Source organism: Corynebacterium sp. MSK032 (assembly GCF_030232065.1).
Classification (GTDB): Bacteria; Actinomycetota; Actinomycetes; order Mycobacteriales; family Mycobacteriaceae; genus Corynebacterium; species Corynebacterium jeikeium_D.
The window spans coordinates 115,344-173,014 of record NZ_JASPJR010000003.1; the positions used below are offsets into that span (position 1 = coordinate 115,344).

Below are 57,671 nucleotides of genomic sequence, written 5' to 3' on the forward strand. Positions count from 1 at the left end.
CACTGAAAATAATTTGAGGAGATGAATCCGCAATGGCCTCTCACACTTCCGCGATTAGGAACTTGCCAACCGTTCACGAGATTGCCGCACTGGTTCGCGAGGGAAAGCTAAGCCCGGTGGACAGCGTGCAGCGCAGTCTCGACGCTATCGCCAGACTGGATGGAGGGATTCATGCCTTCCGTGAAGTGTGGGTGGATAGGGCTCTGCAGGCTGCGCGGGAACTCGAGCACAGCGAGAACCTCTCGGAGTTGCCGCTCGCAGGTGTGCCATTCGCGCTGAAGGAAAACACCGCTCTAGAGAACCCGTTTGTCCAGCAGTTGACTAGCGCCGGTGCAATCGCAGTGGGAACTACGGTGAATCCGCAGTTCTGTACGTGGGGGACGACGACGCTGCCGGGGCTGGCCGTCGACAATCCGATTCTGCCGGGGCACACTCCGGGTGGGTCCTCCGGCGGATCCGCAGCGGCTGTCGCCGCTGGGATGGTTCCGTTTGCGCAGGGCAACGACGGCATGGGGTCACTGCGTATCCCTGCAGCGTGCTGCGGGCTTTCGACCCTGAAGGCGACCCCGGGAACAATGCCGGGGCGCGTGGGCGGCAATGACTGGTACGGAATGTCTGTCCAAGGGGTGCTCACAGTCAACAACGAGGACTTGCGCCTGATTACCAAGATCCTCACAAATGGCATGGTGGATGCGGAGGATCCGGCGAAGACCCTGCCTGAAAACTTCGCCGTCAGCGTGGACACCACTGCGCCCGTATTCGGGTTAAAGGCTGCACCGGAGTACGTCGATGCGGCGCAACAGGCGGCGAGAGTATTCGCGGACAAGGGCTTTGCGGTGACGGAAAAGAACATGCCGTACCCGCTGAACCCACTGCCGATGCTCGCGCGCTGGACTGCGGGGGTGGCGGATCAGCTGCGCGACGAGCCGCGCCCTGATCACCTGGAGTGGCGCAACCGAGTCCACGCCGGCATTGGTCGCTTGCTGCGTTTCACAATCAATGGCCGCCAAGTGGCACGCGATGGCGCCCGCATCGAGCGTGAGCTGCCGGGTGACACCATTTTGATTACCCCAGCTTTGGCCAAGAATCCACCGCGGATCCGCGCATGGCATCGCATGCCCTGGATTGTGAACCTGTTGTCCAATCTGCGCTTCACTCCTTACGTTTCGACGTGGAATTACCTGGGTTTCCCGGCCGGCATCGTTGTGGAGCCGACTTCTGGATTGCCGGTGCAGCTGATTGCCCGCCCGACTCAGGAGCGAATTCTGCTCACGGCGATGGAGACCATCGCAAGTGGTGGGCGCGTTGGCTAGACCTTCCACGTTGGCTAGGCCTTTTTGGCCGGACCGCAGCCCTCATTTCCTCATCATTCGGCAAGCTGTCCGCGCGATAGTGCCGCAGGTGGGGCAGGAGTTGGGCGGCGGTATCGTCATTGGGCTTTCCGGCGGTGCGGATTCGCTCGCCCTGACCGCCGGGGCCTGTGCGGAAGCTTTCGGGTCCAAGGGGGCACTGGCCGGCCGCAACGTTCACGCCGTCGTCGTTGATCATCAGCTTCAGCAGGGCTCTGCAGAAGTCGCTGAGTGCGCCGCCCACATAGCTCGGGGGATGGGGGCTACGGCCGAGGTTATCGCGGTCGATATCAATAACGATTCCGACCGCGGTCCCGAATACGAGGCGCGTTTGGCTCGACACCGAGTCCTACGGCAGATCGCCCAATCTCGAGGTGCGGCACTGATGCTCGCCCACACGTTGGACGACCAGGCGGAAACAGTTTTGCTGCGACTGGCCAGAGGGGGCGGCCCGCAGGCGCTGTCCGCTATCCGAGACAATCTCACGTGGTCGGACGGGACTCGGATTCTGCGTCCGCTGCTCGGTGTGCGACGCACCGACACTCAGCGCTGCTGTGAAGAGCTGGGCCTAAAAGTCTGGCATGACCCACACAACCAGGACGACCATTACGCCCGCGTCCGGGTTCGAAAGACGATTTTGCCGCTGCTGGAGCAGGAGCTGGGTCCGGGAGTTGCGGAAAACCTTGCTAAGACCGCGGGGATTGCAGCAGTCGACAATGACTTTTTGGACGCTCACGCCGATTCGGCTCTGCATGCGCTGCTGGGGGAGGAAGAGGCGTCGGCAAGCGGGAGCCTGTCTGTGCGAGGGGTGGCTGAGCTTGACGACGCCATCGCGGTGCGTGTCCTCGCACGTTGGTTGCGGCAGGCGGGTGCGGAGCCCAGCAGTAAACAGATCGACATGGTGATGGCGCTCGTGCACCGCTATCACGGCCAGGGCGAAGTGCCGGTGACCCGCGGTCGCGATGGTGCTGACAGAAATGCCAGGTTGGTCGTTGAGCGAAAAGATGGCACTCTACAATTGGTAATGAATCGTCCCGCGGTGCCTTAAGAAGGGTGCCGCAATCCAACTTCCGGCGGCTGAGAACAATCGGTTGCCATAACCCTGAACTTGCACTGGGGCAGTTACGCTCCATCGACACGCCGCCATAGAAGTGCGGAAAGGAAATGCGATGCATGATGTGAAGGATTTCAACGTCCCCGCAAACCCCTACGGCGATGAGGTAGAGGCAGTTCTCATTGGCGAAGAGGAGCTGCATGCTCGCATTGCCGAGATGGCGCATCGTGTGAATGAGAAGTACAAGGATGCCGACAACGATCTGATTCTGGTCGCAGTGCTCAAGGGTGCGGTGTTCTTCCTGACTGACTTCGCTCGTCAGCTCAGCATTCCCAGCCAGATGGAGTTCATGGCGGTTTCCAGTTACGGAAACTCCACCTCGTCGTCAGGCGTGGTGCGTATTTTGAAGGACCTGGATCGCGATATTGAGGGACGCGATGTTGTGATCGTCGAGGACATCATTGACTCCGGCCTGACCCTGTCCTGGTTGATGAAGAACCTGCGCAACCGTAATCCGCGCTCCCTGGAGGTCATTACGCTGTTGCGTAAGCCAGAGGCTGTGCGCACCAGCCTGGATGTTGCGGATGTTGGCTTCGACATTCCGAACGAGTTCGTCATCGGTTACGGCCTGGATTACGCCGAGCGCTACCGCGATTTGCCGTACGTCGGCACGCTTCACCCGCGCGTTTACCAGGGCTAGGTCTGTCTTCGGCGCTTATTGCACAGTGCCGATGCTTGACGACGGGCATTGCGCGCTTACCCTCCCGCAGTTCTAGCTGTCTTCTAGCTGTGAAAAGTAGGAGTTGGAAACTTTTTTCGGTTGCGATGCGTTATGCCTACTGTGGGGTCAGGTGCCATGAGCCCTGGCCCCACGTTGTGTCATTGATGTGTCTTCGAGAAGAACTCGTTGATGCGTACAATTAATAAAAGCAACTAATAGATGTAGAGAGCGAAAAGCGAACCCACTGTATGGACAAGAAAAAGGTGTTCCGGTTTGCCACCGTTGCCGGCATCATCCTGATTATCCTCTTTGCTATTACTCAGCTGGCGGATGATTCCCGGGAATACCGCGAGGTGGATACGTCCGTTGCCCTGACCCAGTTGGATAAGGGCAATGTCACGGAAGCTCAGATTGACGATCGTGAACAGCGAATTCGCCTCACCCTGAAGAAGGGCGTGGAGGTCGAAGGTACTGAGGACGTCACGAAGGTGATGACCAAGTACCCAGCGCGTGCGACCGACCAAGTCTTTGACAAGGTCACCGCCGCCAAGGGTATGGAGAAGTTCGATACCAAGGTCACGCAGGATTCCTTCCTGATGTCCACCTTGGGCTTCCTGCTGCCGATGGTGATCTTCTTCTTCGTCATCATGTACTTCTTCAGCCGCATGCAAGGCGGCAAGAACGGCATGTTCGGCTTTGGTGGCAACCGCGCCAAGCTGCTGAACAAGGAGACCCCGACCAATACGTTCGAGGATGTTGCTGGTGCCGATGAGGCCGTCCAGGAGCTCGACGAGATTAGGGATTTCCTGCAGCACCCAGCTCGCTACGAAGAGCTCGGCGCGAAGATTCCGCGTGGTGTTCTGCTCTACGGTCCTCCCGGTACCGGTAAGACCTTGCTGGCCCGCGCCGTCGCTGGTGAGGCAGGAGTGCCTTTCTACACCATCTCGGGTTCGGACTTCGTTGAAATGTTCGTCGGTGTCGGTGCCTCTCGTGTCCGTGACCTGTTTAATCAGGCCAAGGAAAACAGCCCGTGCATTATCTTCATCGACGAGATTGACGCCGTCGGTCGCCAGCGTGGTGCCGGTATGGGCGGCGGCCATGATGAGCGTGAGCAAACCCTGAACCAGCTGCTGGTGGAGATGGATGGTTTTGGTGATCGTCAGGGTGTGATCATCATGGCTGCGACCAACCGTCCGGATATTCTCGACCCGGCGCTGCTGCGTCCGGGCCGTTTTGACCGACAGATTCCGGTGGGCGCACCAGACCTGAAGGGCCGCGAGGCAATTCTGAAGGTCCACGCCCGGAACAAGCCGCTTGGGCCGGATGCGGATCTGACGTCGCTGGCGAAGCGCACCGCCGGTATGAGCGGTGCTGATCTGCAGAACGTGCTGAATGAAGCTGCGCTGCTGACTGCTCGCGTCAACGGCAACATCATTACTGCGGATGCGTTGGAAGAGGCAGTCGACCGAGTTATCGGCGGTCCGCGCCGTACCTCCAAGGTGATTTCCGAGCAGGAGAAGAAGGTCACCGCCTACCACGAGGGTGGCCACACCCTGGCTGCGTGGGCGCTGAAGGACATTGAGCGTGTTTACAAGGTCACCATCTTGGCTCGCGGTCGCACTGGTGGACATGCGCTGACCGTCCCCGAGGACGACAAGGGCATGTATAACCTGCCAGAGCTCTTTGCCCGTCTGGTCTTCGCCATGGGTGGTCGCGCTGCCGAGGAGCTGGTGTTCGGATTGCCGACTACCGGTGCTTCTGCCGATATTGAGCAGGCCACCAAGATTGCTCGCGCCATGGTGACCGAGTACGGCATGTCGCCGGAGCTCGGCCCGGTGAAGTACGGGGAGGAGCAGGGCGACCCGTTCGTCGGCCGCGGTGGCAGCGGCTCTCTGGACTACTCTCCGGAGGTGGCAGCAACCATTGATCAGCAGGTTCGTTTGCTGATCAATAAGGCTCATGACGAGGCCTACGCCATCTTGAAGGAAAACCGCGACACTCTCGATGTTCTGGCTGAGAAACTGCTGGAGAAGGAGACTCTGCGTCGTCCGGATCTGGAAGTTATCTTCACCGATGTCGTTCCCCGTGAGCGCCTGAACTTCTTCGATAGCGACACTAAGCACCCGGCCGATGGCCTCGAGCCGGTGAAGACACCGGTGGAGTTGGCAATCGAGCGCGGCGAGGAACCGCCGAAGCGTGTCAACATCTTCGCGCCGGTGCGCCGCCGCGAACCAGAGAACCAGGACGCGGGCAACAACGGCAATGGTCAGGGGCCGGCAGGCTCCGCTGGTGCCGGTAATGCTAGTGTCCCGGGTCTGCCGGGCGCCCAGCAGGACCGACCGAATGTTCCGGTTTACGGTGGCACCCCACCGCCGGCTGGTTGGACCGCTCCAGGTTGGCCGCCGAAGGATACCGGCAGCACGCACGGTTCGGCTCCCGCACCGGCACCGGCGCCTGCGCCGACTCCTCGCCCGGAGGGGCAGAACCAGCCGGGTTCGCAGGAAGGCCAGGGCAACGCGCGTGGCCAGCACCCGGGCACTGCTAACTACCCGGCAGGTGCGCCGGACTTCGGCTCGAAGGCAACCGGTACTGGTAGCAGCGGTGGCAACGGCCCCGCGAATATCCCTGCCCCTCCGAAGATGCCGTGGGACAGGCAGGGCGGACGTCACCGCCAGGACAACTCTGGCAGCGATGCCACCCCGACTACGGTGATGCCGTCGGCAGGACAACAGCAGGAGCTGCGCGGATTCCGCCTGCCGGATAACGAGCAGCCGGAACACACAGAACGTCCGGAAAACCCGAAGAACGCCGACAACTCCGATGACAAGGGGGCACAGATGCACGATTCGGATAAGGACGGCGTCGTCAAGCGAAACGAAGACAACAGCGCCTGGCAGGACAAGCCGGACACCAACGAGGAGCGATAAGTACACATCATGGAGCGCGAATTCGATCAGGGGCGGGCCGAGGCTGCGGTTCGTGAACTGTTGATTGCCGTCGGTGAGGATCCCGACAGGGAAGGCCTGAAGGAGACACCGGCGCGAGTGGCGCGAGCCTACCGTGAGGTTTTCGCGGGCCTGTTTGAAGATCCGTCTGAGGTGCTGGCAAAGACCTTCAACGAGGATCATCAAGAACTCGTTTTGGTGAAGGACATCCCGATTTACTCCACCTGTGAGCACCATTTGGTGCCGTTCTTCGGCGTTGCCCACATTGGTTACATCCCGGGCAAGGACGGTCGTGTGACGGGCCTGTCCAAGCTCGCTCGTCTGGTCGATGGCTATGCGAAGCGCCCGCAGGTGCAGGAGCGTCTGACCAGTCAGGTTGCGGATGCCTTGGTGGAGCGGCTGGATCCGGCCTCGGCGATCGTCGTCATTGAAGCGGAGCATCTCTGCATGGCCATGCGCGGTATCCGCAAACCGGGTGCGCGCACGGTGACCTCAGCCGTCCGCGGTGGCTTCAAGACGGATGCCCGTTCGCGCGCAGAGGCAATGGCGCTCATCCGCAAGAGCTAACGCAACAGTTAAATGGTCGATTGGAAAGGCTGGACAACAAGGTGACTGAATCCCCCTTGCAAGCGCAGGCAGGACAGCCGGCGGAGATGGGTATCGAGAATCAGCTCTGCAAAGTGATGGGCATTGTCAACGTCACCGAGGACAGCTTTTCCGATGGCGGCCTGTACAAGACCTTCGACGCGGCGATTGCCCATGCGCACGAGCTGCTCGCTGAAGGCGCACATATTCTCGACATCGGTGGCGAGTCCACTCGCCCCGGCGCACACCGCGTTTCCGAGGATGAGGAAATTGCCCGAGTCGTGCCGGTGGTCCGTGAGCTCGCGGCAGACGGGCACCTGATCAGCGTCGATACTATGCGCGCAAGTGTCGCAGAGGCAGCAATCGCCGAGGGCGCGGTGTTCATCAACGATGTCTCCGGCGGTCTCGCAGACCCCAACATGTACGCAGTCTGCGCCGATGCCGATGTGCCCATCTGCCTGATGCACTGGAAGACCGATCGCTTCGGCTCCGCTTCTGGACGCGCCGAAACTCACCCGGACGGCATTGTCGCCGATGTCCGTGAGCACCTGCTTCAGCTTGTCGACGGTGCCATGGGCGCCGGCATCGCCGAGGAAAATATTGTCCTCGACCCAGGCCTGGGCTTTGCCAAGAACGCCGATGACAATTGGGCGCTCCTCCACGGCCTGCCGGAGCTTATTGACCTCGGTTTCCCCGTGTTGGTCGGTGCTTCCCGCAAGCGTTTCGCCGCCGCCGTCGGCAGTGAGGCACGCGCACCAAAGCAGGCTGATGCTGCGACTACCGCAATTTCCGCGCTGTCCGCAGCGGCGGGCGCATGGGCGGTTCGAGTTCACAATGTGGCCGACAACCTCGACGCAGTGCGGGTGGCGCAGGCATGGAACCTTGGCCGCTCACTGACCGGTTACACCGCGGCCGGCGACTATCCGGAAGGTGGCTCTAACCGCGCTGCACAGCACGATGAGTCTCCTGCTGAATCGCCAGCCGAAGCGGCTCTGGAAGGAGACGAGTAGAAACAGTGGCTGATCGAATTGAACTCAAAGGTCTGAAAGCCCGCGGCTACCACGGCTGTCTCGACTTCGAGCGCCGCGATGGCCAGGACTTCATCTGTGATGTCACCCTGTGGTTGGATTTCTCCGGTGCCGCTGCCAGCGACGAGCTGGACGACACCGTCAACTACGCCGACATCGCAGCCACAGCGCACGGAATTTTGACCGGCACTCCGCGCAACCTCATCGAAACCGTCGCGACCGAGATTGCCGAAGCAGTGCTTGCCGACGACGATGGCCGCGCCGAACGCGGATTGTCCCCACTGTTACATGCGGTGGAAGTAACCATTCACAAACCGCATGCGCCCATTCCGCTCGACTTTGATGACGCTGCGGTAACAGCCCGCCGTTCGCGGAAGAACCGGTTAGCATGATTCGCGCCGTTCTTTCTATCGGCGCGAACATGGACCGCGCGCGAGAAAACCTAACTGGTGTGCAGGCCTTCTTCGCCGATGAATTGGTCGCAGCCTCAAAAATTTATGCCACCCCACCTTGGGGTGGGGTAGAGCAGGGTGACTTCCTCAATGCCGTGCTCATTGTCGATACGTCCCGGACACCAATGGAGCTGCTGGAAGCTGGTTGGAAACTGGAAAATGACGCTGGTCGAGTGCGCGAAATTCACTGGGGGCCACGGGCGCTCGACGTGGACATTGTGCAGGTCATCGACAAGGACACCGGCGAGGAGATCATCTCTGACGATTCGACTCTGACCCTGCCACATCCGTGGGCAACCGAGCGTGCCTTTGTACTGGTGCCGTGGCTCGATGCCGACCCGGATGCCGAATTGGAGGGAGTTCGGGTCGCGGAACTCGTCGATAAGCTGGCACCTGAAGACGTAAACGCAGTGCGTCTAGCAGACAGCGCGGATGGAGAAGAGGCCTAGAGATGAAACCGACCTCACCGATTACGTTGGCTGCATCTGCGCTGGTTCTCGCGCTGGCGTCATGGATGATCCTGGCACAGTTTTTCGGTGCGCTCGGACCGCGAAGTTGGTGGGACCTGGGGTTTCCCTGGTTGCTCACAGCCGTCTGTGTGGCAGCAGCGCGGTGGATTAAGTCGGTATTGAAAGAAGGGAAGGTCGGGCAGGATCGCAGCCAGGTGCAGCCGTTAACGTTGTCGCGATGGCTGGTGGTCGGTACGGCATCCGCATGGTTGGGGGCGATTCTCGGAGGTTTGTACGCCGGTGGCGTGCTGTGGGCTTTGCCGAAGTGGACGGAGCTTGCGGCTGCACAGGCCGACGGACCGATCATGATTGTCGGCACAGTATCCGGCATTTTGCTCGCTGCGGCGGGGCTGTGGCTGGAAAAAGTTTGCCAATTGCCAACTGATGGCGAAAATTCTTCGCCTCCTAGCGGGGAAATGGGAACTAACTCGGTAGGGTGGGAGTTATGACTGACCTCTCCAACGCCGGTAATGACCCGAAGCGCTCGGGTGATGCCGCATATTTTCAGGGCGACGCGGCAGCTACTTCGTCGGATATGGCCGAGTCTCCGTCTCCGTCGCCTTCTTCAGCCTTCGAAAGCTACTCCGCTGGGGCTAACTCCGGGGCTGATGCGGCATATGCAGATGAGCAGAGCAATGATGTGACGAAATTCAGTTCTACCGATGGTATGACGGAGAAAACCGCCGTCATTCTCATGGTTGTGCTGCTGGTGCTCGCGGTGATTGCCAGTATCGTCATGCTCTTTGCCACCTCTGCCGGGTGGATGAAGGTTGCCGTGCTGCTGGCGTTGTGGTCGGCAGTTATCGGGGCTGTGCTGGTGACTCGATACCGCAAGACCATTGCGCTGGAGCGCAAGCGGTTGGAGACAATCGAGGAGCTGCACAAGGTGGAGCTTGACCGCGAGCTGGCTACTCACCGTGAGCAGGAACTGATTCTCGAGCAGAACTACCTGGACTCGCTTGAGGGCAACAACGATGACAACATTGCGGCGCTGCGCGCTGAGGTCTTTGCACTGCGCGCCCAGCTTGCTGAGTTCATGGGGGAGGATTTCGACGACGAGCAGGTTGCTCTTCGCGCCCAGGCCGAGCGTCTGCGTGAGCTCGACTCGCCACAGCAAGCCTCGCCGATGAAGGATCCGACCGGTCACGACCGGCCGACACCACGCGCGACTTCCCACCGTGCTGAGATGACCGCTAACGGCACTGTCGGCGCTCATACCCAGCACGGCGGCACGGGCTCCGCATCCTCCGCTTCGCCGGTTGAAGATGCCGAGGCCACCGACATGCGCCGTACATTCTCGCCGTCTGGTCAGCCGGTTGACGTCCACGAAGTCGCCGATTCCAAGGATGACGAAACCGTTTCCAAGGAGAAGTTCTCCACTAACTCTTTCCGCGCCATCAACTGGCAGGAAACCCCGGCCGAGGACGCTGCAGAGGATGATTCTCAGGGCGGTGCTCACGAGGCACACGGTGCACGGCACCCATTCGCTGCGCCGGAATCGGACGACGCCTCGGACTCTCCGACTCGCCAGCTGCAGGCCATTCGCGATGAGGACCTCGCAGAAGAGCCAGCTCAGAAACCGGCTCAGGCTCCTGAGCAGGAGCCTGCAAGCCATGGTCGGCGCCGTGCTGAGGACAATAAGGGCAGCCTGACGGTTGCCGAGCTGATGGCGCAGATGCGCAAGAAGAGGGAGCAGCGCGCGGACGAAGAGGCCTAGTCGCTTACCGAGTGTGCGCGGCCTACTCACCGCACATAGCTGGTTTGGTCTAACCTAGTCAGTCATGACGCAAAGCCAGCATGATTCCCATCCCCATCGGACAACCGCTCCGCGGTTGGCGGTGGGGATTATTTCTGCCGGAAAAGTCGGGGTCGCGCTCGGCCAGGCGTTAGAGCGCTGTGGGCATCGTGTCACTCACGTGGTCGCGCGCTCACCAGAATCTGTCACACGAGCGCATCTACGTCTCCCGAACGCACAGGTTAGTAGCATTGCCGACACAGCTTCCACCTGCGAGCTCATCGTCATCGCCGTGCCGGATCGCGCCATCGCAGAGGTCGCCGAGGACGTCGCCCGCCATGTCGGCCCCGGACGCATCGTCATGCATACTTCTGGTTCCCTCGGGCGTGCCGTGCTCGATCCGGTCGCACTCACCGGCGCGCTGACCATCGCCGCCCATCCCGCAATGACATTCGCAGGGCTTGACGACGACTCCGAGCTCCTGACCGGCTGCCCATGGGGCATCACGGTTGGGGATGAGCTCGCGAAAACAGTCAGTGAACTGCTCATTGGTGAACTCGGCGGTCGTCCGGTGTTCATCAACGAACGTCACCGCGGTCTCTATCACGCGGCTATGGCCCATGGCTCAAACGGTCTGGGCGCAGTTGTGGTCGATGCAGTAGAAATGCTGGCAACCACTATCGGCGGAGACACCGCAGCCGAAGACACCGACCTAGCTGAGCTGCGTCGAGGCCAGGCCGCCGAGCTGCTCCGCCCACTGCTGGAAGCTTCATTGGACAATGCCTTGAGGTGGGGTTCCCGGGGGCTGACTGGCCCGGTGACGCGGGACGACCTTGGGACCGTCGTCAAGCACGAACGTGAAATTGAAGCGGTGGCACCGGAAATGGGAACCGCCTACCTGGCCCTTGCCGAGCGCATCGCCGAGCTGCGCGGCGCCAACGAGGTTTTGCGGTACCTACGCCGATGAGCTGAGCGGACTGGCTGTTCTGGTCATCCGGGATGTGGCGTAAGGTATTGCCGTCGGGCGAAAAGTTTGGTCCGGTAGATCTGAACGCGGAGGAAACATGACGGGTTATACCGCCGGAGAGACAACTGTTCACAAGACTATTGCGGGAATCGCGCAGGTCACCCGTGCGTTGCGGAAGACCGGGCGGCCGGTGGTGCTCGTACCTACGATGGGTGCGCTACACCAGGGGCACCTTGAACTAGTACAGGCCGCGAAGACGCTGCCGCGCGCTGTTGTGGTGGTGTCGATTTTCGTCAATCCTCTGCAGTTCGGTGAGGGGGAGGACTTTGACGCCTACCCGCGGACTCTGGAGGAAGACGTTGAGAAGCTCCGCGCTGTCGGTGCTGAGCTGGTCTTTGCGCCGAACGCGAAGGAGATGTACCCCAACGGTTTCCGCACGACGGTGCAGCCGGGGCCGCTGGCTTCGGAGCTCGAAGGTGCTACTCGCCCGGGGCACTTTGCCGGTGCGTTGACGGTGGTCAACAAGCTTTTCAACATCACCAACTGCACTGATGCCGTTTTTGGTGAGAAGGACTACCAGCAGCTGTGCCTGATGCAGCAGATGGTCACTGACCTGAATATGCCGGTGCAGTTGCACGGTGTACCGGTGATTCGCGAGGCCGACGGGTTGGCTATGAGCTCCCGCAACCGCTATCTGTCCGAGGAGCAGCGCAATCTCGCAGTAACCCTGTCCGCCGCGCTGACTGCTGGTGCTTTTGTCGCGGACCGTGGTGCGGATGCTGTGCTGGAAACCGCGCGTGGTGTGCTCGCCAGCCAGCCTGAAGTCGAGTTGGATTACTTGGAGCTGCGTGACGCTGCGCTCGCCCCGCTTTCCGACGAGGCGTTGCGCGGCGACGGCCAGGAGACTGAAGCTCGCCTGCTGGTTGCTGCGAAGGTCGGCACTACTCGTCTCATTGATAATGTTGGCTTGATTCTGGGTGCGCCGCGCCCGGATTCGGCAAACGGTTTCGGGCAGCTCGGGCAGAAGGACGCCGAAATTGCGTCGGCGGCTCTGTCGGCGGCGGGGCTGGACGGCGAATTGACTGAGGAAGAGGCCGCTGAGTTGGCTGAGCTGCAGGAAAAGGTTCGTGCTGCTCGAGATGCTCGTCTGAAAGATGAGTCCAGCAGAGAAACTCTGAAGAACGCTGGCTTTGGCGTTGAGCAGGACAGCGAGTAGGACGGCTTTTAGAAGTAGTTTCTCGTGGCTGGGAAGTTGTCGTATTATAGTGTGCCGACTAATAACCTGCCACGCTAAGGGGTGCCGCGGTAGGCAAGCATCCAGGGGACAAATCCAGGAAGGGACCTACCTTTTTCATGTTTCGCACTATGTTGAAGTCCAAGATTCACCGCGCCACGGTGACTCAGGCTGATCTTCACTACGTTGGATCGTGCACGATTGACGCTGATTTGATGGAAGCGGCCGACCTGCTTGAAGGTGAAGCCGTCGACATCGTCGATATCAATAATGGCAACCGGCTTACTACTTACTGCATTACCGGAGAGCGCGGCTCGGGCATCATTTCTATCAATGGTGCCGCCGCTCGTCTGATATCGCCGGGTGATCTGGTTATTATCATCGGCTACGGAATGATGGATGACGCTGAGGCGCGTACGTACAAGCCGAATGTCATCTTCGTCGATGAGGACAACAAGATTCTGGAAAGTGGCAATGACCCGGCGGATGTGCCGGAGGGTTCTGATTTGAAGAATCCGCGTAGCCCGGAGAACCAGGGCTAGTCCACGTAGCCCGCAGAGCTGGGGCTCGACTGCGTAGTTGGAGAGAAGAGTCGAGCCGGAGAACCGCAACACCAGGGTGTTCACTTTGCGTTAAAGCGCAAGTCATTAGACCGTCAGCTAAAGCTCATTGGCGAGTTGATTTTTAGAAACCGAAAGGTAACGCAACGTCCTTAGCTTCTTAGAGGATCTAAAAGTTTTAGTTTTCCATTTCCTCACCTAGTCGAAGCTATACAAAGGCGGTCTCCCCGTGGTTCGTATTGGCAAGAATCTGCTGACAAATCCTTTTGCTACCTCTCGCAGCTCTCTGACCTGCACTTACAAGTGTGGTAATGCCTGTGCTGACGATGCTCCGAACGAGTTCTCGGACAACCAGTACTTCGGTGATGTTGCGAAGGAGGCGTTCTCCCAGCGCGCATTCTCCCGTCGCGCGGCACTGAAGGTCACTGGTGCTAGTGCTCTTGCGGTCGGCGGTGGCGCCGTGCTGGCCGCTTGCTCCTCTGATGATTCGGGCAGCGCCGCAGGTGGCTCCGACGCCTCCGGTACCGCTGCTGCCGGTGACGGTAGCAAGGACGAATCGCCGGAGGGTATGCGTTTCGAAGCCGTCAAGCCGAACACGGAAGACGCAGTCGTTATCCCGGACGGCTACGAGCAGAATGTTCTGATTCGCTGGGGCGACCCAATCCACGAGGGTGGCCCGGAGTTCGACTTTGACAAGCAGACTCCGGAAAACCAGCTGAAGCAGTTCGGCTTCAACAATGACTTCGCTGGCCTGATTAAGGCTGAAGACGGCACACTGCTGTACGTTTGCTCGCACGAGTACACCACCGAGCCGATGATGTTCCGTGCCTACAAGAAAGAAGATGCCACTAAGGAGCAGGTCGACATCGGACTGGCTGCCCACGGCCAGACCATCCTTGCTGTGGAAGAGGATGACAAGGGATTCCTGAAGCCAATTCTCAGCGACAAGCGTAACCGTCGCATCACTGGCTTCACCGAATTCACAGTTGACGGCCCGGCTGCTGGTCACGATCTGCTGAAGACCAAGGCTGACCCGACCGGTATGAAGGTCGAGGGAACTTTGAACAACTGCTCCGGTGGTGTTACTCCGTGGGGTACCTACCTGTCCGGTGAGGAGAACGTTGACCAGTACTTCGGCAACGTTGGCAAGCTCAAGGACGAGGACGCAGTTAAGAAGCTCAAGCGCTACTCGGTCAAGAATGAAGAGCTGTCCGACCGCGCGTGGGAGAAGTACTACGACCGCTTCGATGTCTCCAAGGAGCCGAACGAGCCGAACCGCTTCTTCTGGCTGGTAGAGATTGACCCATCTGACCCGAACTCCACCCCGGTCAAGCACACCGCAGTGGGCCGTTTCAAGCATGAAGCCGGTCAGATTTACGTCACCGACGACGGCACGGTCGTGTGCTACTCCGGCGACGACGAGCGTTTCGAATACATCTACAAGTTCGTCTCCTCCCGCAAGATTAAGGAGGGGGACCTCAAGCACAACATGGGCATTCTGTCCGAGGGCACTCTCTACGTCGGTAAGTTCAACGGTAATTCCGAGTCCGAGATTGACGGCTCCGGTGAGCTGCCGAAGGACGGCCGTTTCGACGGTGACATTGAGTGGCTTCCGCTGATGACCGCCAAGGCAGACGGCAAGCACGAGTCCCACGTTGATGGCATGACCGCCGAAGAGGTCTGCATCTACACCCGCATCGCCGGTGACAAGGTCGGTGCGACCCGTATGGACCGCCCGGAGGATATCGAGCCGTCTCCGAAGACCGGTAAGGTCTACGCGGCGCTGACCAACAACAAGTACCGCGGTAAGGCGGGCGCGAAGGACGACAAGGGCAAGGAACGCAAGGATGGTGCAGGGCGCCCGCTTGCCGACGCCGTCGAGGTCGCACCAATCACCGAGAACAAGAATGGCCTTGTTCTGGAGATGGAAGATGACCACGCCGGTACCAAGGGCAAGTGGAACCTCCTGCTGGTCTGTGGTGACCCGAACGAGGCTTACACCTACTTCGGTGGCTTCGACAAGGAATCGGTCTCGCCAATTTCCTGCCCGGACAACGTCGCCTTTGACGAGTACGGCAACCTGTGGGTTTCCACCGACGGCAACGCGCTGGACTCCAACGACGGCCTTTTCGCCGTTGCCGTCGAAGGCGAGCGTCGTGGTGAGACCAAGTGCTTCCTGACTGTTCCGGTTGCTGCAGAGACCTGTGGTCCGCAGATCTTCTCCAACCGCGTGATGGTCAACGTCCAGCACCCGGGCGAAATCGAGACGGATCAGGGTCATCCAGTCGGCGACAACCCGGACCCGACCACCAACCCGACCTCGCACTGGCCGGACGGTGGCAAGGAGCAGCCACGCCCGGCCGTCGTTCAGGTTGTACGCACTGATGGCAAGAAGATTGGCGTCTAAAGGGCACTCAACTAGCAGGTCGGCGGTGTAGTCGGCTAACCTTTATAGCCGTGACTGACGCGAAGAAGACCCCTGAAAACACCGCCACCGTTCCTGAGCAGCTGCGCATTCGCCGCGAGAAGCGTGACCGCCTGCTCGAGGCTGGAATTCAGCCGTACCCGGTCGAGGTTCCCCGTACTCACTCTCTCAAGGATGTCCGCGAAGAGTGGGGCCACCTCGAGGCCGGCGAGGAGACTCAGGATGTCGTGACCGTCATTGGTCGTGTCATGTTTATCCGTAATACCGGCAAGCTCTGCTTTGCCGCTCTGCAGGAGGGCGACGGCACGACCCTGCAGGCCATGCTTTCCAAGGCTGAGGTCGGCGAGGACGCCCTGGCTGCTTGGAAGTCGGACGTAGATATGGGCGACTTCGTCCTCATTACTGGCCGCGTAATTTCTTCGCGCCGCGGCGAGTTGTCCGTAATGGCTACCAAGTGGCAGATGGCCTCGAAGGCTCTGCGTCCATTGCCGGTGTCGTTCGCTGATCTGTCCGAGGACAGCCGTGTGCGTCACCGTTACACGGACCTGATTATGCGTGAGCAGGCTCGTACTAACGCACTGACTCGCATCAAGGTCATCCGCGAGCTGCGCCACGCCCTTGAACGTCGCGGTTTCCTCGAGGTCGAAACCCCGATGCTGCAGACGCTGCACGGCGGTGCAGCTGCACGTCCATTCGTGACTCATTCCAACGCTTTGGACATCGATCTCTACCTGCGCATCGCGCCGGAGCTTTTCCTCAAGCGCTGCGTCGTCGGCGGTATGGAGCGAGTCTTTGAGATCAACCGTAACTTCCGTAACGAGGGCATCGACTCCTCGCACAGCCCGGAGTTCGCGATGCTGGAGTACTACGAGGCCTTCGGCACCTACGATGACTCCGCCCGCACCGTCCGCGAGGTCATTCAGGAAATCTGCGTCGCGGTCTTCGGTTCGACGACCGTTACGCTTGCCGACGGCACGGAGTTCGACTTCGGCGGCGAGTGGAAGCAGATTGAGATGTACCCGTCGCTGAACGAGGCACTTGCTCGCAAGTTCCCTGGTCAGCCGGAAGTCACCATCGACTCGACCGTCGAGGAGCTAAAAGCAATCGCCGACGTGATTGGACTTGAGGTTCCGGAGAAGGGCGGCTGGGGCCACGGCAAGCTGGTCGAGGAAATCTGGGAGCTGCTCTGTGAAGATCAGCTCGACGGTCCTATTTTCGTCCGCGACTTCCCGGTCGAGACCTCTCCGCTGACTCGTCAGCACCGCTCCAAGCCGGGTGTGACCGAGAAGTGGGATCTTTACGTCCGTGGCTTCGAGCTGGCTACCGGCTACTCCGAGCTGGTTGACCCGGTTGTCCAGCGTGAGCGCTTCGAGGACCAGGCACGTTTGGCCGCCGGTGGCGACGACGAGGCCATGGTTTTGGATGAGGACTTCCTGCACGCAATGGAACAGGGCATGCCGCCGACGACCGGTGTGGGCATGGGCATTGACCGCCTGCTGATGGCCTTGACCGGTCTCGGTATTCGCGAAACCGTGCTGTTCCCGATTGTGAAGCCGGAAGCGTAAGCGACGTTTCTTTTTAGCATGTAGTCTGCAGCGGTCAGCCGGAAAACCACGGCTGGCCGCCGAATTCATGTGTAGTTATCCCGGTGTTATCACCGGGATTATTTTTATCCCGTAATTTCTTCACCCATGACTTCGGTAAATGGGAATAAGAAAATTGATCGGCGATCCGTATTGCGCTTGGGAGCAGTAGCGGGTGCGGGGGCTGTAGCGGTTGCCGTCAATAGCGTCGGGACGCGAGCAGTTGCATCGGCGGCTCCGAACCAGGCGCCGTTTCCATTAACAGGTTTGACCAGTGGCCTCGTGGTGACGGACCTGGAAGTCGTGACCGTGACCGATACGTCGGTGACATTTTCGTGGGCGACGTATGCAGGCCCACATCCAGCGTGGGGGAAGCTGGCTCCACTGGCGCCGGCCGACACTGAAGTTGCGCTAGTGCCAGTCGATGCCGATGAGGGCGGCGAGCTACCCGTGGTACATAAGGACGAGACGCAGGTTGGCTACCACTTTGTGACCGTCGATAAGCTGCGGCCTGGGACCACGTACCGTTTCGAATGTCGATCGAATGGGCTGGTCGCAGAGCCGGGATTAATTACCCGAAATCTCCCCAATACACCCGAGCAAACTGGACAGTTCACGACGTTGGTCGCTCCGGAAGGGGAGTACCTGACCACGATTGCCATCCTCAATGACACGCATATTGGCGAAAATGGGCATGGTATTATCACCGGCAATTTCCCCGCGCCTATCTTTTCTGAACCGGGTGCCGGACCGTACCCCGAGGTCATGCTGACAGCTGCTCTCGCCGAGCTGCGCGGGATGGGGATTGAAAAGGTTTTCGTCAACGGTGATGCCACGTCGGAAGCACGTCCGGCGGAGGTGCGTCGATTTGCCGAGATTATGAATACTTTTGGTGCTCAGGAGCGGCAGTGGTTTGTCACCCGCGGCAATCATGATCGTCCGCATAAGCCGGATGCCGATCCATCTGCTGGCTACGACGAATTCCCGGTTTTGGAGGGTACCGAGAATCATCGCGATCCCTTCGGAGTCCTACTGGGGCGTCCGCGACAGGAACTGTGGGTCACTCAGCAGGGGCCGGTCCGCGTCATCGGTCTGGATTCATCGAAGTTGGATGAGTCCGGCGGCGAAATTAGCCCGGGACAGTTCGATGCACTAGAGCAAGAACTACAGCGCGACCCCAACAAGCCGACGGTTGTGCTGGCTCATCACCCAATTACTTCCGAGGCTGGCTGGACAAATGCTGCCGGCCCCATATTCATTCTCAATAGCGCTGATGCACGACGTTTGCAGCAGCTGCTTAACGACGCTCCGGGTGTATTCTTCGCGGGAGCAGGTCACACCCACCGTGCAAAGCGTACTCGCGGTGATTTTGGTGCCGGCGTTGATTATTTGGAGACCGGCGCGTGCAAGGCATACCCCGGTGGCTACACACTGCTGCATGTCTACTCCGGTGGTTACCAGGTTAATTTCCATCGTTTGAGCAGCGAAGATGCGCTTGCATGGACTGCGCGTGCCCGTTGGGCGATGTACGGCTTCGAGCCCGAGGCGCTGCTTGGTGAGCTCGCTGATCGCAACTACGTTGTTAACCGCGTTATCGCCTGACAAGTTAGAAACCTGAAAGTTTTCTGTTGCTTGGCAATGTTTTTTCAATTCCTGTGACAACGGTCACGTGATTCATTTATTGTTATGCCAGTAATAGTTCTGACTCGAAAGGCCATGATCACATGAGCGAGAAGAAGAACCGCGAAGATTCGACTGTCGGCCGCAATAACCCTGGTCGCGACGCTATCGGAGCGGCAATGCGGTTCATCACGTCGATTACTGGTTCGGACTTCGCCCAGAAGTACGACCTTCAGCCAAAGATCGACCGCGTGGTGTACCAGTCCACCAAGTCCGGTTTCAAGACCCTTGGTGCCGCGAATCGTCAGTTTAAGAGGATTTCCGGTTCCGGTAAGCCGGAGCGTCCGGCTGAGGAAGCCCAGGCTGCACAGGAGGCCGCAGCCGAGGAGAAGGCAAAGAAGCTCTTCGACCTCACCCCGACCGAGGATCAGCAGATGATCGTCGAGACGGTTAAGGAGTTTGCTGAGTCGCGCTTGCGCGAGGCTGCTTACAAGTCCGACCACGAGGCAACTCCCCCGGAGAATCTCGTCTCTGAGGCTTCTGAGCTGGGCGTCACTATGATCAACGTCCCGGAGGCTTTCGAGGGCATCGCTACCGGCGAGGACGTCACCACCAACGCGCTGGTCGCGGAGGCTCTGTCCTACGGTGACATGGGTCTGGCTCTGGCAGTGCTGGCTCCGGCCGGTGTCGCTGCCACCCTGACCGCTCACGGCTCCGACTCGCAGCAGAAGACCTACCTGCCGGCATTCGCTGGCGAGAACGTCCCGGCCGCCGCTGTTGTTCTCGCAGAGCCGCGCCCGCTTTTCGACGCACGCAAGCCTGAAACCACCGCAAAGCGCGAGGGCGATTCGCTGGTCCTCAACGGTGTTAAGTCCTTCGTTCCGAACGCCGGCGCAGCTGAGCTGTTCATCATCGGTGTTGAGCTCGAGGGTAAGCCGGCTCTGGTTATCGTTGAGTCCGACACTGAAGGTCTCCACGTTGAGGCTGACCCGTCCATGGGTCTGCGCGGTGCCGCAATGGGTCGCGTCATCCTGAAGGATGTCAAGGTTCCGGCCGAGAACATTCTCGGCGGCGCTAGCACCTCGGCTGCAGACCGTGAAGAGGCATACCTCGACATTCTGCGTCGTTCCCGCCTCGGCTGGGCAGCTCTTGCAATGGGTACTTCTCAGGCAGTTCTCGACTACGTCATTCCTTACGTCAATGAGCGTCAGGCATTCGGCGAGCCGATTTCCCACCGCCAGGCAGTGGCCTTCATGGTCGCCGACATCAAGATTGAGCTCGATGGTCTCCGCATGATTACTCTCCGCGGTGCTTCCCGCGCTGACCAGGGTCGCGGCTTCGCTCGCGAGGCAGCTCTGGCTAAGACCTTCGCCACTGAAAAGGGTATGAAGATTGGTTCCGACGGTGTGCAGCTGCTCGGTGGCCACGGCTTCACCAAGGAGCACCCGGTTGAGCGTTGGTACCGTGACCTCCGCGCAATTGGTGTCGCCGAAGGCATCGTCGTTCTGTAAACCGCTAGATACTTCAGCCGAAAAGAATTAAGAGGAAAGAAAATGATTAACCTCGAACTGCCGAAGTTCCTCAAGGCGGGCGCGTCCCAGTCGCATCAGGCCGCCGCTGAGATCTTCCGACCGATTTCCCGTAAGTACGATCTCGCTGAGCACGAGTACCCGAAGGAACTCGACACCCTTGCCTCCATGATGGACGGCATGGCAGATGGTGGCCGTGGCTTCTCCGGTGCTTCCGGTGGACGTGGTGACGATAAGAAGCCGAAGCGCACCGGTGTAAAAAACGGTGGCAACATGGCTTCGCTGCTCAACGTTATTGAGACCTGCTGGGGTGACGTGGGTCTGACCCTGTCCCTGCCGTACCAGGGTCTAGGTAACGCAGCTATCGCAGCTGTTGCTACCGATGAGCAGCTGGAGGCTTTCGGTAAGACCTGGGCTTCCATGGCAATTACCGAGCCGTCCTTCGGTTCTGACTCCTCCGCAGTTTCCACCACCGCCAAGCTCGATGGTGATGAGTACGTCATCAACGGTGAGAAGATCTTCGTCACTGCTGGTGAGCGTTCCGACTCCGTCGTTGTGTGGGCGACCCTGGACAAGTCCAAGGGCCGTGCTGCCATCAAGTCCTTCCTGGTGAAGAAGGGCACTCCGGGCTTCACCGTTGAGCGCCTGGAGGAGAAGCTGGGTATTCGTTCCTCGGATACCGCAGTGCTCCGCCTGGACAATGTCCGCGTTCCGAAGGAGAACCTGCTGGGTTCCCCGGACATTGATGTTAAGAAGTCCTTCGCCGGCGCAATGGCGACCTTCGACAACACTCGTCCGCTGGTTGCGGGTATGGCCATCGGCGTCTCCCGTGCTTCGCTGGAAGAGCTGCGTCGCATCCTGGAAGAGGCTGGCATCGAGATTGACTACGATGCACCGGCACACACCCAGAGCGCTGCTGCAGCTGAGTACCTGAAGCTGGAGTCCGATTGGGAGGCTGCATACCTCCTGGCTCTGCGCGCTGCGTGGATGGCTGACAACAAGCAGCCGAACACTCTGGAAGCTTCCGAGTGTAAGGCCAAGGCCGGCCGTGCAGGCACCGAGATTTGCCTCCGTGCCGTTCAGCTGGCAGGTACCTTCGGTTACTCTGAGCGTAACCTGCTGGAGAAGTGGTCCCGCGACGTCAAGATCCTGGACATCTTCGAAGGTACCCAGCAGATTCAGCAGCTGGTCGTTGCTCGCCGCACCCTGGGCCTGTCCTCCAAGGAACTGAAGTAGTTACAGTTTCAGAGCAATCTACATACTGGTGAGCCGGTAAAAGCTCACAAAGATGCTCAAGCCACATTTTCCTAAAACACCGTCCTGCCATGACTTGGTAGGCGGTGTTTTATTTTGCGCTGTTTTGGCCGTGTGTCTCTTGTCGTTGCGTTCCTATTTTTCTGAGATTAGAGGGAGAGTTCATCTAATTTTCATCTTTAGGTTCTAGGCTTATTTGCCATGAGCATTTCCCGCCGGGCCTACCTCTCTGTTGCAACTCTTGCTGCAAGTTCAATGGCCGTCGCGAAAACCTCGGGAGCGTACGGCCTTGAGTACGTCACGTCGGGTCTGGGGCTTACCCAGTCGGATTCCAAGTCGTGGCAGGTACTGGCTAGCGACTTGGAGGTCATCACTGTCACAGACACGTCAGTGGCATTTACATGGGCAACATATGCTCCGGGAGTGCAGACAGCGTATGGCTTCATTAAGCCGACCGTTCCTTCGGATGAGCGGGTGCTGCTTGGTCCTGCGGATTCAACGCAGTTAGAGCTCGTGCACGAGGGGTACTCAGAGTCGGGCTACCACCATGTGGTCATTGACGGGTTGGAGCCGGGACGGGAGTACCGCTTTGAGTGCTGGTCACACAACTGTCGCGCGGTTCCGTCGCTGAATATCACCATGAGCAAAACGGCACCGGAGAAGACAGGCGTCGTAAGCACTCTGCCAGCGCTGGAGGGTGCACATTTGGCGACGTTCGCGCTGACGAATGACACACACATTGGTAAGCCCAATCATGACGGCATTCGCATTGGCAACCTCGGTCTTTCCTCCGGTCCGGGAGAGCAGCCTTTTGCCTCTATGCAATTGCAGGGTCTGGTGGACACGGTAAAGGCTGCCGGGTTAGACACTCTCGTCATCAATGGCGATTGCACGGATAGCAACCGCCCTGAGGAGTATGACGAACTCATCAGGGTTTTGGATACTTTCGGTGAGTTTGGGAAAAACTGGTTTGTCACCCGTGGTAATCACGATGTGCACCCGCCCGGGCTACCCAATATCAATGGTTTCCGGGGACGCGGAATCCGCAAAGGCAAGACCGCGGTTCCGGATTACTTCAGCCAGCGTCTTGTGCCGACGCAGCAGCACTGGTCGACTCGCGTCGGCGAAGTGCGCCTCATCGGTGTTGATACCGCCGAGTTTGGTTATGCAGGTGGACGTATTAATGAGCGGCAGATGCGTGCATTGCGTGCCGAACTCGCAGACGATCCAGAGCGTCCGACAATTTTGTTTGCGCATCACCCGTTTACTCAGGATGCGGTGCGTTCGCATTTCGGTGGTGAGGCATTCATGGTCGAGGCGCAGCAGGCCAAGATTTTTCAGGAGATTCTGGCCGCCACGCCGGGTGCCAAAGGCGTGTTCGCTGGTCATACGCACCGCAGCCGCCGTGGTATCGCTGACTACGGGGATACGGACTTCTGTGAGCGGGGTGCGGCACTCGGCTATCCGGGTGGATACACACAGATTCGAGTTCACACTGACGGTTACCAAATTAGCTACCACCGCACTACGACACCTCAGTCTCTGTCCTGGTCAACGAAGACTCGTTGGTCGATGTTCGGGTTGGAGCCAGAGTTTATGCTGGGAAAGATCTCCGATCGGAACTACGTCAATTTCTTCAAGAACAAAGTGCCACTCTGAGCTAGTGCTAGCTTCTAGCAGGGTACGCTGGGCAACGCATAGTGTTAATGGAAAATACGTAGTGGCAAGTTCCGCTGTGGGCGAAGTCGCAAGCCACCACGTTATTGGCCGAGCACAAGTGTGGCTCTGAAGTAATAAGGAATTTAGCGATGACCGACCAGTACAACCCGCGTTCGTCCTCCCCGCAGGATTGGGAGCAGGACGGTTATGCAACATCTGCCTGGGAGCAGCCGCAGGGTGGGGCTCAAGACGAGTACCAGCCTCAGTACCAGTACCAGTCGCAGGGGCCGAACCAGGGAGGTTCACCCCAGCAGTATCCGGCTTATCAGCAGGCTCCGGTACCTGAGCAGAAGAGCAACAACGGTCTGTACGTGGTTTTGGGCATCGTCGGTGTCGCACTTGCAGCGGTCGCCGGTATCGGTGGCGCGTACTACCTGAATAATTCCTCCGATAATTCCCCGCAGTCTCCCGATACGGTTGCGGCAGGGGACTCGTCGTCAAGCACTGCGTCCCCGGCGCCGGTGGAGACGTACACGGAAACCTATACCCAGACCGTCGAGCCGGAAACGACGAAGCAGCCGGAGAGCAGCGCTCCTACCACTACGCAGCGGGGAAATTTTGGTCTTCGCGCGTTCGGTATGAATCGCGATGATATCGATGCCAAAGGTTGGGTTGGCAGTACCGCTCGCTGCTCGGGTGGGTATTACGCGCGTGTGTTGGCGGAGACTTCTTCGGGTAAGGCCGTGATTTGTGAGAACTCCAATAACCGCCAGCAGCGCCATTACATTGGTGACTTCGGTGAGATTTCGGATACCCCGGATGCGTACACAGTAGATAGTTTCTCCGGGAACCGTGCTGTCGCGAAAAATGGTGGCTACACGTATACCGTCACTCCGAATGCGGTAACCGTGACCCAGGACGGCGAAGAGATTTTCCGTGAGCCCGTCACGGACTACGGTGTTTTGAACGCTGGCTAATCAGCTCTAGTTCTTCCTAGGACACGCAAAAAGGACGCGGTAACTTCCATAACGGAAGTTTTTACCGCGTCCTTTTCGTGTCTGCCGTTCGCTTTACGACGGTCCCTGCGCCCTAAGCCACCTTCTCCTCGGTGACATTCTCCCACGGCTTCGGCAGGTGGCGAGGAACCACCTTGCCGACTGCGTTGCGTGGCAGTTCATCGAGGAACACGGTCTCGCGCGGAACGGCGAATCGGCTGAGGCGCTGCTTGACGTATGTGCGAATCTGCTCATTGGTCAGGGCGCGGCCCTCAGGGGAGTCGTCGCGGACAACCCAGGCGACCAGGGCCTGACCGAAGCGCTCATCCGGGACACCTGCGACTGCGCACTCGCGGATACCCTCGAGCTGGCTGAGTGCATCTTCGGTCTGGCGTGGGAAGACGTTCTCGCCACCGGAGACAATCATGTCGTCCTCGCGACCGGAGATGTAGAGCAAGCCGTTTTCCATGCGACCCAGGTCACCGGTACAGACCATGCCGTCAATGACCTGCTTGTCCGCGCCCGGGCGGGTGTAGCCCTCGTACAACATGTTGTTGCCGACGAAGATTCGACCGGTCTCGCCGTCGGCGACGCGGTTGCCGTCTTCGTCGAGAATCTGGACACGAGTGCCCAGCGGTGCGCGACCAGCTGTGGTTGGGTTTGCCTTGAGCTCATCCGGGTTAGCAATGGTTGCCCAGCTGACCTCCGTGGAACCGTACTGGTTGTAGAGAACCGGCCCGAAGCGCTCGAGGGTCTTGGTGACAATTCCCTCTGGAATAGCCGAACCGCAGGATGCGATGACCTTTAGCGATGTCGCGCCGATGTCGTAGTTGTCCGGGAGAATCTCAATCATGCGCTGCAGCATGGTCGGCACCAGGAAGATGGTGTGCGGAGAGTGCTGCTCGATAATGCGCAGGCTGTCGGCTGGATCGAACTTGCGGCGCATAATCATGGTGGAACGCAGTGCGATGCACAGCTGCGCAGTCGCGAATCCCCAGGTGTGGAACAGCGGAGCCGCAAGGTAAGCCGGGCGACGCTGACGCAGAGGAATTCGGCTCATGATGGAAGATGCCGGCATCCAGCTGCGCGGCTCCGGACGCTTGGCACCCTTTGGAGTGCCGGTGGTTCCGGAAGTCAGAATAATAACGCGGCCACGGCGCGGGCGGGTTGGCAGCTCGGCGGTCGGCCACTTTGCCGGCGGTGCTGTCTTCAGCATCTCCTGCATGGAGGTCCAGCCCTCGCGAACGCAGGAGGTGTCACCGTAGTTTTCAAACCACGACACGGCGACCGGGCACTCATCGAAGTCCTCCGGCAGCATGTGAGTGAATTCCTCATCAATGAACAGGAAGTCAATCTTCTGTTCACGAATTACGGCCAGAGTCTGCTCGGCGGAGGCGCCGGTATTGAGCAGCACCAGGTCGGTGCCGAGACGACCGTGGGCACACAGAGCCATAATGAAACCGCGGTGGTTGCGAGCCAGCACACCGATGCGGTCGCGCTGCTGAATATCGCCGTGACGGAGTGCTCGCGCCAGGGCAGTGGAGCGCTCGTGCAGCTCCTCGTAGGTCAGCGAGCCGCCATCATCAATAATCGCAGTGTGGTGCGGATCGCGGCCGGCTGCAATGCCGAGGAGACCAGCTGGCAGGAAGTCCCAGCGGTAGATGGAACTTAATGCCTTACCAGCCGCGCCGGGCCCCATCGAGCCGAGGACGCCAGCCTGAGTCACCGGTGCGAGTCCGAGAACGAGGTCCGAGGTAGCTCGCGAAGCTTTGCGCACCTTATTGAGAATCGAGGTCTGTGGATTAGATGTCATAGTCACTCATCTTCCGTGGTTCATGTCCTGTGGTCTTCGGAGAGGCCTAATCAGGCGAAACCTCATCGGTAGGACTGCCGATTTAGTTTCTTTTACAGTAAGAATAAGTGTCCTAGGTCACTTTTGCGTAGCTTTTTGCAAAATTTTTTTATCAGAAACGAATAGTTGTGAAGATATGTGGCGTGACCAGTGAAGATAGTCAAGTATCAGTTCTCTTTCGCAGCTCAATGGGTGCTGACCTTAGCCGGGGAGGGGTTCTGGTTTGGATCTGATTCTTTTGGGGAAAGCTCCTGAAACCTGTTCTTATCCAGTTGCGCTCTCGACTCGGTGGCGAAGGGCGAACCTATCCGATACGACTCCAGTCCAGACCACTATGGTGACGTCGACTGAGGAGCTGGACGATGATCGCGATGACATTGATGACACGGATGATGACCGTGACGATGGCATGGACGACGATGATCACGATGACTTTGATGACGACGATGACGATGACCGCGTGAACAATTAGTTTTCTAATCGGCACCGTAGATTTTGTGAATCATCGGCCCCCCACGTAACCCATGAACCCCCGCTCACTAGTGAGCGGGGGTTCATGGGCGTTTATGGCAGGGACGCTATTTATTGTCCTGCGGTGTCCTGTGCCATATTCTGCTTAGCGGCATGGCTGACATTGTCGGCGATATCTGTTGACAGTTGTTCGGCATCATCCCACGGGCCAGAATTGGATACCCACACATTGAGCTGTATATGCCCGGTTCGGATGGTTTCTAGGTATCCGTCCTGGTCGTTAATGGTAGATGCACGAGACTGGGCGTCTTCGTCTGCTCCACCAACAAGAATGAGAATTGTTCCATTGGAATCTTCAAAGTTGTAGCCACAGCCAATACCTAAGTCCTTCACGCTAGTCGGCACAGCGTGAGTCTCTTCCGGCATGTAGTCGCCAGCATCACAGACGTTAAGCCAGCTGAGCGCCATTTTGTAGTAATAGGAGGCTATGGAGGCCTGGTCGGAATTGGTGTTCTTGTCTTCCAATTCCGAGTTTGCTTCTTCCAGCTCATCAATCTTTGCTTGCAGCTCGCTTTCCCGCTCCTCTGCCTGCTGTTGAAACGAGTAAATCTCTTCACTCGCGCTTGCAAGTTCGGACTCAGCATTCTTACCGCCCATGGCAAACCCCGCCGCGCCGGCAACAATCACTCCGACTGCGCCGAGGATGAGCGGCAGCGTCAAAGGTTTACTCTTTCCGGACTTAGTGCCGGAAGCTCTCTCCGACACTTTCTCGGAAGTGCCCGACTGGTTGCTATTCCACGGATCGATGGGTTCGTGAGCGTTCATTTTTAACCGACTACCTTCACCTTCTGTGCGATTGTGATTGGTTCGAATCCTGGCTGCTGAGCTGTCACAGCAACGATGTATTCACCGGGTTCTGTAAATGTTGCGTAGGCCTTCTCCCCAAACCGGCGAACGATCTGGCAAGGAGTATGTTGTCCAGTCACACCTGCGCTGGCACTTGCAGTCGGTTTGCCCTCAGAATCGTAGACATCCACCTTGTTTTCACAGGTTTCCGTACCACCAGACTGGCTGAAATTCCACAGCAACCTCGCGTTTGCTTCGCCATCAACCAGGGGATAGGTCAACAGGCTATTGGCCCCCTCGAAGGGAAGCGTGATCCGAGCAGTGTCGAAGCCGCCCAATTCTTTCTGGTGAGCAGTTGCGTCAATCTTGACGTTTTGGCGCTTGGCACTGCCGGGCTCCATGCCGCCAATTTTGGTCAGCTCCATCGAGCTATTCAGCGTTACTGCACCGGAGTCGGCATCCGAGTCTGAAAGTTCGCTGTTGGGAGAATTCTTATCCTGCGAACTGTTGGCATATTCCTGCTCTGGCTCTTCCGACCCGGTCGAGCTCTCAATCGAGCTAGGAGTTTCGGATTGTGCATCAGAAGCAGGGGACGTTTCTGTAACTGTCACCACCGCGGGGGACTCCGGGACAGCGTTGTTAGTGGGCATACCTGAGCAGCCAACCAGAGTCAGGGTAGCAGCGGCGGCTGCCACAGCTAAAACGTGCTTTGAATGAAACTGGGATGTCATGGGCGTTAAAAACCTCCGAGTTAAGCGCCGAATAAGCGTTTTCTTCATCTGCTTGACGACGCTATAGCGGAGGCCTCAGAAGCGGTACGGGAGTTCTCCCGGTGACTTTCACTACCCGTGCAGGTTTAACTAAATCCTGTCGGGTTCAGCGAATTAATCGTTGGACAAAAGATTGAGGGAAAGAACCGTTTAATGAACCTCCAACAGCTGAAAGATGTGGCCAAAAGCTACTTCTCAAAAACCACAGATATTGTGAAGGGTGTTCCAGATCGTACTAAAGGTTGGCGCGGTGATTTGGAGGATCAAGGAATTATTCCAAACCGTGTTGGTGTAGATCAAGAAGGTCGTATCATTCCGCCATTTTTTGTTTGGTGGGCACCCTGGATGTTTCGAGTCGTACTCATTATCGCCGGATTCATAATTGGCGGAATTTTGGAATCCATCAATAGTGGGCCATATCCAGATACGGCGATGTTGATTCCATTCGCCATGGGGTTTGCGATGTGGTTCTTGCGAAATCAGACTAGTTGGATTCCCGGCCTCATTATCACGGTGCTGGCAGTCACCGCAGCATCGCTTATGTCTAAAAGCGTCCTTATTTCGCTCGAAGCATTAATCCTTTTCGCTCTCGTAGTCCTAGTGGAATACATCTACGCTCGCGCCGCATTCGACTACAACACTGCCGCGGCGTTTGAAGAGATGAAGCAGGCGCTTTCCACCTACGGCACTGCCTATGAGCTTGAAGAACGAGAGGACACCAACGTCAACGGAGAGACTCTGACAACTGTCTCCGCGCTTGATTCGGGACGCCCTGCTAGGGCAATGATTCGACTGTTGCCGGAGCATGTAGACCCCGGATGGCTTATCGCAGTAGATCCCGCCAGGCGGTTTATGACAGGCCTATCTCCAGAACAGCGTGTTCGCATCAGTGAGATTCAGGAGCAGATGTGAGTCTGAATCCCGCAGTTCGAGACAACCTAGCTGGAAATCTATTTTCACCAGGCGCAGTGCCAACGGGCGCCAAGTTAGCTCAGCTGATTGCTGACATTCCCATGGGCGGAGATGCCTCTTCCTCGGATTTTTGGGAAGCGCGTGTCCGTTTAATTCGAGACCTGTTGTTCTTCGGTAAGCAGTCCCAGCGCGCACTGGACATTATCGATGAGCTGCACACCGAAGATTTTGTCGACGCAGTGCGAAAGAAGTTCGGTGTTTCTTTTCGACTTGTTCTCAAACGAGTACAGCGTCCTCAGTACTTCTTCACTGATGTGCAGATGAAGGCAGTTAAAGAGGGGTTCTTGAAGCCGTATGCAAAGGGCAGCGGAAAAGCGATTACCGAGCACGGGCTTGAAGAGTTCTTTGATCGGATATTGGTTCCAACGTCTAACCGCATGGAGCTCCGTGAATACGTCGACGTTGAAGATAGCCAGGAAATTGAGACTGGTCCGACGAACAACGCGGAGAAACGAGTCTGGGCGGCCTTTGATGAGGCCAGTAGTGCAAATACCGACATTCGGTCGATTGCAGATGTCATTGCGAACGGTTTTCGTGAACAGTCCGAAGGCTTTATTGACGGCAAACCGATCGATAGCGACATGCTGAAGAGTGCAACTAAATCCATCGGTGCGAGTTTTCGTACCGGCTCGCCAGAGGCTGAAACCCGCACCGGTCTTATTCGAAGGTTGCAAGCAGTCGATGATCCAGCGGATTTAGTGACTCGACATACTTTCGGTCTGCTTAACGACGAATCGTCGCTGGACCCAACGAGACTTCGTAAAGAATTGCAAATTGCTGAGGGAGCCTACTGTTCTAGTTCCGATTCGACAATTGAGAATCGCGTCCTTCAAAACGTCAATCGAGACGATGTCTTGAAGGCTGATACCGGAAGGGGAAAATCGGATTTTAAGACGCCCCATGCCGGTGAAGGGGATGCGATTGCCAAGGAGTTATTACGATTTCTTTCTCCATTTGTTGTGCTCGGTTTAATAGTGCAGTTCATGCAGGAGGGTAATGGATTTATTGCTGTACCGGTTCTGGCTATTTTTGTCGGTATCTTGTGGGCGTTGGTAAAGAAGCGAGTGGCAAAACGATGGATTGCTGTTTTTGGAATCGTATATTTCATTGCCATGGGGGTTATAAATGATAATTTCTATGAATTAGGATGGGTTCTATTTTCTATATTTATCATTACATTTGTGTCGATTGCCTATCTATTCGCTAAGGGGAAGGAATATAAAAATGGGGTTCTTTAATAACAAAAAGGATGAAAATAAAAGGTCGGTTAAACATTCAGACGGTCGTGCTGATGAGTATCAGGAACGAGATCCTAAGTATCCGGAGGTTGACTTCGGTGGAGCGCATAATTTCGCCCCGCTGCCGAATTTTGATGAGTCCTTCGGCCCCCGGGGCACGGTCGACAATGGTGATACCACAGGTCAGGAGCCGGTCGAGTATTCCGGAGATCCAAAACTAGACACCGACGAAGCTGCATGGTCCAAGGTTGAGAACGTCGAATTTGACGGTGTTGAATTTGGTGGTGCCGAGTTTGGCCATGATGAAGACACCGCGGAAGGAGTTCCAGCCCAGCAGGATTTTCCTCCCGCGACAGTGGAAGAGCTCCCAGAAACGGATGCTGAAAGTACCGCAGGTGTTGCGGCCGGGAACGTCGTAAAGCAGTTGGATTTGATTCAAACACGGCTGGACACAATGAACGCAGTATTGCGCTCTCAAAGTGAAGAGTTGGAAGCGCTGACTGATCGTCGTTGGTACGCCCAGTTGATGCCGCTGGCGGAAAAGTTGGCGGCCATCCATGACGGGATTTGCGCTGACCTTTCGCGGCTCGAAGAAACTACCGAAACTGATGGCAGTGACCTGTATTCGACCCTGGATTTCCTGCAGGACTCGATCGCAGATGCGCTTCAGTCCATGGGAGTGGCAATTACAGAGGCGAAGGTGGGCGATGCCTTTGATTCTTCAATTCACCGTCGTACCAAATTCGCGGATTCGGATAACCCCGCGCTGCACCGCACGCTGGCGCCATCACGACGAATCTCGCACTACTACACCTTCACCAGTTCTACCAGTCCAATTGTGGTGGCCAAGGCGCCGGTCACGGTGTACCGGCACAGCGGCAACTAGGCCAAAACTCGAGTCTGAACAGAGCACAGCTCGAGTCCGGCCAGCACACAACTAGAGCGCTGACACGGCAAAAGAAGTCAAGAATCCAACAGATTTCAGAATAAGGAGAAAAATCATGGCTGAACGTATTTACGGCATCGATCTGGGCACATCCAATAGCGCAATTTCCTACGTGGACTCACTGGGTGTTCCTGTCATTCAAGAAAACCTCGACGGAGATCTGTCGACACCAAGTGTGGTGTGGTTTGAATCGAAGGCCAATACCGTTGTCGGAAAGCTGGCACGTGAAGAGAAGCTCTTCAGCCCCAATGACGTCATCGAGCTGGTGAAGCGGAGCATCGGCACCGATAAGAAATGGAATTTCAGCGGGAAGGCGTATACCCCGGAGGAGATTTCTTCATTGATTTTGCGCTCGTTGGTTCCAGACGAAGCAGCTGACGACGAGATTTCGGCAGTTATTACTGTGCCGGCATATTTTGGTGCGAAGGAGCGCGAGGCAACTCGCAACGCAGGGCAGATTGCTAATTTCAATGTGTTGGAGCTGGTAGCAGAACCGGTTGCTGCGGCCCTCTACTACGACTCCAAGCAGCCTCTAAAGGACAAGACCTTGCTGGTGTATGACCTCGGAGGCGGTACATTCGATGCCACGATTGTGCAGGGGATTGACAACACCTTCCGGGTTATTGCCACCGACGGTGATGCTCGACTGGGCGGTGCTGACTGGGATAAGGCGCTTGGTGAATTTATCCTGGATAAATTCATTGAGCAGACTGGTGACGAGGAGGCGGAAAACGATGAGACCTTCGTCGCTAAGTTGCATGAGCAGACGGTGAACTGTAAAGAGGCGCTGAGTAATGCGGAAAGCGCCACTGTGCGACTTGCCAGTGACTCTGGTTCCCGCGCCAAGATTGCCGTTACCCGCGAAGACTTGGAGCGTGTCACGGCGCCATTGCTCGAGCAGACGGAGATTCCTTTGACCCGTGTATTGGAGACGGCAAAGGAAAAGGAGCCGGGACTGACAATTGATGAGGTCATCCTGGTGGGTGGATCTTCGCGAATGACCGCCGTAACCAAACTGGTGGAGCGTCTGACGGGTAAGAAGCCACTGTTGGTTGAGCCTGATCTAGCCGTTGCTAAGGGTGCTGCCCTTGCTGCGATGATCAGCAAGCTCGGGGGAGTGGTTAATGCTGAGTCCAGCCCTGCTGTCCAACAGCAGTCAATTGCGCAGATCGCGGCTGAGACAGGGATTGACGCCGGGCAGCTAGCCGCGCTGTCGGAGAAGAAGGTGGCAAATGTATTGCCAAAGTCGATTGGCATTCGAGTTGTCGATCATCTGAACAACCCGTACATCGACTATCTGGTCAACCAGAATGACATGATTCCCCTGTCTGAGCCGGTGGTCCGGGAGTATTCGACCGTAGCTGATGGCCAAGAGGAAGTAGATTTGACGCTGTATCAGCAGGCCAGTGACGTTCCATCCGAAGATGTCGCTCTCAATGACATCATTAGTGGATCGGAATCTATGCTGACAGGTATCCCGCCGTTGCCCAAGGGTCAGCCAATTCAGGTTAAGTTCTTTGTAGCAGCAGACGGCATGATTACCGTGGAAGGCACTCACGTTCCATCGGGTCGCTCAATCGAATCCCACGTGCGCATTGGTGTGATGAATGAGGAAGAGATTTCGGCTGCTCGCACGACGATGATGAAGGTTTCTGTCAGCCAAGGAGATAACTGATGACCGACGATCGCACTCTAATCCCGGGCGTCGATGACATTGACAGCGGTGCAAATTCCGATACTGATGGTCGAAATCGGAAGATTCTGCTGTTCGTGCTCGCCATTCTGGTTGTCGTCATCCTGGCAATGGTGGTCTGGATCCTAAATTTCCGCTCTAACCAGCAGGATAACGCCGACGGGTTGTTTGAAACCACTGAAAGCACCGAAGTGGAAGTCTCGCCGTCCTACTATGTGGGCGATGATCAGGAACCAACCTCGACTACAATCGCACCGCCTGCCGACGATCGGTTCGTAGACCCAGAGGTCTTAGCGTCGACCGTTGATCCGACGTGCCCGATGCTGCAGAGTGCCTGGTCAAACCAGGGCTCCGATATGGACTGTGAAGCATATTACGAGGTAGTGCGGGCGCTCAGTAAACAGCGGCAAGAGCAAGGAACACTGCCAAAGCAGACGACAATCGAGATTGAGTATGACGGTCAGCCACTGACGATGGAATGCCAAGAAGTTTCGCCTAATTATGATTGCCGCTCTGAGTCTGGGATTCAGATTATGGTGGGTAATCTCGATGGGTCTGGGCAACGGAACCGATGACTAATCTTCCCCAGGTAGGCGATATTTTTGAGGGCTACGAGGTTGAAGCTCTCATCGGTGCCGGCAATATGGGGACTGTTTTTCGAGTACGAAATCCCAAGCTGGGCCGAAACGAAGCACTGAAAATCGTCCCACTGCCGGAAGAGGCCAGTGCTTCTAAGCGAATGGAGGCACTGTTCCAGAACGAGGTTTCTATCGCAGCCACTGTTCACGTTCCCAACGTTGTGACCGTGTTCGATGGCGGGCGAGCCGGGAACCTGCTTTGGTTCACCATGACTCTTATTAGCGGTAATTCGTTGGGCGCTGAACTGGCCGAATATCCGCCGCGCACTTTCGATAAGAGCGAGGTCATGTCGATTGGTGTGGAGATTGCTACCGCGCTAGATCGGCTAGCAAAGCACGAACCAGCGGTGATTCATGGTGATGTAAAACCATCAAATATCGTCGTAGAGCGAGATTCGTCGGGGCTTGTGTTAAGCGCGACGCTTGTGGATTTCGGTGTATCAACCGCCACTGAAATCGACAGTGTTGGCGTGACCAATCGTGTTGCCGGCTCATTGCCCTACATGGCGCCAGAGATCTTCACTAAGGGTTGCATTAGTGCAGCTAGTGACGAGTATGCGTTTGCGTGCACGATATTCGAGCTGTTGCAGGGATATAAGGCATTTCCAGCTACTGACGCGGCCAGTGCGCGGCAATTGCACTGCGGTAAGCGACCGGTTACCAACCTCGGTGCGGTAGTTGATTCGGTCTTCGCCAAGGCGTTGGCGGTTGACGCCGATGAACGCTACGAATCCTGCAATGCGTTTATTAGCGATCTCATTGCTGCGCTAAATGGTGGTGCCGTCGAGGTTCGCAATCCGAAGAACCGGAAGAAAGCCCTTGCAGCGTTCTCCGTAGTGGCATGTCTAGGCCTTATTGGTGGTGGCATTGTTGTTGCCGAACGTAGCGGCATTGGAGATGGCGGTCTCTTTAGTGCCAAGCACTTGGCACAGCCAGTAGCTATCGGAGGTTCTGCGGAACCGATGCGACTTCGCGCTCCCGATTTGGCGAAGGGGCCTCGGATTCCGGTGGGTGACCGATGGACCCTTACGTCGTTAAGCGACGTCCCCATCGGTGAGAAGAGCTGGCAGGGGATTCAGCGGATGGGAACATTCAACGGTGCTGCATATCACGCGACGCAGTTTGCTTCGGCAGATGAATTCTTGCTGCCATTTCGCCACGGTATTGATGAGAAGAAGCCGATTGCAGAGGCTGAAAATGACAAATGGCGGGGTGAAATTCTGGATGCCGTGAGCAAGAACCGGTCAGTGGCTGAACCAGCTGGCTCTGAAGTGGTGAAACTGCGAATGGAGCCCGATGGTCGCCGGCTGGATGTCCTACAAACGTCAGGCTCATTTCAAGCTGTGAACAGCGAAGGTTCCGAGGCAACACGGCCGATTAATTACTGCTTGGTTCAGCCGGCGGAAAGTTCTGCGCCATCCAGTCCCGAAGTGCTTCGTCCGGTATTTGTCGTTTTGAGTGAAGGCGATCCTTGTCCTGCTGCCTATGACACGGTGGCGGCGTGGGCAATGCAAACCACGACGAATTAAGCGATAACGCCGAGAATATTTGTTATATTTCGGATAACTATCATGAATGCCAGTCACTTCAGCCGTCGTTGGGCGATTCCCCCAGGAGCGTTGGGTAGGGTTCCTGATTCGCGGTTGGTGGCTGGTGGTGCGAGAGAAAGGCCTGGTCAACGTGACATCGCTCCCAACACTTGTGGTTGATAATTTGTGTGGGGATGCGATTGTTGCCAATCCGAGTGAGGGATTGACCATCGGGCGTGACGCCGACCTCAAAGTGGGCGAAGATAACCGCTACATGCACCGCATAGCAATGTATGTGTATGCGGAATCCGGAATGTGGTTTCTGCTCAATAACTGCGAGCACGTGACTGCAATGGTGCACATTCCGGAGGTGTCGCGGTCATTCCGGCTGGCTCCGCAACAGCGTTTTGATTTGAGCTACCCGGAGTATTTCATCCGCTTTTCCGTCAAGGATGACCAGTACGAAATTCAGATTAAACAGGATATTGAGCACGCCGATGCGAAGGTCGTGCTGCCAACTGACGGGACTGAAACCATCTCGGTTGGGGAGCTGCCGGAGCGCCAGCGTGCTCTGATCGCTGCATATGCGGAGGATTATCTGCGCGGCCGAATCGACACCATTATGGTTTCATGCACCGATGCCGAGGCCGGCCGAAAGCTGGGAGGCAAGACCGCAAAGGCAGTCGAGCATTACCGCACCGCACTTTTTGAATCCGCTTTGAGCAAGGGGCTGGTCTCAAGCAAGGAGTGGCAACGGGTTAATCAAAAGAGCCGTCTGCAGCTGGTAGTTGTCGCTGCAATCGAAGCACGATTGGTCACTGCAGACGACTTGAAACTGCTCGCTTAACGACGGTACTTGCGATAAGTCAATCCTTTAATTGGCGTGTTCACAGTAGTGGTTCGGCCGCCACGGGCATTCTTCGTCCACCGAACGGGCCCCATGCGATAGGAATATCCGAGGCCAGAACGCGATAGCGTAACCCGGGAGTTGCGGGTGGGGCGGAAGGTCTTTCGGAAGCTGAATAGTTTGAAAGCCATTGATATAAATCCATTCTCGGTGCGTCACAGACTGCCATGCGCTCTGACCGTGCTGCTTTGGACAGCATCGCTCTCTGACTGCATTGTGCCGGTGACATAAGCGGATAAATCGTGGTGCGTTTGATGGCACCACTGTCCAGATTTGGGCAGTCCAGCATGGTTTAGCTAGGGGAGAACTCCCCGGGGAGAACTCCCGTTTCTTTTGTGTCCGAGAGTTTTTAATCTGAGATCATGTTCACCAAGAAGATTTCCGCTGTAGCCGCCGCAATCACTGCCGCCACTGCGCTTGCTGTTGTCAATCCGTCCGTCGCCGATGCAGCTACGAACTACCCCAAGATCAACCGTGACTATGTCAGCTATTCCACAGACGGAGAAACCGTAGTCTGTGGTGGGTCGGTAAATCAGGACATGTTCCGCTGCCAGACCACAGCTAAGTGGGGTAACAAGAAGAACGCCCACAATCTGGTCACCTTTGATCTCGAGGATGCATCTGGAAGTTGGGAAGCCGGAATGAGCGGTGGAAATTGGGATGCCTCGCGCCCGCCATTCCGACTGAAGGAAGGGAAGAAGTACAGCTTCCACGGGATCGTGGTCCTGAATAAGAATGGCACCCTGTACTTCAGTTCTCCGTACCACGAGGTGCGCGGTGAAGTGACTCCGTATGAGTGGGAGATTATGGAGACTGACTGATATCCCGTGCAAATACTCCTTCTTGTCTGGCGTTTGGCTTAACGCGCAGGAGTAATTCATTCCAACATTCGTTTCCTCCCGGTGGCATTGCCGCCGGGAGCTTTTGCTGCCGTACGAGCAGTGATACCTCTCTCGACCAGGCTGTTCGCTACTGGCGTACGGCTATAGGGATTAATCTGTGTCGCGTCGCGTTTAAGCTAGGTGAAACAACCTTTATTGAATTACGGCAAAAATAGACACTTGAAAGGGCAGTGATGTTCGAGAGGTTTACGGACCGAGCACGTCGCGTTGTCGTCCTGGCACAGGATGAGGCACGCGAGCTCAATCACAATTACATCGGCACGGAGCACATCCTGCTCGGCCTGATTAGTGAAGGCGACGGTGTAGCTGCCAAGGCGCTGGAGTCCATGGGTATTTCCCTGGATGCTGTGCGCTCTGAGGTAGTCGACATTATTGGTCGTGGCTCCCAGCCGCCGAGCGGTCACGTGCCGTTTACCCCGCGTGCAAAGAAGGTGCTGGAGTACTCTCTGCGCGAGGCTCTGCAGCTGGGTCACAAGTACATCGGTACTGAGCACCTGCTGCTCGGCCTGATTCGTGAGGGCGAAGGTGTTGCTGCTCAGGTCCTGGTTAAGCTCGGCGCTGACCTGCCGCGCGTACGTCAGCAGGTTATTCAGCTGCTCAGCGGTTTCCAGGGCGATGAGTCCGATGGTTCTCCGGAGCAGCGTCCGGTCGGTGCTACTTCCGGCGCTCGTGTGCAGGAGGGTAACCACCAGTCGGGTTCGCTGGTGCTTGATCAGTTCGGTCGTAACCTGACCGTTGCTGCACGTGAGGGCAAGCTGGATCCGGTTATTGGCCGCGAGAAAGAAATCGAGCGCATTATGCAGGTTCTTTCTCGTCGCACCAAGAACAACCCTGTGCTGATTGGTGAGCCTGGTGTTGGTAAGACCGCCGTCGTGGAGGGGCTTGCACTGGACATTGTCAACGGTCGTGTGCCGGAGACGCTGAAGGATAAGCAGCTTTACTCTCTCGACCTGGGCTCGCTGGTTGCGGGTTCCCGTTACCGCGGTGACTTCGAGGAGCGTCTGAAGAAGGTGCTCAAGGAGATTAACCAGCGCGGTGACATCATCCTGTTTATTGACGAGATTCACACGCTGGTTGGTGCCGGTGCCGCCGAGGGCGCAATTGATGCAGCCTCGATTCTGAAGCCGAAGCTGGCTCGCGGTGAGCTGCAGACCATCGGTGCTACCACTTTGGATGAGTACCGTAAGCACATTGAGAAGGACGCCGCTCTTGAGCGTCGTTTCCAGCCGGTGAACGTGCCGGAGCCGAGTGTGGATCTCACTATCGAGATTCTGCGCGGTGTCCGCGATAAGTACGAGGCTCACCACCGCGTATCCATCTCGGACAAGGCTCTGGTTGCCGCAGCTACGCTCTCCGACCGCTACATCAACGACCGCTTCCTGCCGGATAAGGCCGTTGACCTGATCGATGAGGCCGGTGCTCGCATGCGCATCAAGCGCATGACTGCCCCGGCTGACCTGCAGGAGATTGACTCCAAGATCGCCGATGTGCGCCGCCAGAAGGAAGCCGCCATCGACGAGCAGGACTTTGAGAAGGCAGCTGGTCTGCGCGACAAGGAGCGCAAGCTGGGCGAAGAGCGCCGCGAGCGCGAGAAGAAGTGGCGTGCGGGCGAGTCCGACACCATCGCTGAGATTGGTGAGGAGCAGATTGCGGAGGTCCTGGCTTCCTGGACTGGCATTCCGGTGTTCAAGCTCACCGAGGAAGAGTCCTCGCGTCTGCTGCGCATGGAGGATGAGCTGCACAAGCGCATTATCGGTCAGGAAGAGGCCGTCAGTGCTGTCTCCCGCGCTATTCGTCGTACCCGCGCTGGTCTGAAGGACCCGAAGCGTCCGTCCGGTTCGTTTATCTTCGCCGGCCCGTCTGGTGTTGGTAAGACCGAGCTGTCGAAGGCCCTGGCCGAGTTCCTCTTTGGTGAGGAAGACGCACTCATTCAGATTGATATGGGTGAGTTCCACGACCGCTTCACCGCTTCGCGCCTCTTCGGTGCTCCTCCCGGATATGTCGGCTACGAAGAGGGCGGCCAGCTCACCGAGAAGGTGCGCCGCAAGCCGTTCTCCGTCGTGCTTTTCGACGAGATTGAGAAGGCCCACAAGGAGATTTACAACACCTTGCTGCAGGTCCTGGAAGACGGTCGTCTGACTGACTCGCAGGGTCGAGTGGTGGACTTCAAGAACACGGTTCTGATCTTCACCTCGAACCTGGGTACCAGCGACATTTCCAAGGCTGTTGGTATGGGCTTCTCGGGGGTCGGCGAGGCCGATGAAGATGGCAAGTACGAGCGGATGAAGGACAAGGTCCACGACGAGCTGAAGAAGCACTTCCGTCCGGAGTTCCTGAACCGTATCGACGAGATTGTGGTCTTCAAGCAGCTGAGCCAGGCTGAGATTGTCCAGATGGTCGACCTTATGCTGGCCCGCGTCAGCGACCAGCTCGACGAGAAGCGCATCACCATGGAGATTTCCGACCGCGCCAAGAACCTGCTGGCCAAGCGTGGCTTTGATCCAGTGCTCGGTGCCCGTCCGCTGCGTCGCACGATCCAGCGCGAGATTGAGGATCAGCTCTCCGAGAAGATTCTCTACGGTGAGGTCGGTCTCGGCGAGACCGTCTTCATCGATGTCGAAGGCTGGGATGGCGAGTCCAAGGACGTCGACAAGGCGAAGTTCACCTTCACCAACAAGGGCAAGGCCGGGAACGTTGATGCCGACGGCGGTGCTCTGGGGGAGTCTGAGGAAGACAAGGACGTTCTCGGCAGCGCTGATGGCACCCTGAGTGTTGAAGCCGACGACATCGAAGGTGCTGCCGACCAGGCCGCTGCCGAGGTCGAATCCGATAACTCCGAGGGAGAGAACTAAATGGGGCTCCAATTTCGCAAGAAGCAGAACCTGGACAAGGACACGTGGCTGAACTACTCGGGTTCGGGAGTCTCTGGTTCTAAGCGTATCGGTCCGGTGACCATTAACAGCCGCGGCGGTTACACCGTCCGACTGGGCAAGGGCCTGACCTTCCGCGGTCGTTGGAAGAAGAAGTAGTTAGTGGCTGATGGCTGTCGGTGAGCATTTCACCGTCAGTACAGCTAGTGCGCTAGCACACTAGTACCCCATTTTCTGATTCACCCACGCAAGCATCTCGTCGTGGGTGAGCACGTAGGCAAGGCCGTGCGTCCCATCACCGAGGTCAGTGTCGACCTCCACGTAGGTGATGTCGGCGCCGGCCTTTTGCCATTTCTGCACAAGTTTGCGTGCCGACGTCACGGGTAACACATCATCCAACGCGTTATGGGTAACGAATACGGGCATACTGGGAGTCTTTGTCCCCAGAGCTTGTTCTTCCACGTGGCGCCGAACGACGGGGGAGAGCTCCGGCGAGCGCAGATTCTCCGCTATCCCCAAGTCGTTGGCCGTAAATGCCTTGGTGTCATTGCGAGGCCAACGTTCGACAGTGGCGCCAATGCATTCATCGGCCGTGAGCTTCAGGAAATCCTGCCCCAGCGGGCTCAGCATGCGCTCGATTGGTTCTTTTGCCTCTGGGTACTCTGCAATCAAGCCGTTCATGAAGTAACCGACGAGCCCCGCCAGCGCCGAGCCGCGAATATGCAGTGCAGTGTCGGTGAGATCGGCCGGAATAGCCCCGGCGTAAACAGCGCGGATGTTCAGCTCCGAGGCATACTCATCGGCGAGCTCGGCCGCTGCAGCGGTGGCGCCTCCGCCCTGTGAGTAGCCGAACAGCGCAATGGGAGTGTCTGTAGGCAGTTGTAAAGTTTCAATAGCCGCTCGCGCCATATCGAGCGTGTTATTCCCGGCAACCTCACGGTTGAGATACGGATGTACCCCAGGCGTGCCGAGCCCCTGGTAATCCACGATGGCAACATTCCATCCCTGTGCCAGCAACTGAGGTGCCGGAGGCGTCGGAGGCGCTTCGTAGCGCAGGGCAACCGAACTGGCACAGTTATCAGCCATACCGAGAGTTCCAGGTGCAATTACTGCCAGTGGGCGCGGGGATTTCTCCGACCAGCGGGTATAGGGCTGCAAAATCGTGCCGGACACGGCTGTCTGGCGGTGGTCGCGTGCGCCTGTGGAGGAAAACACGACCCGCTGTGCGCGTGCGGGCGCATTGACCGGAAATGGCGTCTTCGTAATTACCTGACCTGGAGGCAATCGCTTCACCGTAGAAGAGTCAGAATCCGAGGAACCGAAGCCAGTTGCTCCTAGACCATCCACCGCCGAGCAACCACCGAGCGTTCCCACGCTAGAGCTCAGAAGAGCAACTCCAAGTACCATGCTCAGCGCGATTCTGCGTTTACTAGCCCCAAAGAGACAGCGCTGGCGCTGAGGTCGATGGGGCGTGGCATTCATGTTCCCAATTCTAGGCAACGCACTTGTTCGAATCTGGTCTTTACCGGAGCATTGTCTGGGTTCTAACGGGGCAACTGGAAGCGGCCATCGGAGGTTTGCTCCGCAAGTCCGTCGTCAAGCAGGGAAAACAATGCGCGGGAACGCTGATGCGTATCATCCCAGACCGCATCCAGAGCGGTCTGTTCGACGGGGGAGTCGGCGGCGCGGAGCACGTCGAGAAGCAAGCCCCGGACTTGACGGTCGGTGCCTTCGAACTTCTGCACGCGCCGTTTCGCAGCGGCGATTTCGTGGTCTTCGGGTTCGGGGCGACCGGCGGCAATCCAGGCGCAACTGGTGGCGATGGGGCAGGCCTCGCACTCGGGTGTCGTTCGACAGACAGTAGCGCCGAGTTCCATGAGTGCGACAGAGGTCTCGGCCGCAGTCGTGGGGTCGAGTGGTAGGAACTCTTTGACGAGCGTCATGTCTGTGCGTTTGGCGATGCCGGGTAGGTACGTGCCCTGGCGGTGTCGCCGGAGTACGCGGCGCACGTTGATGTCCACCACCGGCGTGCGCGCGCCAAAAGCAAACGCCGCTACTGCCCGAGCTGTGTAGTCTCCTACCCCCGGAAGGGCTAACAGTGTGTTCACGTCGCTTGGTACTTCGCCGTCGTGCTTTTCGACGATCTTTTCTGCGCATTCACGCAGCCGGAGTGCACGTCGGGGGTAGCCGAGTTTTCCCCACATACGTAGGACTTCATCCTTGGGCGCGACTGCCAAATCGGCTGGGGTGGGCCATTTTTCCAGCCAGGCGCGCCAGGAGGGGATGACGCGGGCGACGGGAGTCTGTTGACTCATCACTTCGCTGACGAGCACAGCCCATGGTGAAGTGCCTTCTTCGCGCCAGGGAAGTGGCCGCATGTTGGTGCGATACCAATCACGTAAGGCGGCATCGACGTGTTCGTCGAAGTCGTCGGATTGGTTAATTGCAGAGGTCAATCTACCTTCTCGCTTTCCCATAAACAGCAGAGTCGTTGCACAATATAGCTATGAGCAATTCTGAGAGGACTCCTGAGAGTGTATGGCAATCGATGGTGCGCGGAAACCTCCGCTTCTGCGAGAGCAAGACTGCGCATCCTCGCCAGGACTTGGTTCGTCGTAAGCAGCTGACGCAGGGGCAGAAGCCGAAGGCCGTTGTGCTGGCTTGCTCGGATTCCCGCGCTCCGGTGGAGATTATTTTCGATCAGGGCTTGGGCGATGTATTTGTGATCCGTACTGCCGGTGAGATTACTGACCTGTCGGTGCTGGCTTCGCTGGAATTCGCAGTTGATGGTCTTGGAGTTCCGCTGGTGATTGTTCTCGGTCACGAGTCCTGCGGCGCTGTGGCTGCGGCGAAGAATGCACTGGATGGTGGCGAACTGCCGGGTGGTTTCCAGCGTGTGCTGATTGAGAAAGTCACCCCGTCGCTGCTGGCGGCTCGCAAGGATGGCGAGACTGAGATCGACGAATTTGAGCGTCGCCACGTGCGCGAGATTGTTAATCACATTATTGATCGCTCTCCGGAGATTTCGTCGCGCTTGGTGACCGGCGAGGTAGGCGTTGTCGGTATGCGGTACCGCTTGGAGGACGGACGCGCTGAGACCGTCGTTACCCATGGAGTCAGCGAGAACCCGCTAACCTAAATGTGTGACCAATAAGCTGCCTCCAGAAATCTACCGGCGTCGGCGTATCGCCGCGGCGGTGTTGCTCGTTATCATCCTCGTTCTCCTGGGCTGGGGTATTTCCGCACTGGTAAACCGGGACAGCGAGGATTCTGAACCGGTGAATGTCACCAGGGATGACGGGAAAGAGGTGACTCCTCCGGAACAGCCCAAGGAACCTTACGCGCTTAAGTCTGACAAGGACTCGGAGAACGACAAGTCTGACAAGTCTGACAAGGACGCCAAGAAGGGCGACAAGGAAGGCGAAGACTCCGCGAAGGATAACGCTCAGGCGGCGCTTGCGAGCAAAAAGGACTGTACCCTTGCAGATCTGCAGGTGACGGCCACCTCGGATCAGCCGAACTACGGCGATGAGCAGCCGACTCTGGCGATTACCGTCCACAATCCCACCGGCGGTGAATGCCGCGTGAACCTCGATGAGCAGCAGTTGCGCTTCGAGGTGTACGACCTGGCAACGTATGAGCGAGTCTGGTCGGATGTGGACTGCAATGACTCCGAAGGCCACGGTGAACTGGTATTGGCACCGGGCGAGGAAGTCAACTATGCCGCCACCTGGTCGCGTCTGACCTCGGCGCCGAACAAGTGCTCCGAAGAAGACCGGGTCCCAGTTCCCTCCGGGTCGTACATCTTCTACGGCGTGATTGGTGACAACAACTCTGACGCCTACACGTTCAACATGCGCTAGCGCTTAGCTCCTAACCCAAGCTCAATGGCCTCGGCAACGGTGCCTGCTTCCAGCAGTTGCATCCCTGCCGGGCCTTTTGCGCCTCTGGGCACAATTGCCGTGTCGAAGCCCATTCGATGAGCTTCCTTAAGCCGCCACTCCAAATCGGTCACTCGCCGCACTTCGCCGGCCAACCCCAGTTCGCCGAGTGCAATGGTTTTGTCCTGGAAGGTCCGCTTAGTCATGGATGAGGCCAGTGCCAGCGCAATCGCCAGGTCCGCGGCAGGCTCCGACAGCGTCATTCCGCCGACGGTGGACACGTACATCTCCATGCGGGCTAATTGCTTGAAGTTACCGTGTTCAGTCAGCACGGCCGCGACCATCGGCACGCGCCTCGGGTCGAGACCAGAGACATTGCGTCGTGGATTATGTGCCTCAGTGTTGATTACCAGGCCCTGCACCTCCGCCAGCAGCGGTCTGCGGCCATCCATGGCCACGGTAATTGCAGTTCCCGAGGTCGGCGTTCGGTGATGCAAAAACAGCCCCGAGGGATCCTCAACTTCCGCAATACCGCCCGCGGTCTGCTCGAAGCAGCCCACCTCATCGGTGCTGCCGAAGCGGTTTTTCAGACCCCGCAAGAAGCGTAGCCCCGAGTGTCTATCGCCTTCGAAGTTGAGCACCACATCAACCAGGTGCTCCATCGTGCGCGGGCCGGCCACATTGCCGTCCTTGGTCACGTGCCCTACTAAGAAAATCGCAGTCCCGGTCTCCTTTGCCAACGCCGCCAGGGCAGAGGTTACGGCGCGGGCCTGAGCAACGCCACCGCGAGCACCTTCGACGTCGGCACGCATCGTCTGCACGGAGTCCACAATGAGCAGACCGGGGGAGAGCTCTAGCGTCAGATCGATGACGTCCTCGATATTCGACACCGCCGACAGGTACAGCGAGTCCGACAGCGCGCCAGTGCGTTCGGCACGCAGCCGCACCTGACCGACCGACTCCTCACCTGTGACGTAAAGTGTCGGCCCCAAATCGCCTTCCGCGCAGCGATAGGCCACTTCCAGCAGCAACGTCGACTTACCAACCCCCGGCTCGCCGGCCAAGAGCACCAACGAACCCGGCACAATACCCGAACCGAGCACCCGATCCAGCTCACCGATGCCCGTGCGCACCGCGTGCGCAGCCTTGGCGGAAATCCCGGTAATGGCCGTCAGCTCAGAAGAAGAAGTGGGGATTCGATCTGTTGCGGATGTCTCGGCGAGGAAACGTTCCTCCGCCTCGTCGTCAAGCGCGCGCTGTGCTAAACGCTGGCTCTCAGCCGCGACGGAAGTGGAAGATGCTTTACGACGACCGCCCCGCGTGCCGGGCTCCGTTGCGGCAGCACTCCGGCGACGTTGCTTGGCTGCCCGGGCGGCGATTTTGTCCTCAAGGGTGGAGCCGGACTTCCCGCTGCTGGAGCGGATAGTGACCTTCTCCAGCGTGCCCCACTCTTTGCAGTTGGGACATTGGCCGACCCATTTTGACACCTGCCAACCGCATGCCGAGCATTCGTAGGCTTCGTCTTTGGTCTTGGCCACGGTGCAACCACCTTTGCTTCAAACGAGGGGGCGACAGACCCGACAACGTTTGGTGCGGGATGTGCGGGAAATGTCGCTAAAAATTGCCCCAGATACGCGAGAACGGGCCAGGGCAGAGTCAATGACATGTGTCAAGGACTGACTGTACCGCCGTGGCCCGTATCAAGCGACCAATCGCCCATGCCCGCTCGATGAAGCTCCTCGCGTTATTTGCGGGACAGGACTGCGCTGTACCAGCGCTGATAGTGCGCTGCGCACGAACAGCGCAGGGAACGCGCTGTACTGCGCTTACTTGGTTTCAATCATGCCGTCAGCACCGCGGTTCGGTGCGCCAGCTTCCAGAATGTCAGCGGAGACGGTGATGTCCAGGTCGTAGGTGTTGGTGTTGCCCTGCGGGTCAGTGAACTCGAAGGTGGCCTCGCGGTTCTGGCCAGCAGCGCTGCTCTTGTCGCCAACCAGGGTGGCCGGGTCCAGCTCATTGGTGTAGTACGCGATGCAGCCGGTGTTGTCCTTAGCGGTCTTAGCCAGCGGATCGATGACGGACTTCGGGCCGGCAACAATCTGGCACTCGCGCGGCAAGGAGTTCTCGCCCTTGGCAGCCTTAGCGAAGGAAGGAGTCTCAGCGACCTTCTTCAGCTCAACCTCGCCGATACCTTCAACGGTGACGGACTTCAGCGTGTAGACCGACTCGGTAGCGCGCTGCTGGTTGCTGGCGGAGAACTTCAGACCAGCGGTACCAGCCTCCGGGTCAACCAGGATGTGAGCGTCGCGGATGTTGACGAAGCCAAGAGCCGAGTTGGTGTTCTCAGCACCCTTGCCGGCAGCATCTTCGCCGCCGTTCATCGCACCGTCGACAGCCGGGTGCTGATTTGCGGTCTGCGAAATCTGACCGGCGCCACAGGCAGCAAGTGCAACTGCAGATGCTGCGGAGACGGTGATGAGAGCGCTGCGGCGAAGTACGGACTTGAAGGCCATGACTAGATTTCCTCCAGTAGCTTGAGGATGGGCGATAGGATTTTCAGTATTTAAAGAACACCTTAGTGTCTTCCTAAGATGTTCTCATACTACCCGTAAAATCATGGGGGGACATGATAGGGTGGAAGGCCGTTGGAAAGGGCGTGTGCATTACATGGAATTCAGCATTGGCGATACCGTAGTTTATCCGCACCACGGAGCTGCGAAAATCGAAAACATCATTGAACGAGAGCTTAACGGTGAGACCGTTCAGTACCTTGTACTGCAGATTCTGCAGAGTGATCTGAATATCCAGGTGCCCGCCAAGAATGCCGAGCTGGTCGGTGTCCGCGATGTTGTTGGTGAAGAGGGACTGCTGAAGGTCTTCTCCGTGCTACGTGAGACCGACGTGGAAGAGGCCGGCAACTGGTCTCGTCGCTACAAGGCCAACCAGGAGCGCCTGGGTTCGGGCGACATTAACAAGGTCGCTGAGGTGGTTCGTGACCTGTGGCGCCGCGATCAGGACCGCGGTCTGTCCGCCGGCGAAAAGCGTATGTTGAGCAAGGCTCGCCAGGTTCTCGTCGGTGAGCTCGCGCTTGCCGACGGCGTTGATGAGGCCAAGGTCGAGGAAGTTTTTGCCCGCGTCGATGCCACTATCGAGCGTCACCGCGCGCTGGCACAGGAAGGTGCCGCTGGTGAGAAGAAGGATGAAGCCGACGATAAGCCGGTGGACCTGGACGCAGACGCATAAGTCGAGCCCCCTTATCGGTTTTCCACCCAGTAGGGATTTTCTGCACTTTTCCGGATAACGGCTAGCGCACACACATTGCCCGTGTGCGCTAGCCGTTTTCTCTTTTTCACCCGTATCTATTTCCCCGCTATGCTCGGGGCTGTGACATTTCAAATCTTCGATACCGCAACCCGCCAACTGAAGGATTTTGAGCCTCTCCGCGAGGGGCATGCCTCCATTTACCTGTGCGGTGCGACTCCGCAGGCTCAGCCGCACATTGGCCATGTTCGCTCTGGCGTGGCCTTTGATATCTTGCGCCGTTGGCTGATCGCCAAGGGGTATGACGTCGCGTTTGTGCGTAACGTCACCGATATCGATGACAAGATCTTGAATAAGGCCGCCGAGCACGGCCGCCCTTGGTGGGAGTGGGTCTCCCGCTTTGAGCGCGAATTTACCTGGGCCTACAACCAGCTCGGTGTTCTTCCGCCGAGCGTTGAGCCGCGTGCCACCGGACATGTCACTCAGATGGTGGAGTACATGCAGCGTCTGATGGATAACGGCTTCGCCTACGCCGTCGACGGCAGCGTCTATTTCGACGTGGATGCCTGGTCCAAGGCTGAAGGCAGCGACTACGGCAGCCTGTCCGGCAACCGCGTCGACGAGATGGAGCAGGGCGAGACCAATACTCCGGGCAAGCGCGGTGCGCACGATTTCGCACTGTGGAAGGCGGCTAAGCCGGGCGAGCCCTCGTGGCCGACGCCGTGGGGCAATGGCCGGCCGGGCTGGCACCTGGAGTGCTCCGCCATGGCCACCTACTACTTGGGCTCGGAGTTTGACATCCACTGTGGCGGCCTCGACCTGCAGTTCCCGCATCATGAAAACGAGATTGCGCAGTCGCACGCAGCCGGCGACGGCTTTGCTCGCTACTGGATGCACAATCACTGGGTCACCATGTCCGGTGAAAAGATGTCGAAGTCGCTCGGCAACGTTTTGTCTGTGCCGCACATTTTGACCATGGTTCGTCCGGTTGAGCTGCGTTACTACCTCGGCAGTGCGCACTACCGCTCCGTGCTGGAGTACTCCGAGGAGGCTCTGCAGGAAGCGGCAGCGGGCTACCGTCGTATCGAGGCGTTTATGCACCGTGCCGTCGATAAGCTCGGCGATATCGAAATCGGTGAGTGGACGCCGGCGTTCGAAGCAGCGCTCGACGACGACCTCGCTGTCCCGCGCGCGCTCGCAGAAATCCACAACGCTGTTCGTGGAGGCAATCAGGCGCTTGCCGACGGCGACGAGACCAAGGCCAAGGAGATTGCCGGTGCTGTCCGCGCTATGGCCGCAGTCCTTGGATTCGATCCGCTGAATGAGCAGTGGGCAACCTCCGATTCCGGTTCTGATGCAGCAATGCATGCGCTCGGTGTGCTGGTTGAGCACCAGTTGGAGGAACGCACCCGGGCTCGTGCAGAGAAGGACTGGGCTACGGCTGATGCTGTGCGCGACCGCCTGAAGGAAGCGGGTATCGAGGTAACTGATACCGCGGATGGTCCAGCATGGTCTGTCGCTGACTAGGGCTGAAAAGCTGGCTTTAGGCTAAAGAAAACTATTAACAACAGGAAGCAGGTAGCTATGGCAGGCAACGGTCGTCGTGGTGCAGTGCGCAAGGCAAGCAAGAAGAACGTTGGCGGCTCCGGTGGCCAAAAGCGTGGCTTGCGTGGCAAGGGGCCGACCCCGAAAGCAGAGGACCGCGTTTATCACGCAGCTCATAAGCGGGCGAAAGAGAAGCGCCGCCGTGACTCGGGGCGTCATGAGCGCAAGGGGGATGGCACCGAGCTGGTAGTTGGCCGTAACCCGGTCGTGGAGTGCCTGCATGCAAAGGTGCCAGCGGTCGCGCTGATTGTGGCGCTGGGTACCGACAATGACGAGCGCCTGCAGGAGTCAGTGCGTATTGCTAACTCCCGTGGTATCCCGATTCGCGAGGTACCCCGCCACGAGTTGGACACCATGACCGGCAACACCATGCACCAGGGTATCGGCCTGCAGATTCCGCCGTACAAGTACGCATCTGTCGAAGATCTGATTGATTCTGTGGCCCAGACCGGTGAGCCGGGCCTTATCGTCTGCCTGGATAACATCACTGATCCGCGTAACCTGGGTGCGGTCATTCGCTCGGTGGCGGCCTTTGGTGGTCACGGTGTGGTGATTCCGGAGCGTCGCTCGGCTGCCATTACGGGCGTCGCCTGGCGTACCTCTGCTGGTACTGCTGCGCGTCTGCCGGTTGCGCGGGCGACCAACATGGTGCGCTCGCTCAAGCAGTTCCAGAAGGCTGGTTACCAGGTCGTTGGACTGGATGCCGGTGGCGATCACACTCTGGACACTTACGACGGCACCACCCCGGTGGTTATGGTCGTCGGCTCCGAGGGCAAGGGACTTTCGCGCCTGGTGCGCGATACCTGTGACACCATCATGTCCATTCCGATGACCGGTTGGGTTGAGTCGCTCAACGCTTCCGTTGCTGCCGGCGTGACTCTGAGTGAGTTTGCCCGCCAGCGCCGGGCAAAGAGTAGCCAGTAGCGCATTTGATACCCCCGTAGGCACCATTACCAATTCGTCATAGTAATGGCGTTTACGTGGGGTATTTTGCGTTCTAAATGGCGGCCGGTACTTATGGCTACCCCCAGTAGTTCAGCGCTTTAAAGATAATTCTATTTCCGGCGTGCGCTGCAGAAATGACGGCGTTATTATCACTTCCAACAGAAAATTATCCGTAGTTTCCTGAAGGGGAGGGCGGGCAAATCATGCTCCTAGAAATGGGGGCGTAATTGGCCGTAATTTAGGGATGCTCACGGACCTAGCGGTGGCTTGTACAGCTAGCTTTTGGGTCACTGAGATGTCAGACCACGACATCCTCAGCGTTAGTTTTTCTGTCTGCCGGGTCACCCCATTTCGGCAGCCTCGCAGTCTTAAAAAGAGCGGGGGTATTGGAGTCTGCTTTTAGAGAATCCAGTAAAAATACGGGCAGCCCCTCGGTGGCGAGAGGGGAGGTGGACGCACCTTCTCCGCAATCGTCACTCGAGGAGCTGCCCGATGTTTTTGTTGTTTTAAAAGCCACTCCGAAAAGCGTATGTGTCTATTTGCTCCACTTGGCAGCCTGAACGTCGTCACGCGTTGCCTTACGCGACTGCACCGTTCCGATGGCGTAGCAAATCAGGTAGAGGACAAACGCGATTGTCGTCACTAGAACGCTGACCGGGATGCCCGGTGCGAGCGAGAGGACGATGCCGCCGACAGCCGCGACCTCGGCGAAGATGGTCGACAGGATGATGGCCTTCACCGGCGAGGCAGTGACGAATGCGGCCGCGGCACCCGGGGTGATAATCAGGGCGATGACGAGCAGGGAGCCGACAATTTGCACGCCCTGGGCGGCGACGAGACCGGTGAGAATCGCGAAGTAGATCGATAGCGCCTTCACATTGACACCACAGGCGGCGGCCATGATGGGGTCAGCGGAGGCGAATAGCAGCGGCCGCCATTTCCAGGCAACGCCGCCGACGACGATGACCGCGACGATGGCCATCGTCCATAGAGAAGTGTCAGTCAGACCAATGATCTGGCCGGTGAGAAGTGAAAACGCGGTACTTGTCCGGCCAGGGTAGAGGTGGATAAACAGCACCGATAAGCCCATGCCGAAGCTCAAAACCACGCCCACAACCGCATCTTGGCGCCCTCGAAGCGACAGTGCTGCCAGGACTATTGCGATGAGCACCGAGCCGATAATGGCGCCGCTGCTGACACTGACACCCAGTAATAGAGCCGCGGATGCGCCCATGAGTGCCAGCTCACTGGTGCCGTGGACCGTGAAGCTCATCTGCCGCATGACAATCAGGGGCGAGATGATGCCGGAAATCAGCCCAAGCAGTGCCGCTGCAATGAGGGCATTGTGGACGAAGCCGACCTGGAGTAGAGCGGCGGTGTCGGAGAAATACTGAGCCAGTAGGGTCATTAGGCGATAACCAACTTTCCCTCGACACGGGCAACCACAATTTTGGTTTGGTAGAGCTCCGAGAGCGTCTCTGAGGTGATAATTTCCTCGACCGATCCGACCGCATGTCCATGCGGCGTCAGGTAGAGCACCCGGTCACAGACGCCCAGGATGGGGTTGATGTCGTGGGTGACAAAGACGACTGCCGTGTCATTTTCCCGGCGATGCCGGTCCAGGCGCTCGACCGTGGTCCGTTGTGCCGCAGGGTCGAGGGAGAGCAGAGGCTCGTCGCAAAGCAAAAAATCCGGTGCCGAAACGAGCGCCTGCGCCTGGCGCACAAGCTGTTGCTGACCGCCAGAGAGCGTGCCGACACGACGGTCCGCAATACCCGTTGCGCCGACAAAGTCCAGCATCTGGTCGGTGGCGGAGCGGTTCTTGCCGGCCGCCAGCTCGACGAGGTCGCGAACCCGAATGGGCAGCGAGGGCTCGAACATCCGCTGCTGCGGAATGTAGCCCAGGTTTCCGTCGACTTTTACTGAACCGTGAGTCAGCCGTCGCATGCCAAGGGCGGTGGTCAGCAGCGTGGATTTGCCGACGCCGTTCGGACCCAGGATGGCCAAGAACTCGCCGGGCTCGATATCCAAATTCAGACCGGACCACAGCGGTTCGACGGCTGCGTCAGTAAAAGTCAGTGAGGGCAAAGTTATGCGGACTCCATATCGGAAAGGGTTTGCTTGTAGAGGTCAAAGAACGACTGGTCAGTGCTGGGTGACTCAAAAACATCGACGATTTTAACGCCCTTTGCTTTGGCTGCCTCGACGAGTCGCTGCGAGACCTGGTCGTGGGTCTGTGGCGAGTCGATGAGGTAGTCCAGCTCGCCGGACTCGATCAGCTTGAGCATTTCATTGACATCGCTTGCCGACGGCTCGGACTCATTCAGCGTGGACTGACGGTAGCCCTTCGGGGTGATGTCCTTGATCTTCGTGTCCTTCAGGATGTCATCGGCCAGCGGGTGAACCTGAGCAACCTTAGCGGCCTCGAGCTTGCTCTTGGCCTCTTCGATGTCCTTGATTTCCTTGTCGACAGCCTTGGTGTCGGCCTTGGCGCCCATCTTGGTCAGAGCTTCGGCGAGCTGCTCTGCAGTTTCTTCAACCGCATCGGTGTCGTACCAGACGTGTTCGTTGGCTTCGCCGTCATGGTGGTGGTGCTCGTGGCCTTCGTGGTCGTCGTGACCTTCGCCATCATGCTCGTGGCCTTCATGGTCGTGCTCGTGGCCCTCGTGATCATGGTCGTGACCTTCGTGGTCGTGGTCGTGGTCGTGGCCCTCGTGATCATGGTCATGTTCGTGGTCATGGCCTTCTTCCTGCGGCAGCGCAGAGATAATGACCTTGTCCTTTGCGTCACGCAGAGAGGAGGTCAGCCATGCGTCGTAATGCCCGCCACCTGCGACGAGAATATCGGCGTCCCCTACCTTTGCCATGTCGGCTGCGGCCGGTTCGTAGGAGTGAGGGTCGATGTCGTTGGACGCGATAATCGGGTCGATGGAGACCTTCTCGTCGTCGGTGACTGCGTCGGCGACGTCTGCCCAGACCTTGGTGGAGGTGACCACCTTAATGGTGTCTTCGGACTTGCCCGCGGACGTAGCGCTGTCATCATTGCTGGAGCATGCGCCGAGACCTGCGACGAGGCCGGCGCTGGCGACTAGCGCCGCGATGCGCGTGGAAAAGCGTGCCTTCATATATGTATCCAATCCTGTTGCGGGCTGAATTATTCCTTTTATTCAGCTCCTGAGCATTAACCGCTATTGAAAACAGTTGTCTTTTAGTTCAAATAACATAGTAGGGGCTGCGGAGACCCAGTCACAAGGCGGGCCTCTGCCGGAGTGGCCGAAATGACAGTCGCGCACATTCGTTGGGTAAAGTTGTCCGCGATTAGATGCGTGTGATGCTCGTTGTAGTTCTTTTCCATAAAATCGAGGTTTTCTACCTGAGGTAGCTGGACGAAGATATCTGAGCGGGCAGTCGCTGTTGGTTTTTCAAGAAGGGTCGGTATTCCGTGCAAAGTCGGCGTCGTCGTGGCACCTTGGCTTCCATCGCTGCAGAACTTGGGGTCTCGCGCACGACTGTGTCTAATGCTTACAACCGTCCTGACCAGCTCTCGGAGAAGTTGCGGGAGCACATCTTGGAAACTGCGGAGCGGCTTGGCTATCCCGGGCCGGACCCAATGGCTCGCGGTCTGCGCATGCGCCGGGTTGGCGCCATCGGCGTGCTGTTCACCGAGCACCTCCCGTTCGCTTTTGAAGACCCTGCGTCGGTGGATTTTCTCGCCGGCCTCGCAGAGGAGCTCGGCGAAATGGGCGACTCCATGTTGGTCATTCCAGCTTCCTCCGAGGAGGGCGGGGACGTAGATCTCAATCTGATTCGGCAAGCGGTGGTCGACGGTTTCGTGGTCTACTCCGTCGCGGACAACGACCCGTTCCTCGCTGCCGTGCGCGCCCGTGGCTTGCCGACGGTCGTGTGCGACCAGCCTGCAGATGCGGTGGCTCTACCGTTTGTGGGCATCGATGACCGTGAGGCCATCAAGCCCGCGGTGCGACACCTGACTGAACTGGGACATCGCAAGGTGGGAATCTTGTCAGTGCGATTGTCGCGTACCCCGAACTCGGGATATGTCACGGAGAAGCGGCTGGCAGAAGCTCATCACCAGGTGCAGAAGAACCGCGTCGAAGGTGCGCTGGAAGCGCTTGCCGAGGCTGGTATTCAGCAGGTGGATGTGCCTATCATCGAGCGCCACCTCAATGACCGCGAGAATAACCGCGATGCGGCTCGCCAGCTGCTGACCGACAACCCGGATCTCACGGCGGTGGTCTGTACCACGGATACTCAGGCAATTGCGGTCTTGGAATATGCCAAGGAGAACGGAATTCGTGTTCCGGAGGACCTGTCCATCACAGGCTTTGACGGAATCGAGCGCGCCCTCTTCCACAAGCTGACCACTGTAATTCAGCCGAATAGGCAGAAGGGCATTGCCGTCGGCCGCGCGCTGGCCGAGGAGCTTGAGGCCGCACGCGAGGACAGCGGTCGCGCTCCTCGCGTCTTGTTGGAGACTGAGTTTGTCGTTGGATCGACAACCGCAGCGCCGTCGGCACCGTCAGCCGGGTAGCGGGCCGACGAGGGTAACAACATCGTGGCGCTATCGGGGGCTCTTGGGGTGGTAAACCCCACCTCGTCTTTACTGTGTTCGGATTCAGATTAAGGTCTATTACATGACAGATTCAACAAATTCGAGCACCGACCGATCAGCTGCGGCTCTCAATAGTCCGGAAGCTACCCGCGACGACCATGTCGAACTTGGCGGCCCCGTCGAATTGGATGAAATGTCTATCCGTGGCGCGATGAGTGAGTTCACCACTGGCGTGACCATTATCGCCACCGAGGATGAAGGCGAAGCGTACGGTTTCGCCTGCCAGTCTTTTTCCTCGCTGAGTCTCACTCCACCGATGGTTCTGTTTACTGTCATGAAGACCTCGCGGTCCTGGCCGCATATACGGAACGCTGGACGCTTCTCCGTCAATGTGTTGGCCGAGGATCAGGAGGATATCTCGGCAGCCTTCGGCCGCAGTAATGGCGAAAAGTTCAAGACGGGGAAGTGGACCCGCTCTGAGCTGGGCAACCCTTTATTGCACGGCTGCTCCGTGTGGATTGATTGCACCGTCGTCGATGTTTACGAAGGCGGCGATCACTGGATTGTGACGGCGGATATTGTGGCTATCGGCAAGCGTGAAGAAATCAATCCGCTCATTTACCACCGCGGTTCTTACGCACGGGTTTCTCACCCCGGCACCGATGCGCCTGTCGATCAGAAGTGGCGTCAGCGCCCCTCGGTGTAACCCGAAGTTGTCGCAGTCCAGCCACGGCGATCCTCGCCTGGCTTGGGGTCTTTCATCTCTCGCATGCGCAGACCATTGTTGTCCTGCGTGTAGACGAATTCGCCCGCCACAATCTTGTGGAAACGCTCCGAATAGGTCTGCGCCTGGTCTGAGCAGTCCAAACTGCGAGTCTGCTCCGGGGTACCGAATTCGACCGCCTCGCCCTTCCACTGCAGCGAACCAGAGCCGTTGCCACAGGAATCAGCGAAGGTATATGTTGTCTGCCCCAACGTAATAGTCGGCGCCTGAGTTCCGTCCGGCACACCGTGGGGCAGGTTTGGGTCATCAAAGATCGCGGTTATCTGCCATTGCTTGCCGACGATCTCCGCTGCCGGCTTTGCCTGGCATGCGGTAGCCGTCATGGACACTGCCGCAACGACAGCTACTGCGGCAACCGCTTTTTTCCCGCTCCGACCCATGCTGCGTGACCCCGTTAGTTAGCTGCCTTCTTGGTGGTCTTCTTAGCAGCCTTCTTCGTCGTCTTCTTAGCGGCCTTCTTGGCAGCCTTCTTCGCCGTCTTACGAGTGGTCTTCTTTGCGGCCTTCTTGGTCGACTTCTTCGCAGTCTTCTTAGTGGACTTGCGTGTGCGCTTTGCGGTCTTCGGAGCGTTTTCCTTCTCGTATTCCTCGTGAACCTTCTTGAAGCTCAGGCCTTCCTTCTCCACTCCGAGCATGCACATCAGAGTGACGGCATCGTAGAAATCCTCGGCGAAGGTAGCAACAATTCGCCGTGCGCCAGCAGCGGTCTTTTCTTCGACCTTGTGAAGAGCCTCGTTCTGAGCAGTGCGAGTGTCTGTGACCTTCGGTGGCACGAATCCTCCTGGCAAGCATGGCCTTAATTGCGCCCCATACACCTACTTCTGCCAGCCATCTCGCCACATGCTCCCGGCACTGAGCTCAACCGAGTTCAGTGAAGAAGGAATGGGATTGTGATGACGCAGTTTCAGCTTTAAGCGCTACTTACAATTCAAAAACCTTATTCTACCACGTTGTTGATAGGTCGCGCGGTGTGGATAATGCTCCCATGGATACGGCTAGTCCACGCAGCGGCTGTCCCGCGGATTGAGCAGTGGCTGCCCCGCGGAATGGCTAGTCCACACGCGGGTTCATACCGCCCTTGAAGCGGTAGTTGCGTGGACGGCGAGGCTTGTTCCGCGGATTCACAGGACGGATGCGACGCATACCGGCCCGGATTGGACGGGTCAGGCCACTGTCTTCGCGCAGTGCGCGAGGGTGACGGAGCCTGCGCGCCATCCATTCACCGAGGACAATACCCGCAGCTAGTGCCGTCGCAATGCCTAGCGCTGAGGCTAGCGCCGTAAACCCCTTGGTCGGGTGGTCGTGCAGCAGTGCGTGCATACCGCGGTAGATCGTCATACCCGGAAGCAGCGGGGTTACGCCTGCCACTGCCGTAATCAGCGGCGGGATGGACCAACGTCGTGCCAGCAGGCCACCGATGAGACCAATCAGCGTTGCTGCCGCGCCTGCGCTGGTCACCGGATGAACTCCCAGTGGAGTCAACACGTAGTAGTAGGTCATCGACCCCAGCAGAGCGACCGTTCCGGACACTGACAACGCGGTGAACCCAGCATTCGAGGCCAACGCAAATGCGATTGAGGCGGTAGTTCCCGCTATCACCCTCACTGTCGCCTGTGCCAGGTTGAGGTCAGAACCCGCGATGACGTCGGGAAGCGGAATGCCCAGCATTCCGGAAAACTCGATGCCCATTGCGATGCCAGCGACGATTCCGCCGGTCAACAACATGGTGTCGAAGAAGCGCGCGGAGCCAGTCACAGGTGCGCCGGTGATGCCGTCTTGCAGTGCTTGCACGAGGGTTAGGCCGGCGAGCATCACGATAATTCCCGAGGCGATCAGCCTGGATGGCTGCATCTCAAAGGGGAGATACGCCTGCGCCGCATTGAGCACAGCAGCGGAGAGCGTGGCAATGAGACCGCCGACTGCATTCTGAAAGAATGTGGGCAACTCGCGGGCAGCGAGTTCACCAATCACGATGACGATGGCCAGTGTGACCGCAGCCGCGATAAGGGCGACCTCGAAACTCGAGCCGAGCAGCACTGTCACAGATGAAGCCAGCAATGCCCAGCCAGTGTAGATGACGCGGAGGCGGTATTTTGCGGGCTCACGCTCGACCTTGTCGATAGCCTCAATAGCCTCCTCCAAGCTCAGGTGGCCCGCGCGAATTCGGCGGATGACACGGTCGGTGTGACGCAAGCGCTCGAAGTCGGGCACTGGTGCGGTGACAACGCGCATCGCGGTAATAGGGGTACGGCGCGCGCCGATGAGGTGGTAGACCGTCACGGAGGTCAACGTGATATCGACTTGGATTTGGGTGAGGCCATAGGCTGAGGTCACGGCCTTAATTTGTAGCTCGGTATCGCGGTTGCCCGAGCCACATGCCAGCAATAGCCCGCCGATGCGAGCAGCGAGATCGAGTACGGCCGTGACCTGACTCGGGTCGGAATAATCGATCGGTGCCAGCGGCAGCGGGGTAGTAGTCGAGTGCACTAGGTCGACAGTTGCCGTTGGGCCGGAAACGAAATCAATCACGCGCTGCTTGAAGGTGGACTGACCTTCGATTGCAGGAAACTGGGTCTGCGGAGTGTCGTCGTAAGAGACAGTGGCTTCAGCGTCGTAGAGATCATTCTTCGCAGCGGAGTTTTCTCCGGCGTTGGAATTGCTGTCACCAGCGAATGACATGTCGACACTTCCTTTCCCCGATACTGCCTGGGGTGCATTGCAGTGATGCTGCAAAGACGCGATGCGGAGACGTTGCAGAAACATAGCCCCAGTGATTTAGCGATAGTCA

General features: G+C 58.0%; 51 protein-coding genes and 1 pseudogene. 38 read left to right on the plus strand and 14 right to left on the minus strand.

What is annotated here, in order from left to right:
- Window positions 1–32: 32 nt before the first annotated feature.
- The 20 genes and pseudogenes from QP995_RS02745 to QP995_RS02840 all read left to right on the plus strand — a co-directional run bounded on the left by QP995_RS02745 (window position 33) and on the right by QP995_RS02840 (window position 24,186).
- The gene (locus QP995_RS02745) at window positions 33–1,313 is read left to right on the plus strand and encodes an amidase family protein (protein WP_049171905.1); all 1,281 of its coding nucleotides are present in this window, start codon (window positions 33–35) and stop codon (window positions 1,311–1,313) included.
- A gap of 10 nt (window positions 1,314–1,323) precedes the next feature.
- Entirely contained in the window at window positions 1,324–2,397 is a 1,074-nt protein-coding gene (gene tilS / locus QP995_RS02750) for a tRNA lysidine(34) synthetase TilS (protein WP_284852883.1), read from the plus strand.
- Window positions 2,398–2,518: 121 nt separating this feature from the next.
- The gene (hpt, locus tag QP995_RS02755; protein WP_049190659.1) at window positions 2,519–3,103 is read left to right on the plus strand and encodes a hypoxanthine phosphoribosyltransferase; all 585 of its coding nucleotides are present in this window, start codon (window positions 2,519–2,521) and stop codon (window positions 3,101–3,103) included.
- A 269-nt stretch (window positions 3,104–3,372) separates the two neighbouring features.
- Window positions 3,373–6,051 carry an ATP-dependent zinc metalloprotease FtsH gene (gene ftsH, locus QP995_RS02760; RefSeq protein WP_284852884.1) on the plus strand — a complete coding sequence of 893 codons (2,679 nt, stop codon included), beginning with the start codon at window positions 3,373–3,375 and terminating at the stop codon, window positions 6,049–6,051.
- Window positions 6,052–6,060: 9 nt separating this feature from the next.
- The gene (gene folE / locus QP995_RS02765; protein WP_016421488.1) at window positions 6,061–6,636 is read left to right on the plus strand and encodes a GTP cyclohydrolase I FolE; all 576 of its coding nucleotides are present in this window, start codon (window positions 6,061–6,063) and stop codon (window positions 6,634–6,636) included.
- Between the two features lie 86 nt (window positions 6,637–6,722).
- Window positions 6,723–7,664: a dihydropteroate synthase gene (gene folP, locus QP995_RS02770; RefSeq protein WP_069359001.1), complete on the plus strand. Its 942-nt coding sequence runs from the start codon at window positions 6,723–6,725 to the stop codon at window positions 7,662–7,664.
- Window positions 7,665–7,669: 5 nt separating this feature from the next.
- The gene (folB, locus tag QP995_RS02775) at window positions 7,670–8,074 is read left to right on the plus strand and encodes a dihydroneopterin aldolase (protein WP_070858972.1); all 405 of its coding nucleotides are present in this window, start codon (window positions 7,670–7,672) and stop codon (window positions 8,072–8,074) included.
- Window positions 8,071–8,583, plus strand: a complete 513-nt coding sequence (gene folK, locus QP995_RS02780) for a 2-amino-4-hydroxy-6-hydroxymethyldihydropteridine diphosphokinase (RefSeq protein WP_147739752.1) — start codon at window positions 8,071–8,073, stop codon at window positions 8,581–8,583. The genes folB and folK overlap by 4 nt, the downstream gene beginning before the upstream one ends.
- A 2-nt stretch (window positions 8,584–8,585) precedes the next feature.
- Entirely contained in the window at window positions 8,586–9,092 is a 507-nt protein-coding gene (locus QP995_RS02785) for a DUF3180 domain-containing protein (RefSeq protein ID WP_049171898.1), read from the plus strand.
- Window positions 9,089–10,360, plus strand: coding sequence for a DUF6779 domain-containing protein (locus tag QP995_RS02790; protein ID WP_070858973.1), 1,272 nt, complete (start codon window positions 9,089–9,091; stop codon window positions 10,358–10,360). The genes QP995_RS02785 and QP995_RS02790 overlap by 4 nt, the downstream gene beginning before the upstream one ends.
- A gap of 64 nt (window positions 10,361–10,424) precedes the next feature.
- Entirely contained in the window at window positions 10,425–11,345 is a 921-nt protein-coding gene (locus tag QP995_RS02795; RefSeq protein WP_049194053.1) for a Rossmann-like and DUF2520 domain-containing protein, read from the plus strand.
- Between the two features lie 97 nt (window positions 11,346–11,442).
- Window positions 11,443–12,384 (plus strand): annotated as a pseudogene (panC, locus tag QP995_RS02800) (pantoate--beta-alanine ligase); the annotation flags it as partial.
- A 314-nt stretch (window positions 12,385–12,698) separates the two neighbouring features.
- Window positions 12,699–13,121 carry an aspartate 1-decarboxylase gene (gene panD, locus QP995_RS02805; RefSeq protein ID WP_016421480.1) on the plus strand — a complete coding sequence of 141 codons (423 nt, stop codon included), beginning with the start codon at window positions 12,699–12,701 and terminating at the stop codon, window positions 13,119–13,121.
- A 247-nt stretch (window positions 13,122–13,368) separates the two neighbouring features.
- Window positions 13,369–15,546, plus strand: coding sequence for a PhoX family protein (locus QP995_RS02810; RefSeq protein ID WP_049171890.1), 2,178 nt, complete (start codon window positions 13,369–13,371; stop codon window positions 15,544–15,546).
- Between the two features lie 50 nt (window positions 15,547–15,596).
- Window positions 15,597–17,129, plus strand: coding sequence for a lysine--tRNA ligase (gene lysS, locus QP995_RS02815; protein ID WP_038626637.1), 1,533 nt, complete (start codon window positions 15,597–15,599; stop codon window positions 17,127–17,129).
- A 126-nt stretch (window positions 17,130–17,255) separates the two neighbouring features.
- Window positions 17,256–18,749, plus strand: a complete 1,494-nt coding sequence (locus QP995_RS02820) for a metallophosphoesterase family protein (RefSeq protein ID WP_284852885.1) — start codon at window positions 17,256–17,258, stop codon at window positions 18,747–18,749.
- A gap of 122 nt (window positions 18,750–18,871) precedes the next feature.
- Complete coding sequence (locus QP995_RS02825) at window positions 18,872–20,278, plus strand: acyl-CoA dehydrogenase family protein (protein ID WP_284852886.1); 1,407 nt, start codon at window positions 18,872–18,874, stop codon at window positions 20,276–20,278.
- A 42-nt stretch (window positions 20,279–20,320) separates the two neighbouring features.
- A complete protein-coding gene (locus QP995_RS02830; protein ID WP_016421475.1) occupies window positions 20,321–21,532 on the plus strand; it encodes an acyl-CoA dehydrogenase family protein in 1,212 nt (403 codons plus the stop codon).
- Between the two features lie 219 nt (window positions 21,533–21,751).
- Window positions 21,752–23,209 carry a purple acid phosphatase family protein gene (locus QP995_RS02835; protein ID WP_048731772.1) on the plus strand — a complete coding sequence of 486 codons (1,458 nt, stop codon included), beginning with the start codon at window positions 21,752–21,754 and terminating at the stop codon, window positions 23,207–23,209.
- Between the two features lie 149 nt (window positions 23,210–23,358).
- Window positions 23,359–24,186, plus strand: a complete 828-nt coding sequence (locus QP995_RS02840) for a hypothetical protein (RefSeq protein ID WP_038626626.1) — start codon at window positions 23,359–23,361, stop codon at window positions 24,184–24,186.
- A 112-nt stretch (window positions 24,187–24,298) separates the two neighbouring features.
- Here QP995_RS02840 and QP995_RS02845 read toward each other — a convergent pair whose 3' ends face one another.
- The gene (locus QP995_RS02845; RefSeq protein WP_038626623.1) at window positions 24,299–26,017 is read right to left on the minus strand and encodes an AMP-binding protein; all 1,719 of its coding nucleotides are present in this window, start codon (window positions 26,015–26,017) and stop codon (window positions 24,299–24,301) included.
- A 373-nt stretch (window positions 26,018–26,390) separates the two neighbouring features.
- Here QP995_RS02845 and QP995_RS02850 point away from each other — a divergent pair, with 373 nt between their 5' ends.
- Window positions 26,391–26,528, plus strand: coding sequence for a hypothetical protein (locus QP995_RS02850; protein WP_160310025.1), 138 nt, complete (start codon window positions 26,391–26,393; stop codon window positions 26,526–26,528).
- 110 nt (window positions 26,529–26,638) lie between these two features.
- Here QP995_RS02850 and QP995_RS02855 read toward each other — a convergent pair whose 3' ends face one another.
- Window positions 26,639–27,352: a hypothetical protein gene (locus QP995_RS02855; protein WP_049171884.1), complete on the minus strand. Its 714-nt coding sequence runs from the start codon at window positions 27,350–27,352 to the stop codon at window positions 26,639–26,641.
- A 2-nt stretch (window positions 27,353–27,354) separates the two neighbouring features.
- Window positions 27,355–28,104 carry a hypothetical protein gene (locus QP995_RS02860; protein WP_222865188.1) on the minus strand — a complete coding sequence of 250 codons (750 nt, stop codon included), beginning with the start codon at window positions 28,102–28,104 and terminating at the stop codon, window positions 27,355–27,357.
- A 384-nt stretch (window positions 28,105–28,488) separates the two neighbouring features.
- Here QP995_RS02860 and QP995_RS02865 point away from each other — a divergent pair, with 384 nt between their 5' ends.
- The 7 genes from QP995_RS02865 to QP995_RS02895 all read left to right on the plus strand — a co-directional run bounded on the left by QP995_RS02865 (window position 28,489) and on the right by QP995_RS02895 (window position 36,006).
- Complete coding sequence (locus tag QP995_RS02865) at window positions 28,489–29,055, plus strand: hypothetical protein (RefSeq protein WP_224433512.1); 567 nt, start codon at window positions 28,489–28,491, stop codon at window positions 29,053–29,055.
- Window positions 29,052–30,353 carry a hypothetical protein gene (locus QP995_RS02870; protein ID WP_049171882.1) on the plus strand — a complete coding sequence of 434 codons (1,302 nt, stop codon included), beginning with the start codon at window positions 29,052–29,054 and terminating at the stop codon, window positions 30,351–30,353. The genes QP995_RS02865 and QP995_RS02870 overlap by 4 nt, the downstream gene beginning before the upstream one ends.
- Entirely contained in the window at window positions 30,340–31,239 is a 900-nt protein-coding gene (locus QP995_RS02875) for a hypothetical protein (RefSeq protein ID WP_016421466.1), read from the plus strand. Before QP995_RS02870 ends, QP995_RS02875 begins: the two co-directional genes overlap by 14 nt.
- 115 nt (window positions 31,240–31,354) lie before the next feature.
- The gene (locus QP995_RS02880) at window positions 31,355–32,974 is read left to right on the plus strand and encodes an Hsp70 family protein (protein WP_016421465.1); all 1,620 of its coding nucleotides are present in this window, start codon (window positions 31,355–31,357) and stop codon (window positions 32,972–32,974) included.
- Window positions 32,974–33,567, plus strand: coding sequence for a hypothetical protein (locus QP995_RS02885; RefSeq protein WP_016421464.1), 594 nt, complete (start codon window positions 32,974–32,976; stop codon window positions 33,565–33,567). Before QP995_RS02880 ends, QP995_RS02885 begins: the two co-directional genes overlap by 1 nt.
- Window positions 33,564–35,159, plus strand: coding sequence for a serine/threonine-protein kinase (locus QP995_RS02890; RefSeq protein ID WP_016421463.1), 1,596 nt, complete (start codon window positions 33,564–33,566; stop codon window positions 35,157–35,159). Before QP995_RS02885 ends, QP995_RS02890 begins: the two co-directional genes overlap by 4 nt.
- A gap of 46 nt (window positions 35,160–35,205) precedes the next feature.
- Entirely contained in the window at window positions 35,206–36,006 is an 801-nt protein-coding gene (locus QP995_RS02895; protein WP_224433510.1) for a hypothetical protein, read from the plus strand.
- Here QP995_RS02895 and QP995_RS02900 read toward each other — a convergent pair.
- A complete protein-coding gene (locus QP995_RS02900) occupies window positions 36,003–36,197 on the minus strand; it encodes a DUF4236 domain-containing protein (protein ID WP_016421461.1) in 195 nt (64 codons plus the stop codon). The two genes, QP995_RS02895 and QP995_RS02900, sit on opposite strands and share 4 nt — an antisense overlap.
- A 231-nt stretch (window positions 36,198–36,428) precedes the next feature.
- Between QP995_RS02900 and QP995_RS02905 the strand changes: the two genes are divergently transcribed.
- The 3 genes from QP995_RS02905 (at window position 36,429) to QP995_RS02915 (ending at window position 39,997) form a co-directional block, all read left to right on the plus strand.
- Window positions 36,429–36,887 carry a hypothetical protein gene (locus tag QP995_RS02905; RefSeq protein ID WP_038626607.1) on the plus strand — a complete coding sequence of 153 codons (459 nt, stop codon included), beginning with the start codon at window positions 36,429–36,431 and terminating at the stop codon, window positions 36,885–36,887.
- Window positions 36,888–37,141: 254 nt separating this feature from the next.
- Window positions 37,142–39,820 carry an ATP-dependent Clp protease ATP-binding subunit gene (locus tag QP995_RS02910; protein ID WP_049194048.1) on the plus strand — a complete coding sequence of 893 codons (2,679 nt, stop codon included), beginning with the start codon at window positions 37,142–37,144 and terminating at the stop codon, window positions 39,818–39,820.
- The gene (locus QP995_RS02915) at window positions 39,821–39,997 is read left to right on the plus strand and encodes a hypothetical protein (RefSeq protein WP_162837151.1); all 177 of its coding nucleotides are present in this window, start codon (window positions 39,821–39,823) and stop codon (window positions 39,995–39,997) included.
- A gap of 60 nt (window positions 39,998–40,057) precedes the next feature.
- On the opposite strand, the gene QP995_RS02920 is transcribed toward QP995_RS02915, so the two are convergent.
- Window positions 40,058–41,245 (minus strand): lipase family protein, encoded by a 1,188-nt coding sequence (locus QP995_RS02920; protein WP_049171879.1) that lies wholly within the window; start codon window positions 41,243–41,245, stop codon window positions 40,058–40,060.
- Between the two features lie 137 nt (window positions 41,246–41,382).
- Entirely contained in the window at window positions 41,383–42,315 is a 933-nt protein-coding gene (locus QP995_RS02925) for an HhH-GPD family protein (protein ID WP_049171876.1), read from the minus strand.
- Between the two features lie 29 nt (window positions 42,316–42,344).
- Here QP995_RS02925 and QP995_RS02930 point away from each other — a divergent pair, with 29 nt between their 5' ends.
- Window positions 42,345–42,977, plus strand: a complete 633-nt coding sequence (locus QP995_RS02930) for a carbonic anhydrase (RefSeq protein WP_042388218.1) — start codon at window positions 42,345–42,347, stop codon at window positions 42,975–42,977.
- Between the two features lie 4 nt (window positions 42,978–42,981).
- Entirely contained in the window at window positions 42,982–43,701 is a 720-nt protein-coding gene (locus QP995_RS02935; RefSeq protein WP_049171874.1) for a hypothetical protein, read from the plus strand.
- Here the strand turns inward: QP995_RS02935 and radA are convergent.
- Together radA and QP995_RS02945 are read right to left on the minus strand one after the other, a co-directional pair.
- Entirely contained in the window at window positions 43,698–45,257 is a 1,560-nt protein-coding gene (gene radA, locus QP995_RS02940) for a DNA repair protein RadA (RefSeq protein WP_049171872.1), read from the minus strand. The genes QP995_RS02935 and radA overlap by 4 nt on opposite strands.
- 288 nt (window positions 45,258–45,545) lie before the next feature.
- Window positions 45,546–46,232 (minus strand): hypothetical protein, encoded by a 687-nt coding sequence (locus QP995_RS02945; protein WP_049171870.1) that lies wholly within the window; start codon window positions 46,230–46,232, stop codon window positions 45,546–45,548.
- 154 nt (window positions 46,233–46,386) lie between these two features.
- Between QP995_RS02945 and QP995_RS02950 the strand changes: the two genes are divergently transcribed.
- The 3 genes from QP995_RS02950 (at window position 46,387) to rlmB (ending at window position 49,509) form a co-directional block, all read left to right on the plus strand.
- Complete coding sequence (locus tag QP995_RS02950) at window positions 46,387–46,962, plus strand: CarD family transcriptional regulator (protein WP_005510159.1); 576 nt, start codon at window positions 46,387–46,389, stop codon at window positions 46,960–46,962.
- Between the two features lie 141 nt (window positions 46,963–47,103).
- The gene (cysS, locus tag QP995_RS02955; RefSeq protein ID WP_049171927.1) at window positions 47,104–48,507 is read left to right on the plus strand and encodes a cysteine--tRNA ligase; all 1,404 of its coding nucleotides are present in this window, start codon (window positions 47,104–47,106) and stop codon (window positions 48,505–48,507) included.
- A gap of 57 nt (window positions 48,508–48,564) precedes the next feature.
- The gene (gene rlmB, locus QP995_RS02960; protein WP_284852887.1) at window positions 48,565–49,509 is read left to right on the plus strand and encodes a 23S rRNA (guanosine(2251)-2'-O)-methyltransferase RlmB; all 945 of its coding nucleotides are present in this window, start codon (window positions 48,565–48,567) and stop codon (window positions 49,507–49,509) included.
- Window positions 49,510–50,065: 556 nt separating this feature from the next.
- On the opposite strand, the gene QP995_RS02965 is transcribed toward rlmB, so the two are convergent.
- Genes QP995_RS02965 through QP995_RS02975 form a run of 3 tightly spaced genes read right to left on the minus strand, consistent with a single transcriptional unit; the run spans window position 50,066 to window position 52,655 of the window.
- Window positions 50,066–50,938 (minus strand): metal ABC transporter permease, encoded by an 873-nt coding sequence (locus tag QP995_RS02965; protein ID WP_049171868.1) that lies wholly within the window; start codon window positions 50,936–50,938, stop codon window positions 50,066–50,068.
- A complete protein-coding gene (locus tag QP995_RS02970; RefSeq protein ID WP_049171866.1) occupies window positions 50,938–51,618 on the minus strand; it encodes a metal ABC transporter ATP-binding protein in 681 nt (226 codons plus the stop codon). The genes QP995_RS02965 and QP995_RS02970 overlap by 1 nt, the downstream gene beginning before the upstream one ends.
- Window positions 51,619–51,620: 2 nt before the next feature.
- Complete coding sequence (locus QP995_RS02975; RefSeq protein WP_101687894.1) at window positions 51,621–52,655, minus strand: metal ABC transporter solute-binding protein, Zn/Mn family; 1,035 nt, start codon at window positions 52,653–52,655, stop codon at window positions 51,621–51,623.
- A gap of 317 nt (window positions 52,656–52,972) precedes the next feature.
- On the opposite strand from QP995_RS02975, the gene QP995_RS02980 reads away from it, so the two are divergent.
- The gene (locus QP995_RS02980; protein WP_016421443.1) at window positions 52,973–54,079 is read left to right on the plus strand and encodes a LacI family DNA-binding transcriptional regulator; all 1,107 of its coding nucleotides are present in this window, start codon (window positions 52,973–52,975) and stop codon (window positions 54,077–54,079) included.
- Window positions 54,080–54,182: 103 nt separating this feature from the next.
- Window positions 54,183–54,806 (plus strand): flavin reductase family protein, encoded by a 624-nt coding sequence (locus QP995_RS02985; protein ID WP_016421442.1) that lies wholly within the window; start codon window positions 54,183–54,185, stop codon window positions 54,804–54,806.
- Here QP995_RS02985 and QP995_RS02990 read toward each other — a convergent pair.
- From QP995_RS02990 to QP995_RS03000, 3 genes are all read right to left on the minus strand, one after another.
- Window positions 54,788–55,264, minus strand: coding sequence for an META domain-containing protein (locus QP995_RS02990; RefSeq protein ID WP_016421441.1), 477 nt, complete (start codon window positions 55,262–55,264; stop codon window positions 54,788–54,790). The two genes, QP995_RS02985 and QP995_RS02990, sit on opposite strands and share 19 nt — an antisense overlap.
- Window positions 55,265–55,278: 14 nt before the next feature.
- Window positions 55,279–55,656, minus strand: coding sequence for a hypothetical protein (locus QP995_RS02995; RefSeq protein ID WP_016421440.1), 378 nt, complete (start codon window positions 55,654–55,656; stop codon window positions 55,279–55,281).
- Window positions 55,657–55,933: 277 nt separating this feature from the next.
- Window positions 55,934–57,562 carry a threonine/serine exporter family protein gene (locus QP995_RS03000; protein ID WP_284852888.1) on the minus strand — a complete coding sequence of 543 codons (1,629 nt, stop codon included), beginning with the start codon at window positions 57,560–57,562 and terminating at the stop codon, window positions 55,934–55,936.
- Window positions 57,563–57,671: the final 109 nt, after the last annotated feature.

Excerpts from the sequence above, each read along its gene's own strand:
- QP995_RS02745 (WP_049171905.1), top strand. The coding sequence starts at position 33 with ATGGCCTCTCACACTTCCGCGATTAGGAACTTGCCAACCGTTCACGAG.
- hpt (WP_049190659.1), top strand. The coding sequence starts at position 2,519 with ATGCATGATGTGAAGGATTTCAACGTCCCCGCAAACCCCTACGGCGAT.
- ftsH (WP_284852884.1), top strand. The coding sequence starts at position 3,373 with ATGGACAAGAAAAAGGTGTTCCGGTTTGCCACCGTTGCCGGCATCATC.
- folE (WP_016421488.1), top strand. The coding sequence starts at position 6,061 with ATGGAGCGCGAATTCGATCAGGGGCGGGCCGAGGCTGCGGTTCGTGAA.
- folP (WP_069359001.1), top strand. The coding sequence starts at position 6,723 with ATGGGTATCGAGAATCAGCTCTGCAAAGTGATGGGCATTGTCAACGTC.
- folK (WP_147739752.1), top strand. The coding sequence starts at position 8,071 with ATGATTCGCGCCGTTCTTTCTATCGGCGCGAACATGGACCGCGCGCGA.
- QP995_RS02785 (WP_049171898.1), top strand. The coding sequence starts at position 8,586 with ATGAAACCGACCTCACCGATTACGTTGGCTGCATCTGCGCTGGTTCTC.
- QP995_RS02790 (WP_070858973.1), top strand. The coding sequence starts at position 9,089 with ATGACTGACCTCTCCAACGCCGGTAATGACCCGAAGCGCTCGGGTGAT.
- QP995_RS02795 (WP_049194053.1), top strand. The coding sequence starts at position 10,425 with ATGACGCAAAGCCAGCATGATTCCCATCCCCATCGGACAACCGCTCCG.
- panD (WP_016421480.1), top strand. The coding sequence starts at position 12,699 with ATGTTTCGCACTATGTTGAAGTCCAAGATTCACCGCGCCACGGTGACT.
- QP995_RS02820 (WP_284852885.1), top strand. The coding sequence starts at position 17,256 with ATGACTTCGGTAAATGGGAATAAGAAAATTGATCGGCGATCCGTATTG.
- QP995_RS02825 (WP_284852886.1), top strand. The coding sequence starts at position 18,872 with ATGAGCGAGAAGAAGAACCGCGAAGATTCGACTGTCGGCCGCAATAAC.
- QP995_RS02830 (WP_016421475.1), top strand. The coding sequence starts at position 20,321 with ATGATTAACCTCGAACTGCCGAAGTTCCTCAAGGCGGGCGCGTCCCAG.
- QP995_RS02835 (WP_048731772.1), top strand. The coding sequence starts at position 21,752 with ATGAGCATTTCCCGCCGGGCCTACCTCTCTGTTGCAACTCTTGCTGCA.
- QP995_RS02840 (WP_038626626.1), top strand. The coding sequence starts at position 23,359 with ATGACCGACCAGTACAACCCGCGTTCGTCCTCCCCGCAGGATTGGGAG.
- QP995_RS02845 (WP_038626623.1), bottom strand. The coding sequence starts at position 26,017 with ATGACATCTAATCCACAGACCTCGATTCTCAATAAGGTGCGCAAAGCT.
- QP995_RS02850 (WP_160310025.1), top strand. The coding sequence starts at position 26,391 with ATGGTGACGTCGACTGAGGAGCTGGACGATGATCGCGATGACATTGAT.
- QP995_RS02855 (WP_049171884.1), bottom strand. The coding sequence starts at position 27,352 with ATGAACGCTCACGAACCCATCGATCCGTGGAATAGCAACCAGTCGGGC.
- QP995_RS02860 (WP_222865188.1), bottom strand. The coding sequence starts at position 28,104 with ATGACATCCCAGTTTCATTCAAAGCACGTTTTAGCTGTGGCAGCCGCC.
- QP995_RS02865 (WP_224433512.1), top strand. The coding sequence starts at position 28,489 with ATGTTTCGAGTCGTACTCATTATCGCCGGATTCATAATTGGCGGAATT.
- QP995_RS02875 (WP_016421466.1), top strand. The coding sequence starts at position 30,340 with ATGGGGTTCTTTAATAACAAAAAGGATGAAAATAAAAGGTCGGTTAAA.
- QP995_RS02880 (WP_016421465.1), top strand. The coding sequence starts at position 31,355 with ATGGCTGAACGTATTTACGGCATCGATCTGGGCACATCCAATAGCGCA.
- QP995_RS02885 (WP_016421464.1), top strand. The coding sequence starts at position 32,974 with ATGACCGACGATCGCACTCTAATCCCGGGCGTCGATGACATTGACAGC.
- QP995_RS02890 (WP_016421463.1), top strand. The coding sequence starts at position 33,564 with ATGACTAATCTTCCCCAGGTAGGCGATATTTTTGAGGGCTACGAGGTT.
- QP995_RS02895 (WP_224433510.1), top strand. The coding sequence starts at position 35,206 with ATGCCAGTCACTTCAGCCGTCGTTGGGCGATTCCCCCAGGAGCGTTGG.
- QP995_RS02900 (WP_016421461.1), bottom strand. The coding sequence starts at position 36,197 with ATGGCTTTCAAACTATTCAGCTTCCGAAAGACCTTCCGCCCCACCCGC.
- QP995_RS02905 (WP_038626607.1), top strand. The coding sequence starts at position 36,429 with ATGTTCACCAAGAAGATTTCCGCTGTAGCCGCCGCAATCACTGCCGCC.
- QP995_RS02910 (WP_049194048.1), top strand. The coding sequence starts at position 37,142 with ATGTTCGAGAGGTTTACGGACCGAGCACGTCGCGTTGTCGTCCTGGCA.
- QP995_RS02915 (WP_162837151.1), top strand. The coding sequence starts at position 39,821 with ATGGGGCTCCAATTTCGCAAGAAGCAGAACCTGGACAAGGACACGTGG.
- QP995_RS02920 (WP_049171879.1), bottom strand. The coding sequence starts at position 41,245 with ATGGTACTTGGAGTTGCTCTTCTGAGCTCTAGCGTGGGAACGCTCGGT.
- QP995_RS02925 (WP_049171876.1), bottom strand. The coding sequence starts at position 42,315 with ATGGGAAAGCGAGAAGGTAGATTGACCTCTGCAATTAACCAATCCGAC.
- QP995_RS02930 (WP_042388218.1), top strand. The coding sequence starts at position 42,345 with ATGAGCAATTCTGAGAGGACTCCTGAGAGTGTATGGCAATCGATGGTG.
- QP995_RS02945 (WP_049171870.1), bottom strand. The coding sequence starts at position 46,232 with ATGGCCTTCAAGTCCGTACTTCGCCGCAGCGCTCTCATCACCGTCTCC.
- QP995_RS02950 (WP_005510159.1), top strand. The coding sequence starts at position 46,387 with ATGGAATTCAGCATTGGCGATACCGTAGTTTATCCGCACCACGGAGCT.
- rlmB (WP_284852887.1), top strand. The coding sequence starts at position 48,565 with ATGGCAGGCAACGGTCGTCGTGGTGCAGTGCGCAAGGCAAGCAAGAAG.
- QP995_RS02965 (WP_049171868.1), bottom strand. The coding sequence starts at position 50,938 with ATGACCCTACTGGCTCAGTATTTCTCCGACACCGCCGCTCTACTCCAG.
- QP995_RS02975 (WP_101687894.1), bottom strand. The coding sequence starts at position 52,655 with ATGAAGGCACGCTTTTCCACGCGCATCGCGGCGCTAGTCGCCAGCGCC.
- QP995_RS02985 (WP_016421442.1), top strand. The coding sequence starts at position 54,183 with ATGACAGATTCAACAAATTCGAGCACCGACCGATCAGCTGCGGCTCTC.
- QP995_RS02990 (WP_016421441.1), bottom strand. The coding sequence starts at position 55,264 with ATGGGTCGGAGCGGGAAAAAAGCGGTTGCCGCAGTAGCTGTCGTTGCG.
- QP995_RS03000 (WP_284852888.1), bottom strand. The coding sequence starts at position 57,562 with ATGTCATTCGCTGGTGACAGCAATTCCAACGCCGGAGAAAACTCCGCT.